The organism is Methylobacterium sp. Leaf113, assembly GCF_001423325.1.
Taxonomy (GTDB): Bacteria; Pseudomonadota; Alphaproteobacteria; order Rhizobiales; family Beijerinckiaceae; genus Methylobacterium.
In genome coordinates this window covers 1-56079 of sequence record NZ_LMNJ01000002.1, presented here as the reverse complement: position 1 = coordinate 56079, position 56079 = coordinate 1, and the positions used below count along the sequence as shown (strand labels likewise).

The window sequence follows — 56079 nt, the reverse complement described above, 5'->3', positions numbered from 1 at the left end:
ATCGGCGCCGGGGCCGGAGACCGGCACGCCGCCGACCCGGACCACGCCGGAACTGGCCGTCTCCAGCCCGGCGAGAATGCGCACGAAGGTGGACTTGCCGCAGCCGGACGGGCCGACCACGCAGAGGAATTCGCGCCGGTGGGTGACGAGATCGATACCCCGCAGGGCCGTGGTCTCGCCGCCGGCGGAGCGGAACACCTTGCCCAGCCCCTCGACGCTCAGGGCCACGTCCCGGCTCTTCAGCTTGGCGAAGCGCGCCCGCACCGGCTCGCATTGGGTGCGGTAGTCGCAGGGCTCCACCGGCAGAGGAATCGTGCTCCCGCGCGTCATGCCTCGCTCCGATCGTAGGGGAACAGCCGGCGCCCGATCCACGCCAGGGCAAGGTCGGTGGCCGATCCGACGAGGCCGATGACGAGGATCGCCGCGTAGACGTTGTCGAAATGCTGGTAGCGGGCCTGCTGCGTGATGAAGAAGGTGATGCCCGACGAGGTGCCGATCAGTTCGGCGACGATGAGGTAGGTCCAGGCCCAGCCCAGCAGGATGCGCTGGTCGCGGTAGAGCTGCGGCAGCATTGCCGGCACGATCACGCGGCGGATCAGGCGGAGGTTGCGCGCCCCGAGGGTCAGGGCGGCCTCGATCAGCAGCGCCTCGATCCGCCGCGTGGTATTGGCGATCACCAGCACCTGCTGGAAGAAGGTCCCGATGACGATGATGGCGATCTTCGGCCCGTCATAGATGCCGAGGATCGCCACCATCAGCGCCCCGAAGGCGGGGGCCGGCATGTAGCGGACGAACTCGATCACCGGTTCGGTGAGGCGGGCGAGCGTCGGCTGCGCTCCGCACAGGATGCCGAGTGGCACGCCGACCACCGACGAGAGCAGGAAGCCCCAGACGATGATCTGGATCGAGTGCCACAGGCTCAGGGGCAGGCGGATCGCGTCGCGCTGGGTCGGCGTCGCGGTGAGGGAGGTCCAGAGCGCCGCCGCGACGGCGTGGGGCGCGGGCAGGTAGACCGGGTTGGCGGGAATGCCGACAGGCGCCGCGCCGTTGGCGGCCCCCGCGCGCGCGACCTCCTCCGCGAAGGCGGCCTTCGGCACCCGCATGCCGGGCTCCATCCAGGCCACGTCGCCGGGCTCGGTCACCTCCACCAGGGGATGCCACAGGAACGGCACGTAGGAGACCGCCGCCCAGGCCAGGACCGGCAGCAGGAAGGAGAGCACCGCCAGCACGGTCCGGCGCCGGGTCGAGAGCGGCCGGGCGACCCCGATCCAGGAGCGGCGCCGGGCGCCGGTCCGCACCGGCGCGGCCATGGCCTGCTCCGGTCGGGCACGGGTCGCCTCCGCTGGCGCGCCGGCCACCGGAATGGGGCGCTGCCTCTCGTCGCTGCGCGGCGCGGCGCTCATTTGCCGTCCGTCAGCGCCGGATCGATGTAGCCCTTCACGTCCTGTGCGGCCTTGTAGACCTCGTACCGGACGTTGAAGGCGTCGGCGTAGCGGCTCGACCCGTAGAGCGAGCCGAAGCCCTCGGCATCGGCCATCACCTTGCGGCCGTCGGCCAGGGTCAGGAGCCGGGTGCCCTTGAGGAAGCGGGTGAAGGTCGCGGGCTCGATGCCGACCTTGCCCGCCATGATGGCGACGGCGTCGGCCTGGGTCTTCGGGTCCTGGATGTAGGCGACCACCTTGTCCCAGACGGCCACGAACTTGATCCAGTCGGCGCGGCGGGCGGCGAGGCTCGCGGGCGTCACCGTGACCACGTCGTAGATCAGGCCGGGCTCGTCGGCGGAGGTGTAGAGCGGCCGGGCCCCGGCGGCGCCCTTCATCGCCTGTCCGGCGATGGGCTGCCAGGCGCCGATGGCCGACACGTCCCCGGAGGCGAGGACCTGGGGCGTCTCGTTGGTCTTGACGTTGACGAAGGTGACGTCGGTCTCCTTCAGGCCGATCTTGTTCAGGCCGTTGATGAGGAGCAGCTGCTCGACGAGGCCGACTTCGAGACCGACCTTCTTGCCCTTCAGCTCGGCCAGCCCCTTCACGCCCGGCTTGCCGACGATCATGTCGTTGCCGTTCGAGTAGTCGGTCAGCATGATCATGACGTTTCGGGCGCCATTGCCGCCCATCACGAGGGCATCGCCGTTGGTGCAGGTCACGGCGTCGAGCTTGCCCGCCGAGAAGGCATCCATGGAGGCGGAGTAGTCGAACCACTCGAACGTGACGTCGAGGCCGGCCTGCTTGAGCCAACCCTTCTCGATGGCGACCTGCCAGGCGACCCAGCCGGGCCAGTCGCTGTAGCCGATGCGCAGGGGCTCGGCGGCGTAGGCGGGTGTGACCGGGCCGGGCAGCACCGCGAGAAGGCCCAGGGCCATGAGGCCGCCGGCGACGTTCCTGCGGGTGGCGGCGAGAACCGAGGACAGGCGCATCTGTGATCTCCAGGGCGCGTAATACGATCAGTGGAAATCGTAATACCGACGGGATTTCACGGATACAAAAGCCGTGCCAGAATGGGCGAGTGGGAGGAAATCAGATGTCCGACAACGCGACCGCGGCGACCGGCCCGGAGGAGGCCGAGGGGACGCGCAAGCGGCCGGTGAGCCGGATCAGCCTGTCGCTGTCCGAGGACCTGCTCTGCGAACTCGACACCATGGTGGGCGAGCGCGGCTTCGCCAGCCGCTCCCAGGCGGTGGCGACGATCCTGCACCGCTCCCTGGTGGAGCACCGGCACGAGGTCGGCGACCGCGTCATGGTGGGCACCATCACGCTCTGCTACGACAACCTCGCCCATGGGCTGCAGCAGCGGCTGGCCGAATTGCAGCGCCGCTTCATCGCCGAGGTGATCTCCTCGCTGCACGTGCACCTGATGCACAACCAGACCCTGGAGGTCGTGCTGGTGCAGGGTCCGGCCGACACGCTCCAGACCATCGCGGACGCGATGATCACCGAGCGCGGCGTCATTTCGGGCCGGCTCGAACTCGTGGCGGCTTTGATCCCGCCGATCCACCCGTTTCCCGGTGCGCCGGCGTGACGGCCCCTTAACTCTGCCAGACCCGGGGCAGGGGCCGTCCGCGATAGGCGATGAGGACGCGCTGGGCGACGCTCCGCAGGGCGTCCGGATCGCGGCCGAGGAGGCGCAGGACGAGGTGGCCGTTCCAGGCGCTGGCCGCTGCCGCGACCCCCTCCGCCCCCGCCGCGTCGAGAAGAGCGCGGGCCTCGTCCAGCCGGCCCTCCGCCGCGGGCGAGACGTCGAGCATCGTCGCCATGGCGCGGGCGCCGTTGCCGATGGCCGCCCGGGCGAGCTGGTCCGACACCGCGCCGTCGAGGCGCAGGGAATCGGCATAGACGAGGCGCCCGGCGCGGCGGATGCGCCAGGTGTCGGAGAGGTGGCCGCGCGTGATCGACTCGTTGCGGGCGGTGCGTCCGAAGGTGACGGCCTCGAAGGCGAGGAGATGCGCATCCGGCGCCAGATCGGCCTCGAAGCGGCGCGCCAGGGCGGACCGGTCGAACAGGATCGTCTCCTGCGGCAGGTGCGCGAGACGGGCGCCGGCCCCGAGCGTGACCCGCGTCTCGAACCGGCTCACCGGGCCGTCGGAGCGGTAGACCTTCTCGGCGGCGGTCGTGGTCAGGGTCAGGTCGGCGCCCGCCTCGGCCTCGATGGTGACCCGAAACGCATCACCGCAGGCGATGCCGCCGGCGGTGTTGAGCAGCACCGCCTCGCACGGCCCCTTCGGCCGGCGCGGCAGGCGCAGACGCAAGGGGCCGCCCTCGCCGATGTCGAGGATGCGGGTGTCGTGCCCGTCCACGCAGGCGACGCGCAGGTGAATCCGCCCCTGCGAGCGTTGCCGCTCCGGCGCGGCGACCGGGCACGCCGGAGGGTCCGGGTTCAGCAAGGCGGAGGCTTCAGGCCGGGCCGGTGGCGACGGGACGCTCGGGGTCCGAGCCCCATTCCGACCAGGAGCCGTCGTAGAGGGCACGGGGGGGACGCCCCAGGGTCTCCAGGGCCAGTCCGACGATGGCGGCGGTGACGCCCGAGCCGCAGGTGGTGACCACGGGCTTGCCTACGTCGACGCCGTTCTCGGCGAAGACCGCGCGCAGAGCCGCCTCGCCCTTCAGGCGCCCCCCGCTCTGGAGCGCGGAATAATGGACGTTGCGGGCGCCCGGCATGTGGCCGGGGCGGACGCCGGGGCGCGGCTCCGCCTCCTCACCGCGGAAGCGCGGGCCGGAGCGGGCATCGACGACCTGGGCATTGCCGGTGTCGAGGGCGCGGGCGATGTCCCCGGCCTCCGCCACGGCGCCGTTGTCGAACCGTGCGGTGAAGTGACGGCGGGTGCGCAGCCGGCCCTCGCCTTCCTCGACCGGATAGCCCGCCGCGACCCAGGCCGGGAATCCGCCGTCCAGGATCTCGACGTCGCGGACGCCGTAGGTCTTCAGCATCCAGCGCACCCGCGGCGCCGAGAACAGGCCCATCCCGTCATAGACCACGAGGTGGGCGCCGTCGCCGATGCCCAGAGCCCGCATGCGCGAGGCGAAGACCTCCGGGCGCGGCAGCATGTGGGGCAGGGGAGAGGTCTCGTCGCTCATCGTGTCGATGTCGAAGCGGATCGCGCCGGGGATGTGCGCGGCGAGATACTCGGCCCGGGCGTCGCGGCCCTGGGCCGGCAGGTACCACGAGCCGTCGAGGATCACGATGTCGGGCGCGCCGAGCCGGGTGTGGAGCCAGTCTGCCGTGACAAAGGGCGTCGTCGCCATGGGGTTCTCTGTTCGATGCGGCGGAGGGCTCCGCCGGGAAACGGCTTCCCGCCGGACTGCGCCTCGGGTCAAGCGGGAGGCACCACCAAATCACATCCGGCGGCGTGTTGCACGCCTTGCGGACCGGGCGGCGATCTGAACCGGCCCATCCCGCGCCGCGTTGACGAGGTACGATCGATCCCATCCGGTTCAGGAGACCTCGCCAATGCGTCACCTCCCACTCGCCCTCGCCACCGCCGCCGCGCTCACCCTCGGGGGCGCCGCCCAGGCTCAGTCGACCGCACCGGGTGCCGGCTCGGGCAGCGTCGGAAATTCTGGCACCGTCGGCAACTCCGGCACAGCCGGCAGCTCGATCGGCAGTCCCGCCGCAGGCGGCATCGGCGGATCGCCCGCGACCACCGGGACGGCGCCCGGCGCCGGGGCCGTCCGCAACCCGAGCGCCGCCCCCATCCCGAGCGCCGGCCGGGGCATCGGGCCGGGTTCGGCGCCCACCACCGGCACCCCGGCGCGCTGAGCCGACGCGCCGGACCGCGTGCGGGCCGGGCCGACAGGCCCGGCCTTTTTCGTCGCAGCCGGGCCGGCGCCGGTGCCAAGGACCGGCGCCTGTGCGTATGGATGGTGGAGACCGAGCCAGCCGGATGGAGCCGTCGTGAACCCGCGCGAGACCTACCACATCGAAGTCCTCGCCTCCGAGGACGAGGCCGGGGCGCGCGGCGAGGACCCGGTGCGCCAGCGCATCTCGGTGCGCACCGGCACCGTCGAGGCGGCCAAGGAACGGGCGCTGACGCTATTCGCCAGGGCCCGTGCCCCGCAGCGCTCCGGCGCTCCGGCCGAGGCGGTGCGGGTCATCGACGGGGCCGGCACGGAGGTGTTCCGCTGGAGCCGGTACGACGAACCGGCCTGACGGGGAGCGATCGGCCATGCCCACCTCCCGCCTTCACGCCCTCGTCCACCCGGGCCTCTTGATGCCCGGCCTCGTCCTGCTGTTCGCCGCCCTGTTCCTGCGCAGCTACACGGTGCCGCCGGCACCCGACCGGCGCGGCGGCACCGCGGTCTCGCTGGCCTGGCCGAACCGGCCGTTCTTCGGAAGCCCCCGGGCGGACTGCCTTAGCTTCCCGGCGGACGAGCCCGTCATCGCCTGCCTGATCGGCTCGGTGGCACGGGCGCGGGCCGATGGCCTCCCCCTGATGCAGTTCGGGTTCTGCGGGACCTGCTACGCCCTCTCGCAGCGAATCGCCGGCCTCGGACGCGACGAGGCCGCTATCCGGGCGCGCCTCGACGCGATCGCCCGCTTCGGCTGGTGAGGCGCGCCGGATCGGATTGACCGCGCCGGCGATCCCGCCCTAAGAGCTCGCACCATGACACCGTCGTTCCGCCCCGCCTGGTATTCGGCGCCGCACCCTTAGCGGCGCGGGGCTTGTCATGTCTCAACCGCTGCATCGTCGGCGGTTGATCTCTTCCTCAGGACCATCGTCGACGGCCCGGCTCCAACCGAGGTTCCGTCCGTGTCGTCCGCATTCCCCGCACACCTCCGTCCTCCCCTCGGCCTGATCGGCTTTGGGGCCTTCGGCCGCCTCATCGCCCACCATCTGGCGCCGCATTTCGCGATCCAGGCCTACGATCCGGCCATATCCCCGGTATCGGTCGACGACGTCGCGCGGGCGACCTTGCGCGAGGCCGCCGGCTGTCCCGTCGTCATCCTGGCGGTTCCGGTCGCGGCGATCGCGGCGGTCGTGGCCGAGATCGGCCCGCACCTGCCTCCGGGCGCTCTCGTGCTCGATGTCGGCTCGGTGAAGGTGGCCACCGCGAACGCGATGCGTGCCGGCCTGCCGGGTCACGTCGCGATCGTCGCCACCCACCCGCTCTTCGGTCCGCAGAGCGCGCAGGGCGGCATCCGCGGGCTGAAAATCGCGCTCTGCCCGGTGCGCGGTGGACAGCCCCGGCGGGTCGCCGCCTTCCTGCGCCGCCGGCTCGGGCTCGACGTCATCGTGACGACGCCCGAGGCACATGACCGCGACGCCGCCGCCGCCCAGGGCCTGACCCACCTGATCGCGAAGGTGATGGTGCAGATGGAGCCGCTGCCGACCCGGATGACCACGCGCAGCTTCGACCTTCTGATGCAGGCGGTGGCGATGGTGCGCCACGACGCGCCCGAAGTCTTCGAGGCGATCGAGCGCGCCAATCCCTATGCGGGCGCGGTCCGCCGCCGCTTCGTCGCCCACGCGGCACGCCTCGCCACCGACCTGTCGGAGGCGCAGGATCAGGAGGGGCAGAATCGGGAAGTCCAGGATGCGGATATCCAGGATCAGACCATCCAGGATCAAAACGTCCAGGATCGCGCGGTGCGCGCCGCCTGACCCCGCTCTCAGCCGCCCGGCAGGAAGCGGCGCAGGCGGTCGCGCCACGCCCTGAGGCATCGATTGGCCTCGGCGCGCCCGCGTTCGAGGCGGACCGCGAGGGCGAACAGCGGATCGCCGCTGCGGCTCTCCACGAGGATGTGAGCGAGGGGCAGCCGCCCGGTCCAGAAGGTCTCGGGCAGCGGATAATGCGGCGGCGCGCAGGAATCCGCCGTGGTGAGCGCCGGGTCGGCGGCGATGGCCTGCGTCAGGCGCTGGAAGGCGAGGGCGCCGGGCGAGTGCTTGGCCGCCGCGGCCGCATAGGAGATCTTGAGGGTCCAGACCTGCTCGCGCGTGACGAAGCTGACCAACGCCGCGAGGGTCCGGCCGTTCTGGCGAAGGCGATCGATGCGGGCACCGCCGCGCGCGCCGAAGCGCAGGACGAGGTCGCGCATCATCCGGGTCTGGGCCGCATCGCCCGCGATGGCGGTGCCGCGCGCGCCCTTCCAGCCCGCGCCCTCGAGCGCGATGTAATCGTCGAGGGCGGCAGGCAGCGCGGCGGGATCGCGGATCGTCTCGAAGGCGATCGGTCCGTCCGTGCTCAGGCGATCCCAGGCCTGGCGCAACTTGCGCTGCTTGCGGGATGAGAGATGCGCGAGATAAGCGGCGCGGGCTGCCGCGTCGCGGCCCGCCAGGTCGAGGAAGGCGCGCTCATGCGGCCAGAACCGGGCATGGCGCAGCCGGCCTGCGGCGAGGCGCCCCCAGAGGAGATCCGCGAAGGGGCCGGCGGTCGGCACGTGCGTCAGCATCAGGCGCGGCCCGAGGAGCCGGCTCAGGCCGAGGAACAGCGCATCGAGGGCGCGACCCGGCTCGGCGCCGTCAAGGAGCGGTGCACCGAAGATGCCGAAATCATGCATCCAGCCCATGACCAGGCTCACCGGCAGACCCCAGCGCCAGCGCCGCATCCGCACGGGCCAGACGGCGACGAGGCGCAGACCCGGCTCTTCGGGCGCACGGTCTCCCACCAGCGCCAGCTGCACGCCCTGCCCGAAGACCGCGGAGGCGGGACGCGCGTAATCGGGATCGTAGAACAGATTGTCGACCAGCGCCCGGTGGCCGAGGTCGCGCCAGGCCGCGATCCAGGGCGCGTCGTCGGTGATCGGGCGCAGGCAGACCACGAGCCCGTCCGGCGTGACCACGCTCGGCGCGGGTCGGCTCACGGGGTGGCCCTGCGGGAACGCTCCCCCCGGAGACGCGTCAGCAGATCGGCGACGCCGAGGATGTTGAACCCCCAGGCCGTCCCGGCCGAGACCAGGGCGAGGCAGCCGAGCCGGAGGCCGAGGGCGAGACCCGGATCGAGGGGGAGCCGCTCGAGCCCGGCGATCACCCCCGCACAGGCGAGCGCCAGCCCGCCGATGACGGCGAGGTCGCGCAGGGGCACCGGCATGCGGAAGCGTTCGCGGGAGCCGAGGATGAAGACGAGGCAGGCGAGGCCCTGGCCAATCGCCATGGCGATGGCCGCTCCCTCCACGCCGAGGCGCGGAATCAGCACCGCCGACAGGCCGCCAATGGCGATCAGCAGGGTCACCGACGCGATCGCGTCGAGGTGGCTCTTCTGGGTGAAATAGATCACCTGCCCGAAATAATACGACCGGAACATCTGCAGGATGCTGGCGGCGACCAGCAGGGGCGCCACCCGCAGGGCGGTGTCGCGGTAATCCGGCCCGAGCAGCAGGGTCACGAGGATGTCGTCGAAGGCCAGGAAGAACACGGCACCGAAGGCGGCGATCACCGTCAGCAGCCGGATGGCATCCTCCAGCACCGGGCGGGCGGTGGCGATGCCGCCGTCGCGGGCATCGCGCTTGGCGATCGAGATCAGCGCCAGGGCGACGCTGTCGCCGAACACGACGAAGCTCTGGCGCAGGAAGTCGGCGAAGGCGCCGTAGGCGCCGAGTTCCGAGACGCCGATGCTGGCGCCGATGACGAGGCGGTCGGCCGTCTGGGCCAGGGCGGCGGCGCCGAACGAGAGCACCAGCGGCCAGCCATAGGCGAGAAGGCGGCGCGCCTCGGCCCAGCTGCCGCCGCCGCGCAGCAGAGCGCGAAGGACGTAGAGCGTGGGCAGGGCCGCCAGCAGGTTGGCGCCGGCGGTGGCGAGCAGGAGGGCGATGGCCCCGCCGCCGAGGAGGAGGGCGGTGCTGCCCAGTGCCAGGACCAGGACCGCGCGCATCACCACCGAAAGGGCGACGGCGCCGACCTCCAGGCGGGTGCGCGCAATCTCGGCGGCGCCCTCGAAGGCCATCATGCCGAACACCGCCGTGAAGATCGCCAGCGCCGACCACGGCTCCAGCAGCCCGAGCCCGGCCGCACCGGCCGCCACCAGGGCCGCGAGGGTGACCATGCCGCCGAGCAGGCGCACCACGGTGCCGACCTGAACGGCGGCCCGGTCCTCGGCATAGAGGGCGAAGAACGAGAATTTCGGCCATTGGCAGGTGGCGCTGTAGAGCACCAGCGCCCAGGACAGCACCAGCAGGTAGAGCCCGAACACGTCGGTGGGCGCGAGCCGGGTGAACACCGCGAGAGCGCCCATGTTCAGGGCTGCGGCGACGCCCCGCGAGCCGACATAGGTGAGGGTGTGGCGCGCGATCATCCGGACCCGTGACCTGCCGGGCGGCCCGGCTCGGGATCAGAGGTAACACCCCACGGGTGCGGCGGCGTCAATTCATTCCGCATCCGGCTACTCCGTATCGGCTTCCTCCATTGGCGCCAGCGCCGCCGCATGCGTGGGCGGAGGACCCGCCCTGCGTGGACCGCCGGCCAAGGTCGGCCACACGGATTGACTTCGCAGGCGCGAAGGCTCATATCGCAGGTGCAGCGTCAGCGGCCGTCATGGTTCCGCTTGAGAGGGCTGCGTGACGGATTGCCGGATCGCATCTGCGGCCCCCGAGCGACCTGAGCCCCTCTCTTCAACGTGCATGCACCCGGACTGCCCCAGCACGCGGGCGGCTCCAGCTCAACGGACCGACCACACTCTTCGACGTTTCCCCTCGCAAGGAGGGCGTCCGGCACGGTCCCGCTGCCTGAAAGTACCTCCTTGACCCAATTCACCGATTTCGGCCTCGCCCAGCCCGTGCTGCGCGCCCTGGAAGAGGCCGGCTACAAGAGCCCGACCCCGATCCAGGCCCAGGCCATCGCCCCCGCCATGCAGGGCCGCGACCTCTGCGGCATCGCCCAGACGGGCACCGGCAAGACGGCGGCCTTCGCGCTGCCGATCCTGCACCGTCTCGCCGAGACCCCGCGCAAGGCGATCCGTCGCGGCTGCCGCGTGCTGGTGCTCTCGCCCACCCGCGAGCTGGCCAACCAGATCGCCGAGAACTTCTCCGATTACGGAAAATACCTGTCGTTCACCAACACCGTGGTGTTCGGCGGCGTCACCATCTCCCGCCAGGAGAAGGCGCTGGCCAACGGCGTCGACATCCTGGTCGCGACCCCCGGCCGCCTGATGGATCTCATCGAGCGCCGCTCGCTGACCCTCGAGGCCGTCGAGATCCTCGTCCTCGACGAGGCCGACCAGATGCTCGACCTCGGCTTCATCCACGCTCTCAAGCGCATCGTGAAGATGCTGCCGAAGGAGCGTCAGAGCCTGTTCTTCTCGGCCACCATGCCGAAGAACATCGCCAGCCTCGCCGACCAGTATCTGCGTGATCCGGTCCAGGTCGCGGTGACCCCGGTCGCCACCACCGCCGAGCGCGTCACCCAGGAGGTCATCTTCGCCCATACCGGCGCGAAGCAGGCCCTGCTCAACCACATTCTGCGCGATCCGGTGATCGAGCGCGTGCTCGTCTTCACCCGCACCAAGCACGGCGCCGACCGCGTCGTCCGCGGCCTGGAGAAGGTCGGGATCAACGCCTCGGCCATTCACGGCAACAAGTCCCAGCCGCAGCGCGAACGGGCGCTCGCCGCCTTCAAGGACGGGTCCTGCCGGGTGCTGGTCGCCACCGACATCGCCGCCCGCGGCATCGACGTCGAAGCGGTGAGCCACGTCATCAACTACGACCTGCCGAACGTGCCGGAGAGCTACGTCCACCGCATCGGCCGCACCGCGCGCGCCGGGGCGAACGGGCTCGCCATCTCGTTCTGCAACGACGAGGAGAAGGCCTACCTGCGGGACATCGAGCGCACCACGCGCCAGAAGATCCCCGTCGGCGCCTTCCCCGAGGGCTTCACCCCGCCGTCCCGCCAGGAAGCGGCCGACAACGCCCAGGCCGAGGAGCGCCGTCCGGCGCCGAACGGCCAGCGTCCCGGCCAGCGCCAGGGCCAGCGTCCGAGCAGCCGCCCGGGTGGCCGTCCCGGCCAGGGTCGTGGCTTCGACGGGCGTGGCGGCGAGGGTCGCGGCGGCGAGAACCGCGGCGGCGGACGCCCGAGCCGTCCCGAGGGTGCCGCCCGTCCCCAGGAGCCGCGCGGCGATCGTCGCCCGGCCAGCGCCGGCGAGGCCCGCACCGAGCCCCGTGGCGAGCGTCCCCGCACCCCGCGTCCGCAGGGCGGCGGCGAAGGCCGCGCCATCGGCTGGCTCGACCGCGGCCCGCGTTCCTGAACCCAGTCTCCTGACATCGTGATGCAGCGCCGCCCCGGTCCGCCGGGGCGGCGCTGTCATGTCCGGGACCCGCGTTGCAGCGAAGACATCGCTCAGCGGAGGCTTTGCCAAGAGGAGACATTGCCAAGAGGAGACATTGCCAATGCGGTGCGTCTCGCCATTTCAGGGTGAGCCGGACGGTGCGTCCGGCCGCGTGGAGGCGGGACGATGCGGTTTGAACTCTACAGGGATTCTGCCGGGGGCTGGCGCTGGCGCCTTCGGTCTCAGAACGGAAACGTCATCGCGGATTCGGCGGAAGCTTACGTCCGCCGGGAGGATTGCGAACACGGGATCGCGCTGGTCAAAGGCAGCGCCGAGGCCGCTGTCGTCGACATGACGCTCAAGATTGCCTGAGGGCGTCCGCGCCCAATGCTTCGCAAGCCTTCATTGACCATTACGGTCACGCTTGGGTGAGCCGAGGGAAACGCTTTCGGCGTTTGTGCGTTTTCTGCGTCCGGGCCTCGCGGACGAGCGGGCACGGAATGTCGAGTCTCGACAGATCCAGGGAGTTGAAAACGTGCTGAGGAAACTCGTGCTGGCCGCGCTGCTGGCCCTAGGCTTCGCTGCCACGGCGCCGCAGGGCGCTTCGGCCGCCCCCATCGGCCCCGCCCTCGCCCTCCAGAGCGAGGCTGCCCCGGCCGCCGTACAGACCGTGCAGTATTACGGTTACCGCCGCCGCTTCTATGGCCCGCGTCGCTTCTACGGCCCGCGCCCCTTCTACGGCCGCCGCTACTATGGCCCGCGCCGCTTCTACGGCCCGCGTCGTTTCTATGGTCCGCGCCGCTTTTACGGCCCGCGCCGCTTCTACTACTAAGCGTCCCGAACCGGTCCCCTTCGGGGACGTCTGATCTCTCGCGGCCCGGCCTTCGTGAATCGAAGGTCGGGTGTCGTCGTTTAGAGCACTAAAATTCGTATCTTCGGATGGGAAGTGGCGTCATCCTGCGCTAAACTGCCGAACTGGAGACGATCCGCATCAGACGGCATCGCTCCCGAGGGAACATGATGAACGCCATCGCCGCCCAGCGCGCCTCCGCGCGCCCGATCTGGGAGTCGATCCCCCTCGAACTCCTCGTCTCGATCACCGCCGTGATCCTTGCGGGCGCGCTCAAACTGGCCGACCTGATACCCTGAGGCGGCGAAGCGCAGGCCGGCGTCTCTCCCGAGGAACGCCGTGCGGGGCGGGATCGGCCGCCACGCGGGCTGGCCCCCGGAATGCAGGCGAAACGGCGCGCGATTGGGCGTGGACGTAGGCGTGGACGTAGGAATGAGTGGGATCATGGCGGAAACCGAGGCGGTGCGGCTCCCGAGCGGCGACCTGACGGTGCGCACCATCGCGATGCCGGCGGACACCAACGCCAACGGAGACATCTTCGGCGGCTGGGTAATGTCGCAGATGGATCAGGCCGGGGGCATCGCGGCCGTCGAGCGCTCGCAGGGGCGGGCGGTCACCGTCGCGGTCGATGCCATGACCTTCATCCGCCCGGTGCGGGTGGGCGACGTGCTCTGCGTCTACACCCGGATCGCGCGCGTCGGGCGCAGCTCGATGAAGATCGAGGTTCAGGCCTGGGCCCGGCGCTTTCGCACGCAGTTGCGCGAACAGGTCACCGAGGCGACCTTCACCTTCGTGGCGATCGACGACGAGGGCCGGCCGCGTCCGCTCGAAACCGCCTGACCGAGCGCGGCGACGGTCGGACCGCGCCTCACGCGTTCGGGGCCGCCACTTTCTGGCGCAGGCCGGAAATCACCGCTTTGAGGATGTCGGCATCGGAATCGTTGCTGCCCATGCAGCGGACGGATTCGATGCGCTCATGCACGAAGGACAGCTTGGCGATCACCGCCGGCGTCAGCTTGAACGGGAACAGGGCCGGCTGGCCCATGCTGCGGCTGAGGGAATTCACCGCGTAGGTCAGGGGCAGCCAGGCCTCGACGATGCGGCTGAAATCCGTGGTCCGGTACGGGTCGAAATCGATCACCACCGGCTCGGCCGGGCCGTGGCGCAGGCGTGGGCGCACGCGCATCTCGAAGGTGCTGGCGGTCTCCAGGGTGTCGACGATGTGGAGGTACTGCGCCCAGGTCTCGGCGAAATCCTCCCACGGATGGGCCGTGGCGTAGGCGCTGACGTAGCCTTCCTCCCAGTCCGCCGGCGCTCCGTGCGCATAATGACGCTGCAGCGCCCCCGAGTAGTTCAGCCGCTCGTCGCCGAACAGCGACCGGAAGGTCCACAGGCTCTGGTCGAAGCGAACCAGCACATTCCAGAAATAATGCCCGATCTCATGGCGGAAATGCCCGAGGAGCGTGCGGTAATACTCACCGAACAGCATCCGCCGGCGCTCCCGCTCGACATCGTCGGCCTCCGCGATGTTGAGGGTGATGAGGCCGCTGCGATGCCCGGTGAGGACGGGCGGTCCGATCTGGTAGCTCTCCGAGGGATCGACCAGGAAGTCGAAGGCGAGGCCGGTGGTGGGGTTCTCGTCGCGGGTCATCAGCGGCAGGTCGAGCCGCAGGAGCGAGTAGAACAGCCGGTGCTTGGCCGCCTCGATCTGGCGCCAGCGGGTCAGGTTCCAGGCGATCGAGAGATCCGGCACGACATGGTTGTGCCGGCAGGTGATGCAGTAGCGGTTCGGCGAATCCTCCGGCACCAGCCAGTTGCAGGCGTCGTGATCGGCGTTGGCGCAGAAGCGGTAGCGGCGTCCGGGATTGGCATAGGCGTGCCACAGGCCGCCCACAGGCTCCAGGGCCGACATCTCGTGGATCTCGCAGGCATAGCCCAGCCGGCGCTCGCAGCTCTCGCAATGGGTGCTCTCGAAGCTGATCGGCTGGTCACAGGCCTGGCACTGGAAGATTTTCATGGATTCGTCGCGAAACGCCTTTCCTGTCTGTCGATCACGCGTCGCATGCCGCCCGTGAAGGAACCCTCATAGCCTATTCGCGTGCGGCAGGGGGGCAAAGCATGGGCCGAGGCCGAAGTTCCTGTCCCCCGCACCGCATCGGGACTGCCGGCCGACCCGCCGGGGCAGGATGCCGGCAGCATACGGGAACACACACGAAGCGCCTGCGGTGCACGAAACTTGCTAGTCGATGGCGCCCGTACACGTCCTGGCTGCTTCCGGCCCGCCGGCGGCGGGCGCGGCGGGCGGGTCGCCCCGAAGGCTTGCAGCCCGGCGGGCCATCGCTCCGAAGGCCATCGCGTGCGGGTCGCCGTTCGCGTATGTCTCTGGTGAAGCTTCTTCCGGGTCACCGCAGGGTGGTGCCCCGTTTCTCCGCCGCCGGTGCGTGCCCCGCACATGTCCGGCGCCCTGTCCAGATACAGCGGGAGCCCCCGTGTCGATCAAAGCCGCCCTGCACCACGTCACCCACTACACCTACGATCGGCCGATCGCGCTCGGACCGCAGGTGATCCGCCTGCGCCCGGCGCCGCACACGCGCACCGCCGTGCCGGCCTATTCGCTCAAGGTCCTGCCCGAGAACCACTTCATCAACTGGCAGCAGGACCCGAACGGCAACTGGCTCGCCCGGCTGATCTTCCCGGAGAAGACGACCGAGCTGAAGATCGAGGTCGACCTCACCGCCGACATGTCGGTGATCAACCCGTTCGACTTCTTCGTCGAGGATTACGCCCAGGCCCGCGGCTTCACCTATGCGGACGACCTCACCGCCGAGCTGAAGCCCTACCTCGTCCTCGACGACGCCATGGCGCCGGAGGTCGACGCGTTCCTGGAGCGCCTGCCGGCCGAGCCCAACACGGTGCTGTTCCTGGTGGCGCTCAACGCCCAGGTGGCGGGCGAGATCACCTACGGCGTCCGCATGGAACCCGGCGTGCAGAGTGCCGCCGAGACCCTGACGCTCAAGAGCGGCTCCTGCCGCGACTCGGCCTGGCTGATGGTGCAGATCCTGCGCCGCATCGGCCTGGCCGCCCGCTTCGTCTCGGGCTACCTGATCCAGCTCGTGCCCGACACCACGGCGGTCGACGGCCCGGCCGGCACCACCACCGACTTCACCGACCTGCACGCCTGGGCCGAGGTCTACCTGCCCGGCGCCGGGTGGATCGGGCTCGACGCCACTTCGGGCCTCCTCTGCGGCGAGGGGCACATCCCCCTGGCGGCCACCCCGCACTACGCCTCGGCGGCCCCGATTTCGGGCCTCGCCGAGCCGGCGAAGGTCGAGTTCGGCTTCGAGATGTCGGTGACCCGCGTGGCCGAGGCGCCGCGCATCACCAAGCCGTTCTCCGAGGAGGTCTGGTCCGCCATGGACGCGCTCGGCGAGCGCATCGACGCCGATCTCGCCGCGCAGGACGTCCGCCTGACCATGGGCGGCGAGCCGACCTTCGTCTCCATCGACGACTTCGAATCGGCCGAATGGAACGCGGCCGCGGTCGGCCCGACCAAGCGCGGCCTCGCCGACAAGCTGATCCGGCGCCTGCGCACCCGCTTCGCCCCCGGCGGCATGCTGCATTACGGCCAGGGCAAGTGGTATCCGGGCGAGAGCCTGCCGCGCTGGGCCTTCGCCCTGTACTGGCGCCGGGACGGCGTGCCGGTCTGGACCGATGCCGACCTGATCGCCGCCGAGGACGGCCCGCGCGACGCGACCATCCACAAGGCCAAGGACCTGATCGACGGAGTTGCCAAGCGCCTCGGCCTCGGCGCCTACGTGTTCCCGGCCTTCGAGGACCCGGTCTACTGGACCGAGAAGCGCGACGAGCTGCCCGTCAACGTCACCACCGCCGAGCCGCATTACCCCAACCCCGAGACCAATGCCCGCATGGCCCGGGTGTTCGAGCGGGGACTGGGCGAGGCCGCCGGCTACGCCCTGCCGCTGGCCAGCCTGCCCACCGGCAAGGATGGGGATTCCGACCGGCTGTGGATCTCCGAGCCCTGGGAGTTCCGCCGCGGCCACGCCTTCCTGACGCCGGGGGACTCGCCCGTGGGCTATCGCCTGCCGCTCTCCGCGCTGCCCCACGTGCCGCAGGAGCACTATCCCTACTACCAGCCGCAGGACACGCTCGAGGAGCGCGATGCGCTGCCCGAGGGCCATCCTGGGCCCGAAGGTCATCCCGGGCCCGAGACCGTCAACGGCTCCGGCGTCACCGGCGTGGCCGTGCGGACCGCCTTCGCGGTGGAGCCGCGCGACGGCATCCTGCACGTCTTCATGCCGCCGCTGCAGCGGGTCGACGAGTACCTGGAACTGCTCGGCCACCTGGAGGGTGCCGCCGCCGCGTTGAAGCAGACCCTGCACATCGAGGGCTACGAGCCGCCCTTCGACCCGCGCCTGAACGTCATCAAGGTCACGCCCGACCCCGGCGTGATCGAGGTCAACGTGCATCCCGCCCCGACCTGGCGCGACGCGGTGCGGATCACCACCGACCTCTACGAGGATGCCCGCCAGATCCGTCTCGGCGCCCAGAAGTTCATGACCGACGGGCGCCACACCGGCACCGGCGGCGGCAACCACGTGGTGCTGGGCGGCGCGACCCCCAACGATTCGCCGTTCCTGCGCCGGCCCGACCTGCTGAAGAGCCTGGTGCTGTACTGGCAGCGCCACCCGGCCATGTCCTACCTGTTCTCAGGCCTCTACATCGGCCCGACGAGCCAGGCGCCGCGCATGGACGAGGCGCGCCATGACGGGCTCTACGAGCTCGAGATCGCGATGGCGCAGGTGCCCAAGCCCGACGAGCCCAACATCCCGCGCTGGCTCGTCGACCGCATCTTCCGCAACATCCTGGTGGACGTGACCGGCAACACCCACCGGTCCGAGATCTGCATCGACAAGCTCTACTCGCCGGACGGCCCCACCGGCCGCCTGGGCCTGCTCGAGTTCCGCTCCTTCGAGATGCCGCCGGACCCGCGCATGAGCCTGGCGCAGCAGCTCCTCCTGCGCGCCATCGTGGCCTGGCTCTGGCGCGAGCCGCAGGCCGGCGGCTGTGTCCGCTGGGGCACGGGCCTGCATGATCGCTTCATGCTGCCCCACTTCTTGTGGGCCGACTTCCTCGGCGTGCTGGAAGACTTGCGGGCAGCCGGCTACGACTTCGACCCGGCGGCTTTTGTTGCGCAGCGCGAGTTCCGCTTCCCGGTGTTCGGGACGGTGGAGCAGGGCGGCGTCAAGCTGGAGCTGCGCCAGGCCCTCGAACCCTGGCACGTGCTGGGCGAGGAGGGCGCGATCGGGGGCACCGTGCGGTACGTGGATTCGTCGGTGGAGCGGCTGCAGGTGAAGGTCGAGGGCTATGTCCCCGGCCGGCACATCATCGCCTGCAACGGCCGGCGCCTGCCGATGACCGGCACCGGGACCTCGGGCGAGGCGGTGGCGGGCCTGCGCTTCAAGGCGTGGCAGCCGGCCTCCTCGCTGCATCCGACGATCCCCGCGCACTCGCCGCTCACCATCGACATCCTCGATGCCTGGAGCGGCCGGTCGCTCGGGGGCTGCCGTTACCATGTCAGCCATCCGGGCGGGCGCAACTACGAGACCTTCCCGGTCAACACCTACGAGGCGGAGGGGCGTCGCCTCGCCCGCTTCCAGGCCCACGGCCACACCCCGGGCAAGATCGCGATGCCGCCGGAGGAGACCAACCGCGAGTTCCCGATGACGCTCGACCTGCGCATGCCGGCCCCGCCGGGCGTCACGCCCCGATGAGCGAGGCGGCTACGGCGGAGAGACAGGGACGGGCCGAGCGCCTCGCGCGCTGGACCTCCGCCTATCGGCCGCAGCCGGGCGTGCCGGACGAGTTCATGGACCGCGATGGCCGGCCGAAGGGGGCTTGGCTACGCTTCCTCGACCGGCTCGGCGACCTCGACGAACTGGAGATCGGCGCGCGCTTCGTCTCGGCGGTGCGCCGTATCCGCGACACCGGCATCTCGTACCGGATCTACGGCGACAAGCGCGAGCACGCCTGGCCGCTCGGATCGCTGCCGCTGGTCATCGAGCAGGGGGACTGGGAGGCCCTGAGCGCCGGCATCGTCGAGCGCGCCGGTCTGATGGAATCGATCCTTTCGGACCTCTACGGCGCGGGCCGGCTCGTCGCCGGCGGCCTGCTGCCGGCCGCCGTGGTGGCGGGCAGCCCCGAATTCATGCGGCCGCTCGTCGGCGTCACGCCGCCGGGCGGGCGCTACCTCAAGCTCTACGCCGCCGACGTCACCCGCGGGCCGGACGGACGCTGGCGCATCCTGGCCGACCGGACGCAATCGCCCTCCGGCCCCGGCTACGCGCTGGAGAACCGCCTCGTCCTGACGCGGGCCTTCCCGGACCTCCACGCCGATCTCCGGGTCGAGCGTCTCGCGGCCTTCTTCCAGGCGTTTCGCGATGGCCTCGCGGTGGGGGCCGAGCGCAGCGACCCGCGCATCTGCCTCCTCACCTCCGGGGTGTTCAGCTCGACCTACGTCGAGCAGGCCGCGCTCGCGCGCTATCTCGGCCTGCTGCTGGTGGAGGGCGACGACCTCGTGATGCAGGACGGCGCCCTGCATGTCCGCACCGTCTCGGGCCTCAAACGCGCCGACGTGCTGTGGCGCCGGATCGATTCGGACTACATCGACCCCCTCGAACTGAACCCGGGCTCCCGCCTCGGCGTGCCCGGCCTCGTGGAGGCCCTGCGCAACGGCAGTCTCGTGGTCGGCAACATGCCGGGCTCCGGCATCCTCGAATCCGGCGCGCTCGCCGCCTACCTGCCCGGCATCGCCCGACATGTCCTCGGCCGCGACCTGCAGATCGCCGGGCCGCGAACCTGGTGGTGCGGCGACCCGGATGCCCTGGCGCAGGTGCGCGACAACCTCGACGGGCTGAGCCTGCGCCCAGTGGCCACCCCGCCGAAGGGCGCGGTGCGCGACGCGATCCTGGCCCCGCACGCCCTCGATGCCGAGCGCGACCGGCTGCTCGCGGCCCTGCGCGACCGGCCCTTCGACTACGTGGCCCAGGAGACCATGCCGCTCGCCACCATGCCGGGCTGGGACCGGAGCGGCGGCGGTCTCAGGCTGGTGCCGCGCCCCTTCGTGCTGCGCGTCTTCGCGGCGGCGACTCCGGACGGCTGGCGCGTGATGCCGGGCGGCTTCTGCCGCATCTCGGAGCGGCCGGAGGTCGAGCCCCTGGAGATGCGCGCCGGGATCAAGTCGGCCGATGTCTGGGTGCTGTCGCGCGATCCGGTCGATACGGCGACGCTGATCCAGCCGGGCCCCGCCCGGGTGCGCCGCATCGCCGGCCACCTGCCGTCGCGGGCCGCCGACAACCTGTTCTGGTTCGGGCGCTACGTCGAGCGGGCCGAGGCGGTGATCCGCCTCGTCGTCGCCCATCTGGGCAGCGTCGGCTCCGCCGTCATCGCCGACATGGCGGGCGACGCCAAGGCCCCGACGGCCCTGCGCATCCGGGCGCTGCTCGACGAGTGGGGTGCCATCGAGGCCCCGAACCTGCCCACCGCCGCCCTGGCCCAGCAGGCGCTGAGCGGCCCGGACGCCTACGGCTCGGCCCTGCGCCACAGCCTGTCGGCCCGGGCCAACGCCGCAACCTTGCGCGAACGCCTGTCGGGCGAGGCCTGGCGGGCCCTCGCCGATCTCAAGGACCTGCTGGAGATCGACGCGGGCCACGTCCTGTCGGAAGCGGAACTGCTCAGCCTCGCCGAGCGGGCGCTCAGCCACATCGCGGCCCTATCGGGTCTGGCGCAGGAGAACATGAACCGCACCGCCGGCTGGCACTTCGTCGATCTCGGCCGCCGCATCGAGCGGGCGATCAACACCTGCGCCTTCGCGACGCGCTTTGCCGGCGACGAGGCCACGGCGGAGGATCTCGGCGTGATGCTGTCCCTGTGCGATTCACACGTCTCGTTCGGCGCCCGGTACCTTCAGGGCGTAGCCCTGGACCCGGTGCGCGACATGGTGCTGCTCGATCCGTTCAATCCGCGCTCGGTGGCCTTCCAGGTCGAGGCGATCGTCCGGCATCTCGGGGAGTTGCCGGTCCTACGGGTCGACGGGCTGCCCGAGCCGCAGCAGCGCCTCGCCGCCAGGCTCGCTGCCGAGTTCGCCACCGGCGAGGCGGCGGAGTTCGACGGCGCGGCCTTGACCCGACTCGAGAACGCGGTCGAGGGCCTCGCCGACGCCATCGCCACCCGCTACTTCCCCAACGGGCCGCACGCCCTGCGCCCCGAGAAGCTGGTGGGGCTCGCGTGATCTATACGCTGCGCCACCTCACCACCTACCGCTATGCCCGCCCGGTCCGCTTCGCCCGCTGCGCCCTGCGCCTGCGCCCGCGCGACGGCGAGGGCCAGACGGTGCTGGAGAGCAGCCTGACGATCGCGCCCGATCCGCGCACGCGGGTGGTGCGGCGCGACTATTTCGGCCTCGACGTGACCGTGGTGACGATCGACGCGCCCCATACCGAACTGCGGGTCGAGGCGCTGTCGCGGGTGCGCGTCGAGCGCGCGCCGCTGCCCGCCCCCGAATCCGGCCGCGCCTGGGAGCAGGTGCGCGACGAGTCCGTCACCGGACGCCGCCTCGGTCCCGACGAGCCCGTGCATTTCCAGTTCCCGAGCGTCCGCGTACCCCTGGTGCCGGCTGTGACGGACTATGCCCGCGTCAGCTTCCCGCCCGGCCGCAGCGCCTACGGGGGCGCCGTCGATCTCATGCAGCGCATCCGGGCGGATTTCCGGTTCGACGCGAAGGCGACCACGGTCCACACGCCCCTCGCCGAGGCCTTCGCCCTCAGGGCCGGCGTCTGCCAGGACTTCACCCACATCATGATCGCGGGCCTGCGCGGGCTCGGCCTGCCGGCCGCCTATGTCAGCGGCTACCTGCGGACGATCCCGCCGGTCGGGCGCCCGCGCCTGCGCGGCGCCGATGCGAGCCACGCCTGGGTCTCGGTCTGGTGCGGCGACAGCTGGATCGGCCTCGATCCCACCAACGGCATCGGCATGTGCGACGATCACATCGTGGTGGCGCGCGGGCGCGACTACACTGATGTCTCACCCATCGACGGCATCGTCTCCTCGTCCGGTCCGCAGAAGCTCAAGGTCGAGGTCGACGTGGTGCCGGACGGCGAGCCGATGCCCGAGGCCGCCGCCGCGCCCCGGACCGTCTCGGCCTGAGCCGGTCCCCGGCGCACGCCTCGCAAGAATTTCGCACCGGTCAGGCCGACTTCGCCGTGAACAGCCGGAACGCCTCCAGGGTTTCGGCGCTGACATGGTGCTCGATGCCCTCGGCGTCGCGGCGCGCGATCTCGGGGCTGACCCCGAGAGCGCACAGGAACTGCTCGACGATGCGGTGGCGCTCGCGGCTCTGCACGGCCAGGGCCTGACCCGCCTCCGTCAGGAACACACCGCGATAGGGGCGCTGCTGCACCAGGCCGTCCTCGGCCAAACGCTTGAGCATCTTGGCCACTGTGGGCTGGGCCACTCCGAGGCGGGCGGCGATGTCGACCTGACGCGCCTCGCCGCCATCGCCGATCAGGTCGGCGATCAGCTCGACGTAATCCTCCACCAGTTCGAGCCGGCGCGCCTCGCGGGCCTGCCGGAAGCTCTCCACGTGGACGTCGGGATCGACGAGGGCCGTATCGGGGGCGGGGGCGGTCGAATCCTGCATCTGGCCGGCGAACTCCCCCGAATTCAGGCGCCCGGGATAGGCGCCCGAGCCGGGTTGTACCGAAGCGATGTCCCTGATGGGAGCCCCCAGGCGTCCGAAAGCCGCCTTAACCGCGCAGGTCGGCCACAAAATCCCGCGTGAACCGCGGCAGGTCGGCCAGCGAGCGCACGCAGATGGTGAGGTCGCGCAGGGCCCAGGCATCCTCGAGCGGAACGATGGCCAGCGGCATCGTGCGGGCGGCCCGCGCCGCCGTGGTCTCCGGCACGATGCCGAGCCCGACGCCGCAGGCGACGAGCCGGCAGATCGCGTCGAAGCTGCGCAACTGCACCCGCAGCCGCATGGGCGGGCGCCCCGTGCGCGCCGCCTTGTCGGCGAGGAACCGGGTCAGCGCGCTGGTGCGGTCGAGCCCCACCAGGGGATGCTCCATCACCTCCGCGAAGGCGACCGCGTCCCGCGCCGCCAGGGAATGGTCGGCAGCCGCCACCATGACGAAGCGGTCCTGGCGGAACGGGTAGGTCTCCAGCGCGCCAGTATCCACCGTGCCGGCGACGATGCCGAGATCGGCCGAGCCCTCGGCCACCAGCCCGACGATCTCGTCCGAGGTCCGCTCCTCGATATCGACGCTGACCCCCGTCCGGCGGGCCAGGAACGCGCTCAGAACCTCGGGCAGGAATTCGGTCAGCGCATTGGTGTTCGAGACCAGCCGGATCTGCCCCACCGTGCCGCCGGAGAACGCCGCCAGGTCCTCCTGCATCCGGTCGATCCGCTCCAGGAGCCCGCGCGCATGGGCGAGCAGGCTGCGCCCCGCCGGGGTCGGGACGACGCCCTGGCGCCCGCGCGTCAGGAGGGCCGCCCCCAGGGTCTCCTCCATGGCGCGAATCCGCACCGAGGCGGCGGCCAGCGCGAGATTGGCCCGGGCCGCGCCGTGGGTGATCGATCCCGCCTCGACCACGTGGCGGAACAGGCCGAGATCGACGAGGTCGAACCGCATCATCGCATCCGCATACCCGTGCGCAGAGCCCTGTGCCGCATGGCCCTGTACCGCATGGTCTCGTTCGCCCTGGTCCTGGTCCCCATGCTGGTCCTGATCTCCATGCCGGTTCTGATCTCCATGCTGGTTCTGATCATCATGGCCTCGAACATTATGGCCCAGCCTCATCGTCGCGTCAGGACTTCCTTAACCGTACGCGCGCATCGTGCCCGCATGGTGGTCCGTCGTCGTGTCCGTGCTGTTCTGATGCCCCTCGGCCTCTACGCCGTGTCGGGCCTCGTCGTGGGCTTCTTCGTGCATCAGGCCGAGAGCGGGAATCGCGGCCTCGAGGCCAAGCGCGCCCTCAAGGTCCAGGCCCGGGCCCTGAACCAGGAACTGAACGCCGCGAAGGCCGACCGGGCGATCTGGGAGCATCGGGTGGCCCTGCTGCGCAGCGATCAGATCGACCGCGACCTCCTGGAGGAGCGCGCCCGGGTCATGCTCGGCCGTGTCCATGCCAACGACGTGGTCATCATCGATCCCTGACCCCCGCGGCGACACGGGACAGCGCGGCGAAACCATCCCGGCCCCGCCTGACAACTTCCCGGTTCTGTCGGGATGCCGGCCTCGCTTTCCCGAAGGGCGTGTCCTAGAACCCCGATGAGAACAGATGTTCCCCGGGGAGTCCGCCGATGGTTGCCGCGAAGGATGCAGGCCGAGCCGCCTCCGACACACGTCCGCCGGAGAGCAGCGAACCTGCGAAGGCGGGCCAGTCCGGCGGGGCCGCGAGCCCGGCCGAGATCCATGCCCCGGCTGCGAATTCCCCCCAGTTCACCCGCGAGGAAGACCTCCACGCCTATCACGAGATGCTGCTGATCCGGCGCTTCGAGGAGAAGGCCGGCCAGCTCTACGGCATGGGCCTGATCGGCGGGTTCTGCCACCTCTATATCGGTCAGGAAGCGGTCGTGATCGGCATGCAGATGGCCTCGGTCGACGGCGACCAGGTCATCACCGGCTATCGCGACCACGGCCACATGCTGGCCTGCGGCATGGACCCGAAGGGGGTCATGGCCGAGCTGACCGGCCGGCGCGGCGGCTACAGCCGCGGCAAGGGCGGCTCGATGCACATGTTCTCCCGCGAGAAGCAGTTCTTCGGCGGCCACGGCATCGTCGGCGCCCAGGTCTCCCTCGGGACCGGTCTCGCCTTCGCCGACGCCTACAAGAAGAACGGCAATGTCAGCCTGACCTACATGGGCGACGGCGCGGCCAACCAGGGCCAGGTCTACGAGAGCTTCAACATGGCGCAGCTGTGGAAGCTGCCCGTGGTCTACGTGATCGAGAACAACCGCTACGCCATGGGCACGTCGGTGGCCCGGGCCTCGGCCCAGACCGACTTCTCGCGGCGCGGCATTTCCTTCGGCATTCCCGGCGAGCAGGTCGACGGCATGGACGTCCGCACCGTGCGCGAGGCCGCCGCCCGGGCGATCGAGCACGCCCGTTCGGGCGAGGGTCCCTACATTCTCGAGATGCAGACCTACCGCTATCGCGGCCACTCGATGTCCGATCCGGCCAAGTACCGGACCAAGGACGAGGTCTCGAAGATGCGCGAGGAGCACGACCCCATCGAGATGGTGCGCAAGCGCCTGATCGAGATGCACGGGGTGCCGGAAGCCGACCTCAAGGCCACGGACGCCAAGGTGCGCGAGACCGTCAACGAATCCGCCGAGTTCGCCACGCACGATCCCGAGCCGGACCCCTCCGAGCTGTGGACCGACATCCTGCTGGAAGCCCGCGCCTGAGACCCATCACGTGTCGGAGACGGGGGCCGCGTCCCGCATGCGCGGCCGCGCCCCTGCCTCCGAAGGGCTGACCGCCTCATCCTCGATCGACGAGCATTCCATGGCGACCGACATCCTGATGCCCGCCCTGTCTCCCACGATGGAGGAGGGCAAGCTGTCCAAGTGGCTCAAGAACGAGGGCGACGCGGTCAAATCCGGCGACGTGCTCGCCGAGATCGAGACCGACAAGGCGACGATGGAGGTCGAGGCCATCGACGAAGGCATTCTGGCCAAGATCCTGATCGCGGAAGGCACCGAGGGCGTGAAGGTCAACACGCCGATCGCCGTCATCGCCGCCGAGGGCGAGGACGTCTCGGCCGCGGCGGCGGGTGGCGGCGCCCCGAAGGCCGATGCCCCGGCACAGGCGGCGCCTGCACCCGACATGCAGGCGGAGGGCCAGGCCGAGAGGCCGGCGCCGAGCGCCAAGACCGCTGACGATGCGCCCAAGGCCCCGGCCGCCCCCGCCACCATCACCAACAAGGCGCCCGCGCCCGTGATGGCGGAATTCCCCGAGGGCACCGAGATGGTGACCACGACCGTCCGCGAGGCCCTGCGCGACGCCATGGCGGAGGAGATGCGCCGCGACGACGCCGTCTTCGTGATGGGCGAGGAGGTCGCCGAGTACCAGGGCGCCTACAAGATCACGCAGGGGCTGCTGCAGGAGTTCGGCGCCCGCCGCGTGGTCGACACCCCGATCACCGAGCACGGCTTCGCCGGCATCGGCGTCGGCGCCGCCTTCACGGGTCTGCGGCCGATCGTCGAATTCATGACCTTCAATTTCGCCATGCAGGCGATCGACCACATCATCAACTCGGCGGCCAAGACCCTCTACATGTCCGGCGGCCAGCTCGGCTGCCCCATCGTGTTCCGCGGCCCAAATGGCGCGGCGGCCCGCGTTGGCGCCCAGCACAGCCACGACTACTCGGCCTGGTACTCCAACGTCCCCGGCCTCAAGGTGATCGCGCCCTACACCGCGTCCGACGCCAAGGGGCTGCTCAAAGCCGCGATCCGCGACCCGAACCCGATCATCTTCCTGGAAAACGAGATCCTGTACGGCCAGAGCTTCCCGGTGCCGAAGCTCGACGATTTCGTCCTGCCGATCGGCAAGGCCCGGGTCCACCGCACCGGCAAGGACGTGACCATCGTGTCGTTCTCGATCGGCATGACCTACGCCCTGAAGGCGGCGCAGGCGCTGGCCGAGGAGGGCATCGAGGCGGAGGTGATCGACCTTCGGACGCTTCGCCCGATGGACACCGAGACGGTGGTGGCATCGGTCAAGAAGACCGGCCGCTGCGTCACCGTGGAGGAGGGTTTCCCGCAATCGGGCATCGGCGCCGAGATCTCGGCCCGCCTGATGGTCGATGCCTTCGACTACCTCGACGCCCCGGTCCTGCGCGTCACCGGCAAGGACGTGCCGATGCCCTACGCCGCCAACCTCGAGAAGCTTGCGCTGCCCAACGTCGCCGAGGTGATCGAGGCGGTGAAGGCTGTCTGCTACCGCTGAGGGCGTTGCGCGTTCCCCTCCAACTCTTCCCGATCCGGGGAGAGACCGGAGACGAGATGATGACCCAGAAATTCGAAGAACTTTCCGCTCCGCCGGATGCCATCGAGAACGGTGGCATCGAAGTGTTGCGGGCCAGCGTCGTCGACGGCGCGGTCAGCATCGCGCTGCGGCGCTCCTTCGACGATCCGGCGACCTGGGGCCGCCTGCTGGCCGACCTCGCCCGGCAGGCGGCGCGGGTCTACGCGCTGGAGACCGAGATGTCCGAGGACGAGGCTTTCGCCCGCATCGGCGCCGGCTTCGAAGCCGAAAGCCTCGACCCCGACGCACCGATTCTGAACTGACCGCCGCCCTTCGACGCCGCCCGCCACCGACCGCTGACGCTCAGGATCTTCACCCCATGCCCATCAACGTCCTGATGCCCGCCCTGTCGCCCACGATGGAGAAGGGCACCCTCGCCAAGTGGCTCAAGAAGGAGGGCGACGCGATCAAGTCCGGCGACGTGCTCGCCGAGATCGAGACCGACAAGGCGACGATGGAGGTCGAGGCCATCGACGAGGGCATCCTGGCCAAGATCCTGGTGGCGGAGGGCACCGCCGACGTGCCGGTTAACGACCTGATCGCCATCATCGCGACGGATGGCGAGGACCCCGCCGGCGTGCAGGCCTCCGGCGGCGGCGGGGCGGCTGAAGGTTCGCAGGCCGAATCCGCGAAAACGGATGCCGCCGCGAATGCGACGCCCGGCGGCGGCACGATGGCGTATGCCCGCGTCAACGAGGCGCCAGACGGCGCCCAGCCTCGCGACGCCAAGCCCGAGGGTGGCAACACGGGGGGCAACACGGGGGGCGCGACGTCCGAGAGCGGGCGCGTCTTCGCCTCGCCGCTGGCCCGCCGGATCGCCAAGCAGGAGGGCGTCGATCTCGGCGCGGTGACGGGCTCCGGTCCGCGCGGGCGGGTGATCGAGCGCGACGTCCGCGCGGTGCTCGCCGCAGGCACCGGCAAACCAGCCGAGGCTGCCCCGAAGGCGGTCGACACGCCGAAGGCCGCCGCCGCGCCGGCCGCCCCGGCGCCCGCCAAGGCGGCGGCACCGGTCGGCCTCACCGTCGATCAGGTCCGCGGCTTCTACCCGAAGGGCACCTTCGAGGAGGTGCCGCTGGACGGGATGCGCAAGACCATCGCCAAGCGCCTGACCGAGGCGATGCAGGTGGCGCCGCACTTCTACCTCACGGTGGATTGCGAACTCGACGCCCTGATGGCCCTGCGCGAGCAGCTGAACAGCAGCGCGGGCAAGACCAAGGACGGCAAGCCGCTGTTCAAGCTCTCGGTCAACGACTTCGTCATCAAGGCGATGGGCCTCGCCCTCATGCGGGTTCCGGCCGCCAACGCGGTCTGGGCCGAGGACCGCATCCTGCGCTTCGACAATGCCGAGGTCGGCGTCGCGGTGGCGATCGACGGCGGGTTGTTCACGCCGGTGATCCGCCGGGCCGACCAGAAGACGCTCTCCACCATCTCCAACGAGATGAAGGATTTCGCCGCCCGGGCGCGGGCCAAGAAGCTGAAGCCCGAGGAATACCAGGGCGGCGTCACCTCCGTGTCCAACCTCGGCATGTTCGGCATCAAGCACTTCACCGCGGTGATCAATCCGCCGCAATCCTCGATCCTCGCGGTGGGGGCCGGCGAGAAGCGCATCGTGGTGCGCGACGGCGCCCCGGCCGTGGCGCAGGTGATGACCGCGACCCTCTCCTGCGACCACCGCGTCCTCGACGGTGCGCTGGGTGCCGAGCTGATCTCGGCGTTCAAGGCCCTGATCGAGAACCCGATGGGGATGCTGGTCTGAGCAATCGAACAGGCCCTCCTCCCCCTTGTGGGGAGGAGTTGGAGGTGGGGGTGGTTGGGCGCCCCTCAGGGTGCGGAGGCCAGCGCAGCCACCCCCACCCTTGATCCCTCCCCACAAGGGGGAGGGAGCGCACACAAGGATGGGGTCGCGAGAGGATCGAGGTCGATGCCCTGGAAGGAACCGGCCGATCGATCGGCGTCACCCCGCGCCCTCGTTCATGCGAAGATCCTGCGCCGAACTCAGACCGATGCGGAGAAGCGGCTGTGGCGACATCTGAGAGATCGACTCCCGGTCGACGGTTCGCACTTTCGGCGCCAAGTTGCGCTGGGTCCGTACGTGGCCGACTTCTGCTGCCTGTCGGCACGATTGATCGTTGAAATCGACGGAAGCCAGCATGGCCTCGATCGGGCCGTCCGCTACGACGCGACTCGCACGACCGCGCTCGAGCAACAGGGCTTCCGCGTGCTTCGGTTCACGAACGCCGATGTAATGCAGAGGATCGACAGCGTCCTGGACACGATCCTCGCGGCCATCACCGCAGACCCATCCGACACCCGCCAGAACGGCGGAGCCACCCTCAACCCCGGCCCCTCCCCAAGCGGGAGAGGCGAGCAGGAGCCCGCACATGGCCGACACCTATGACATCCTCATCATCGGCGCCGGCCCCGGCGGCTACGTGGCGGCGATCCGGGCGGCGCAGCTCGGGTTCAAGACGGCGGTAATCGACCGCGAGCATCTCGGCGGCATCTGCCTGAACTGGGGCTGCATCCCGACGAAGGCCCTGCTGCGCTCGGCCGAGATCTACCACTACATGCAGCACGCCGCCGATTACGGGCTGTCGGCCGAGAAGGTCGGGTTCGACACGGCCGCGATCGTCAAGCGCTCGCGCGGAGTCTCGACGCGGCTCAACGGCGGCGTCGGCATGCTGCTGAAGAAGAACAAGGTCGACGTGATCTGGGGCGAGGCCACCGTGACGGCCGCCGCCAAGGGCAACCAGCCCGGCCAGGTCACCGTCAAGGAGACCACCCGCGCCCCGGCCCCGAAGGGCGCGCTGGCGGCCGGCTCGTATTCCGCCAAGCACATCATCGTCGCCACCGGCGCGCGGCCCCGCGCGATCCCCGGGATCGAGCCGGACAAGAAGCAGATCTGGACCTACTACGAGGCCATGGTGCCCGAGACCATGCCGAAGAGCCTGCTGGTGATGGGCTCCGGCGCCATCGGCATCGAATTCGCCTCGTTCTACCGCACCATGGGCGCCGAGGTGACGGTGATCGAGCTGCTGCCGCAGATCCTCCCCGTCGAGGATGCGGAGATTGCAGGCCTCGCCCGCAAGCGCTTCGAGAAGCAGGGCATCAAGATCCTCACCGGCGCCAAGGTGACGAAGGTGGAGAAATCCGCCGACGCCGTGACGGCGACGATCGAGACGGGGGACGGCAAGTCCCAGCAACTGACGGCGGAGAAGCTGATTTCGGCGGTGGGCGTCGTCGGCAACATCGAGGGCATCGGCCTCGAAGCGCTCGGCGTCACCATCGAGCGCGGCATCGTGGTGACCGACGGGCTCGGCCGCACCAACGTGCCGGGCCTCTACGCCATCGGCGACGTCGCCGGCCCGCCGATGCTCGCCCACAAGGCCGAGCACGAGGGCGTGCTGTGCGTCGAAACGATCAAGGGCCTGCATACCCACGCCATGGACAAGGCCAAGATACCCGGCTGCACCTATTGCCAGCCTCAGATCGCCTCTGTGGGCCTGACCGAGGCCAAGGCGAAGGAGCAGGGTTTCGCCGTCAAAGTCGGCCGCTTCCCGTTCGCGGGCAACGGCAAGGCCATCGCGCTCGGCGAACCGGACGGCCTGGTGAAGACCATCTTCGACGCCAAGACCGGCCAGCTCCTCGGCGCCCACATGGTCGGCGCCGAAGTCACCGAGCTGATCCAGGGCTACGTCGTCGCCATGAACCTGGAGACCACCGAGGAAGACCTGATGCACACGGTCTTCCCGCACCCGACGCTCAGCGAGATGATGCACGAGAGCGTGCTCGATGCGTACGGGAAGGTGATCCACAGCTAGGGCGACGGACCGGATCACCCAAACAGAACCCCGCCGGAACGCTCTGTTCCGACGGGGGAATCACCCTCTGGTTGTGGTGCGATCGGCGATCAGACGTGGGCCGACGCCCGCCACGTCGAGAGGAAGTGGGCATTCACCCGTGCGGAGTGGCGTGGTCCCGCGTCTAACGCTCCGCGCGCCAGTGTGACGGCTGCGGCGCCGAGAACGGCGAGGCTTCCGCCGAGCGGAGCGGCGATGACGGCTTCGAGAAGGCCGTGCGACCACATCAGCGCAGAGCCGCCCAGAGCACCCAGAAGCGCGACAGGAATGAATCCAACGATCATGATCTTGCCTCCGTGGTTCGTATCAGGCCAACGCCCGGACACGGAGCTTGTTGCACGTGGGCGTTGCGTTTTCGGCGGACCTGACGACGCAGATCCGGGCCGGCCTCGGCGCACGGCTTGGGCAGCGCACCCGCCCGCGACCTGCCGCGGTTAAAAATCCATGGCGGCCGCCGCCGCGAACGCCGCGACCGCCGCGACCGCCCGCGCGCCAAGGCTCGGGTCAGGCGGCGTCCGGCATCTGCCCGAGCAGCTTGTCGAGGGTGATCGGGTAGCTCCGCACCCGTACGCCGGTGGCGTTGTAGACCGCGTTGGCCACCGCCGCGCCGACGCCGCAGATGCCGAGTTCGCCGACGCCCTTGGCCTTCATCGGCGAGGATTGCGGATCGACCTCGTCGAGGAAGATCACCTCCTGATGCGGGATGTCGGCATGCACCGGCACTTCGTATCCGGCCAGATCGTGATTGACGAAGAAGCCCCGCTTGGTGTCGACCGCGAGTTCCTCCATCAGGGCGGCGCCAACCCCCATGGTCATGCCGCCGATGACCTGGCTGCGCGCCGATTTCGGATTGAGGATGCGGCCGGCCGCGCACACCGCCAGCATGCGCCGGACCCGGATCTCCGCCGTGTCGACGTCGACGCCGACCTCGACGAAGTGGCCCGCGAAGGTCGATTGCTGCTGCTTCTTGGCGAGATCGCCGTACTCGATCGAATCCTCGGCCACGAGTTCGCCGTCGCTGGCTGCCTTCGCCAGCGCTTCGGTCCGGTTGCCCGAGCGGACCTCGCCGTCGGCGAAGGCGGCATCGGCCGAGTTGAAGCCGAGGCGCTGGGCCACCGCCTCGCGCAGCTTCACGCAGGCCGCGTAGACGCCCGCCGTCGAATTGTTGGCGCCGAACTGACCGCCGGAGCCGGCCGAGACCGGGAAATCCGAGTCGCCGAGGCGCACCACCACCTTGTCGAGGGCAACGCCCATCATCTCCGCCGCCGTCTGGGCGATGATGGTGTAGCTGCCGGTGCCGATATCGGTCATGTCGGTCTCGACCGTGACCACGCCGTCGCGGCCGAGCCGGACGCGCGCGCCCGATTTCATCAGCAGGTTGTTGCGGAAGCCGGCGGCCATGCCGATGCCCACGAGCCAGCGCCCGTCCCGAACCTGTCCCGGCTTCGGGTTACGCTTCGACCAGCCGAAAGCCTCCGCCCCGCGCTCGAGGCAGCCAACGAGATTCCGGTGCGAGAACGGACGCTCCGGGTGGCCCGGATCGACCTGGGTGTCGTTGCGGATGCGGAAGGCCACCGGGTCCATGCCCAGCTTCTCCGCCATCTCGTCCATGGCGACCTCCAGGGCCATCAAGCCAGGCCCCTCGCCGGGCGCCCGCATCGAATTGCCTTCCGGCAGATCGAGATGCGCGAGCTTCATGCCCGTCAGGCGGTTGGCGCCTGCATACAGGAGCTTGGTCTGATCGACCGCCGTCTCGGGCTTGCCCTGCGGGAGGTTGCCCGAGGTGCTCTCGTGCGCGATGGCGGTGATCCTGCCGTCCGGAGTCGCGCCGATGCGGATGCGCTGGATGGTCGCCGGACGGTGCGTGGTGTTGTTGGCCACCAGCGGGCGCGTCAGCGCGACCTTGACCGGGCGGCCGGCGGCCTTGGCGGCCAGGGCCGCCACGACTGCGTCGGAGCGTACGAACAGCTTCCCGCCGAATCCGCCGCCGATATAGGGCGAGTCGATCCGCACGGATTCCGCCGGGATGTTCAGGATCTTGGCGATGCTGCCCTTGGTCCAGGCGATCATCTGGTTGGAGGTCCACAGGGTGAGCTTCTCGCCCTCCCAGGCCGCGATGGTGGCGTGCGGCTCCATCATGGCGTGGCTCTCGTCGGGCGTCGTGTAGGTCTCGTCGAACGTGACGGGGGCCTTCGCGAAAGCGCCCTCGAAATCACCCGCCCGGTCCTCGCCGCCGCTGCTGCTGCCCTCACCGCTGTCGCCCGGGACCGGCTTGGCCGAGGGCGCCACCGCAGCGAGGTCGAACTGGCCGGCCTCGCGGGCATAATCGACCTTGACCAGGAAGGCGGCGGCCCGTGCCTGCTCGAAGGTCTCGGCCACCACCACGGCGATCGCCTGATGGTAGTGCTGAATCTCCGCGCCGCCGAAGAGGTTCGCGGCGTTCATCTTGCCGAGGCCGAGCTTCGGCATGTCGAGGGTGGTCACGATGGCGACGACGCCGGGCGCGCGCTTGGCGGCCGCGGTGTCGATGGCGCGCACCCGCCCCTTGGCGATGCCGGCGCCGAGCACGTAGCCATAGGCCTGGTTCGCCGCGACGTCGTGGCGCTCATAGGCATAGGCTGCCGTACCGGTGGTCTTGTACTTGCCGTCGATGCGGTCGGTGGCCTTGCCGACGAGCTTGAGCTGGTCGATCGGGTTCTGGCCCGCGGGGGTGTCGAACTTCATGGCTCTAGGCCCTCGCTTCGGTCAGCGCCGCCGAGAGGGTGCGCTCGGCCAAGGTCAGCTTGTAGGCATTGTCGTGAGTGGGTTTGGCCCCGTCGAAGGCCCGGGCGGTCACCGCCTTGGCACCGCGCGCCATCTCGCCCTCGGCGGCTTCCACTCGCCACGGCTTGTGCGCCACGCCGCCGAAGGCCGCCCGGCCGGAGCCGTCTGGCTGCACCACCGCCGCCACCGACACCAGAGCGTAGGCATAGGAGGCCCGGTCGCGGACCTTGCGGTAGATATGGGCGCCGCCGAGGGGCTTGGGCAGCGTCACCGCGGTGATCAGCTCGCCCGGTGCCAGCGTGGTGTCGACCTCCGGCCGGTCGCCCGGCAGGCGGTGGAACTCGGCCATCGGTATGGTGCGCGTCGCGCCTTTGGCGTTCACGGTCTCGATGGTGGCGTCGAGCACCCGCATGGCCACCGCCATGTCGCCCGGATGGGTGGCGATGCAGGCCTCGCTCGCGCCGATCACGGCGAGCTGGCGCGAGACACCGTCCAGGGCCGAGCAGCCCGAGCCCGGCTGGCGCTTGTTGCAGGCCTGGGCCGTGTCGTAAAAATACGGACAGCGGGTGCGCTGCAAGAGGTTGCCGGCCGTGGTCGCCTTGTTGCGGAGCTGGCCCGACGCGCCGGCCAGCAGCGCCCGGCTCAGCACGGCGTAGTCCTTGCGCACCCGGGCATCGGAGGCGAGATCGGTGTTGCGCACCAGGGCGCCGACGCGAAGACCGCCCTCGGGAGTGGGCTCGATCTGATCCATGCCGAGGCCGTTGACGTCCACAAGATGGGTCGGGGTCTCGATCTGCAGCTTCATCAGATCGAGGAGGTTGGTGCCGCCGGCAATGAACTTGGCGTTCGGGTTGCGGGCAACGGCGGCGGCCGCCTCGGCGGCGGAGGCCGGGCGCTCGTACGTGAAGGACTTCATGCCTGCTTCCCCGCGACTTCGGTCATCGCTTCGACGATGTTGGAATAGGCGCCGCAGCGGCAGATGTTGCCGCTCATGCGCTCGCGGATCTCGGCGCCGGTGACCTGCATCGGTGCGTTCAGATCGGCGGTGACGTGGCTCGGGATGCCGGCCTTGATCTCAGCGAGCACCGCCACGCCGGAGCAGATCTGGCCCGGCGTGCAGTAGCCGCACTGGTAGCCGTCATGCTTGATGAAGGCGGCCTGCATCGGGTGCAGGGCGTCTGGCTGGCCCAGACCCTCGATGGTGGTGATCTCCGAGCCCTGATGCATGACCGCGAGGGTCAGGCAGGAATTGATGCGTCGGCCGTCGACGATCATGGTGCAGGCGCCGCACTGGCCGTGGTCGCAGCCTTTCTTCGAACCGGTCAGGTGCAGGTGCTCGCGCGCGGCGTCGAGCAGGCTGGTGCGGGTGTCGAGGTCCAGATCCCGGCGCTGGCCGTTCACCGTCAGCGAGACCTTCGCCATCACCGGCTTGTCCGGGCCGGACAAGAGACCGGCCTTGGGACCGGCCTCGGGGCGGGATTCGGCACCGGCCCGGGACGGCACCGCCGCCAGGGCTGCACAGGCCGTCGCACCGGCCATCACATCGCGTCGACTCACGTCATTCTCTCCAGCACTGGCCTTCTCTCGGAAACTGGCCTTCTCTCCGGAACTGGCCTTCTCTTGGAGACTAGACTTTTCTCCACGACTCGACATGGCGATCTCTGCATCTGTTGGAGAATGGAGCTGACGGCGGGGCGCCCGAAACGAGGATGTCGCAAGACCAACGCAGCCTGACAGTGGGACCGGATGCCGGCCTCGGACGATCCATCCCGGCGCGGAGCCGCATCCCGAAATGGCGTGTCGGACGTGAACGCAGAACTCGTCGTCTTGGTCCCTGGAATTTCTCTAGACTGCCCGCTCCGGCGGAACGATGTGCTCGCTCGCACACGCCTGTGCCTCACCCGGATGCGGCCGATTCTCGCGCTAACCATCCACCGCCGCGACCGAGGGGTCTCCGGGAACCATCGAGGCCCCGCAGCGCTTCGGCCTTCCGAAGAGCGCGAGCCGGGGCTCCCTTGAGCCATCTCGTCGCGGACGGACACGTGCCCTAGCTCTCCGCCAGGGACCTCACAGCGAAGGTGCGCGATGCAAAAGGGATTTCGGTGGATCGGCCGGGTGGCGGTGCCGATGGCGGCCCTGATCGTCGGGGCCGGCACGGCCAGCGCCGACTGCATCCGGCACGTCTACAACCGCTCGCCCCTGGTGTTGGTCGGCAGCCAGGCGGGCGGCCCGTCCTTCACGATCCGTCCGGGAACGTCCCGGGCGATCCGGCTGTCCGGCCCTGGGGGCCTGGACCTCGCGGGTTACTGCGCTCCCTACGGACGCGGCGACGGCGATCCGGCGGCTTTCGGCCCTCCGGCGGTCCAGACGGCCCTACGCTACACCGCCGTTCTCGACCGCTGCTACATGGAGATCGGGCACGATTTCTTCGATCGCGAACTCGGCCGCGGCTTCCTGCCCCGCCGGGACACGGCCCCGTTCACCGTCAACAACCCGAAGCAGGGCGACGTGGTGCTCTACACCGACACGGCTGTATGCGGCTCGCGCTGACGGGGCCTCGGCCTTTCAGATCGGGTGCGGCACCTCGGGCTTGAGCTTGAGCGGCCGCGCCAGCTTCTTCGAGAGGCGTCCGGCGGCCTCGATCGCAGCGCCTTCCGGGTTGGCCGCCGCCACGATGCCCAGGGCCTCGTCCTGGGAGGCGGCCCGAACCGCATAGACGCGCAGAGGCTCGCGCCGCTGCTTCACCGCCACGAGGAAGACCTGGCTCTTTCCGCTCCGGCGGGAGCGGGACTTGTCGGTCCCGGGCGGTTCGGTCCCGGGCGGTTGCTGGCGCGGCAGGTCGGAAACGACCGTCTGGGGCATCGTGCATCCTGGCTCATGTCGCATTCGGCCCCCGCAAGGGGGCTTCGTCCCTCGTCATCGCACCAGGGCGGTCAGGCCGTAGCAGGCGGCCCCGATCCCGGCGGCGGCCGGCAGGGTCAGGACCCAGGCGACGACGATATTGCTGGCAACACCCCAGCGCACCGCAGAGGTCCGGCGCGCGGCGCCGACGCCGATGATCGCGCCCGTGATGGTGTGGGTGGTCGAGACCGGCACTCCGAGCCAGGTCGCGGTGAACAGCGTGATCGCCCCGCCGGTCTCGGCGCAGAAGCCCTGCATCGGGTTCAGCCGGGTGATCTTCGAGCCCATCGTGTGGACAATGCGCCAACCGCCGAACAGCGTGCCGAGCGCCATGGCGGACTGGCACGCGATCACCACCCAGAGCGGCACGTGGAACGCGCCGCCGAGATGCCCCTGCGAGTAGAGCAGCACCGCGATGATCCCCATGGTCTTCTGCGCGTCGTTGCCGCCGTGCCCGAGGGAGTAGAGCGAGGCCGAGACGAACTGCAGGGCGCGGAAGCGCCGGTCGACCACGAACGGCGTCGACCGCACGCACAGCCACGACACCGCGAGCACCAGCACGAGGGCCAGCAGGAAACCGATAAGGGGCGACAGCACGATGGCGGCGGCCGTCTTGGTGAGACCGCTCCAGACCACCGCGTCGAACCCCGCCTTGGCCATGCCCGCCCCGATGAGGCCACCGACCAGGGCATGCGAGGAACTGGACGGGATGCCGAAGATCCAGGTGACGACGTTCCACGCGATGGCGCCCACCAGCGCACTGAAGATCACCTGCGGGTCGATGATGCCGGCATCGACAATGCCGGTCCCGAGGGTCTGGGCCACGTGCAGACCGAAGAACAGGAACGCGATGAAGTTGAAGAACGCCGCCCACAGCACCGCATATTGCGGGCGCAGCACGCGGGTCGACACGATGGTGGCGATGGAATTGGCCGCGTCGTGCAGGCCGTTGAGGAAATCGAAGACCAGCGCCACGGCGATCAGGCCGACGAGAGCGGGCAGGGCGAGCGCGGTGGCCTCTGTCATCGGATGCCCTAAACGTTCTCGATCACGATGCCGCTGATTTCATTGGCGACGTCCTCGAACCGGTCGACCACGTCCTCGAGGTGGCCGTAGATCTCGGCGCCGATGAGGTAGGCCATGGTGTCGCCGTCGCCGCCATCCTTGCGATGCGCCTGGTAGAGGGCCTTCAACCCGCGCTCCTGCATCTCGTCCGAACGGCCTTCGACCCGGGTGATCGCCTCGGTCAGCGTGTTGATCCGCGCCGCATGGGTGCCGATGGCGCTGAGCAGCGGGATCGCCTCTGCGGTCAGGCGGGCCGCCTCGATCACGGTCCCGCCCATCTCGCGCATCAGCGGATCGAAGGTCCGCACTTCGTAGAGCGCGATCGTCTTCACGGTCTTGTTCATCTGGTCGATGGCATCGTCCATCGACTGGATCAGGTCCTTGATGTCCCCCCGGTCGAACGGCGTGATGAAGCTGCGGCGAACCGCGAGCAGGACCTCGGCGGTGATCGCGTCCGCCTCGTTCTCGTGGGCAACGACCTGCTGGCAGTAACCCGGAACCGCCTCGCCGCCCCGAAGGACATTCTCGAGCGCCTCGGCCCCGGCCACCAATGTCCGCGAGTGCCGCTCGAACAGATCGAAGAACCGATCCTCGCGCGGCATCAACGCCTTGAACCACCCCAGCATCCCGGACTCCGCCACCGAACGAGTTGGTTAGCCAACTAGTGTTCTGCGGATCGCCGGACCAGGGCGGCTGGGGCGATTTCGCGCTCGTCCGCGGGCCTCTACCGGCCGACCACGGTGCGGATGGTGAAGCTTGATTGGATGCGGGCGACCCCGGGCAGCTTCGACAGCACCGCACGGTGCAGCTGCTCGTACTCCGCCATGTCGGCGACCCGGATCTTCAGCAGGTAATCCGAATCGCCGGTCATCAGGTGGCAGTCCTGGATGTCGGGGCATCGGCGAACGGCGGCCTCGAAGCGGTTGAGGCACTCCTCCGTCTGCCGCTCCAGCGCGATCCGGGTCATGACCACCAGGCCCGCCGAGCCGGGCCCGTCGAGGAGCACGGTGTAGCCCCGGATCGTCCCGTCGCGCTCCAGGAGGCGCAGGCGTCGCAGGCAGGCGGAGGCCGAGAGCCCGACGCGTTTGGCGAGAGCCGCGTTCGGAATGCGCGCCTCCTCACGCAGGATTCGCAGGATCGCGGCATCGATCTCGTCCGCCGGCATGTCCGTTTCCAAGCTCCCACAACGATCGGCCGAAGAAGTGCAGGATCGTGCGCTGACAGAGCACATGATCGCATGATCTGCGAAAGGTTGGCAGCAACGCTCGCACGATTCGGTATTTCTGTGGCGCGTGATCCCGTCGGCTCGAGCGGCCCGGTTCACCCTGGCCCTGCGCGTGCATCGCCCACGCGATCCCCGGGGCGGGATTTCCGGAGGGGAGACGGTCGGATGCGGGTCCTGGTTCTCGGAAGCGGCGTCGTCGGCGTCACCACGGCCTATTACCTCGCCAAGGCGGGCCACGCCGTCACGGTGGTGGACCGTCAGCCCGCTGCCGGGATGGAGACCAGCTTCGCCAATGCGGGCCAGGTCTCGCCGGGCTACTCGGCGCCCTGGGCGGCGCCCGGCATCCCCATCAAGGCGATGAGATGGCTGATGATGCGCCACCGGCCCCTGGTGCTGTGGCCCTCCGTCGAACCGCGCTTCTACGGTTGGCTGGCGCGCATGCTCGCGAACTGCACCGAGGAGGCCTACACCCGCAACAAGGGCCGCATGGTCCGCCTCGCGGAGTATAGCCGCGACGTCCTGCGCGACCTGCGCACCGAGACCGGCATCGCCTACGACCACCGCACCGGCGGCACGCTGCAGCTCTTCCGCACCCGGAAGCAGCTGGACCATATCGGCGACGACACCCGCGTGCTCGACACCTACGGCGTCGCCTACACGGTGCTGGACCCGGCCGGCTGCATCGCCGCCGAGCCGGCGCTCGCCGGGGTTCAGGCCAAGTTCGTCGGCGGCCTCCGCCTTGCGGGCGACGAGACCGGCGATGCGCACCTGTTCACGCAGCGCCTCGCGGCCCTGTGCGAAGGTCTCGGCGTGCGCTTCCGCTACGGGACCCGCATCCACGGGCTTCGGACCGAGGGCGATCGGGTCACGGGTGTCGTCTGCGGCGCCGACACCCTCCAGGCCGACGCCTACGTGGCCGCCATGGGCTCCTTCACTGCGGCGCTGCTGCATCCCCTCGGCCTGCGCCTGCCGATCTACCCGGTGAAGGGCTACTCGCTGACCTTGCCGGTGACGAACCCGGAGGGCGCACCGGTCTCCACCGTGATGGACGAGACCTTCAAGGTGGCGGTGACCCGCCTGGGCGACCGCATCCGGGTGGGCGGCACCGCCGAACTGGCGGGTTTCAGCGATGCCCTGCGGCCGCCGCGGCGGGCCACCCTCGAGCATTGCGTGCGTGACCTGTTCCCGAACGGCGGCGACCTCGGCGCCGCGCGGTTCTGGACCGGTCTGCGCCCGATGACGCCGGACGGGACACCGATCGTCGGCGTGACGCGCTACGCCAACCTCTACACCAACACCGGGCACGGCACCCTCGGCTGGACGATGGCCTGCGGCTCGGGCCGGGTTCTGGCCGATCTCCTGTCCGAACGCGCGCCCGAGATCGACCATGCCGACCTCGCTTTGGCCCGCTACGCCGCCTGATGCCCGATCAGGCGGTGAACCGCTCCAGAATCAGCAGCACCAGCGGAATGGCGAGGCCGGCCAGTACCGTCTGCAGGGCGAGGATGCCGGCCATCAGGGGCGCATCACCGCCGAGCTGTCGCGCCATGATGTAGGACGAGGAGGCGGTCGGCAGCGACTGGAACAGCAGCGCGGTCGCGGCGGCCGGCCCGTGCAGGCCGGCGACGCGGCAGGCCAGGATGGTCACGGCCGGCATCAGGATGAACTTGGCCGCCGAGGCGATCAGGACCGGCCGCAGCCAGGTCCGCACCGTGGCGGGATCGAGGGCCGCGCCGACGCAGAGCAGCCCGAGGGGGAGGGAGGCCTGGCCGAGGGCCTTCAGCATCGGCTCCAGGCCGGGCGGCAGGCCGAGGCCGCCGGCCTGCAGGAGGATGCCGATCAGGCAGGCGACGACCAGCGGATTCAGCGCGAGCTGCCGGGCCACCGACCCCGGGGCGAGCCGGCCGGCCGAGCCGTACCGGGCGAAGACCAGGACGCACAGGATGTTGACCGTCGGCACGATGGCGGCGTTGGCCACCGCCGCGAGGGCGATGCCCTGCGCGCCGAAGACCCCCGCCGCCGCCGAGACGCCGACATAGTTGTTGAAGCGCACGCCGCCCTGGAACACCGAGGTGAAGGCGGCCCCGTCGAGGCCGAGCCTCGGCCGCAAGGCCAGCAGGATGCCGGCCACCACCAGGGTCGAGGCCACGAGGACGCCGGCCAGTGCGAAGACCGGGACCCCGTCGAGGCGGGCGGTGGCGAGGCCGTGGACGAACAGCGACGGCAGCAGCACGTAGTAGCCGAGGCGTTCGGCCTGACCCCAGAAGGTCTCCGCCAACAGCCCGCTCCGGCGCAGCACCATCCCGAGGGCGATCAGCAGGGCGATCGGCACCAGGGCGAGAATGACGGTGACGGTCACGCGCCGCCCCGGTCAGGCAGCGACGCGGCGGCGGGCAGGAAACCCATGGGACGTGACCTTCGGGAGCGATCGAGGCCTCGGGGGAGGGCGCCGATGCGCGGACCGGAGCCCGCGCATCGGCCGGCGGCCTATTTGAGGCGCGCCGCCGCCCAGGCGATGTGGTCGGCCATGAAGGTCGAGATGAAGTAGTACGAGTGGTCGTAGCCCTCGCGCATGTTGAGGGTCAGGGCGATGCCGGCCTTCTTGCAGGCCTCTTCCAGCAGCCACGGACGCAGACCGTCGTCGAGGAAGCTGTCGGCGGTGCCCTGGTCGACCAGAAACTCCGGGAAACGCCTGCCGTCCTCGATCAGCGCCGTGGCATCGTGGGCACGCCACGCCGCGGTGTCGGTGCCGAGGTACTTCTCGAAAGCGGGCTTCGACCAGCCGGCCGTGGAGGGCTGAGCGATCGGCGCGAAGGCCGAGCACGACTTGAAGCGCTCGGGATAGGTGAGGGCGATGGTCAGCGCGCCGTGGCCACCCATGGAATGGCCGAAGATGCCCTGGCGGGTCATGTCGGCCGGGAATTCCTTGGCGATGAGGGCGGGCAGCTCCTCCGTCACGTAGCTCCACATCCGGTAGTTGGTGGCGTAGGGCGCCTGCGTGGCGTCGAGATAGAACCCGGCGCCGGAGCCGAACTGCCAGTTGCCCTCCTCGTCGGGAATGCCGGGGCCGCGCGGGCTGGTATCGGGCGCCACGATGATGACGCCCTGCTCGGCCGCCGCCTTGCGGTACTCGCCCTTGTCCATGACGTTGGCGTGGGTGCAGGTGAGGCCCGACAGGTACCACAGCACCGGAACCGGACCGGCCTCGGCCTGCGGCGGCACGAACACCGCGAAGGTCATCGGGCAGCCCGTCGTCTGCGCATCGTGCTTGTAGACGCCCTGCGTGCCGCCGTGGGCGCGGGCCTTCGAGATGGTTTCCATGGACCGTGATCTCCTGTCCGAGGGCTGGCCCCGCTCCGGGGCATGGGGTGGGTCACCGAGAGAAAGTGCAGGTGCGTGCCCCTCCCCCGCGGAGGGGAGGGGATGGACCGAGCCCGATCCTAGTAAACCACCACCGACCGGATCGACTTGCCCTCGTGCATGAGGTCGAAGCCGTGGTTGATGTCCTCGAGCGGCATGGTGTGGGTGATCAGGTCGTCGATGTTGATCTTGCCGTCCATGTACCAGTCGACGATCTTCGGCACGTCGGTGCGGCCGCGGGCGCCGCCGAAGGCCGAGCCCTTCCAGACGCGGCCGGTGACGAGCTGGAACGGACGGGTCGAGATCTCCTTGCCGGCCTCGGCCACGCCGATGACGATCGACTCGCCCCAACCGCGATGGCAGCACTCGAGGGCCTGGCGCATCACGTTGACGTTGCCGGTGCAGTCGAACGAGAAATCGGCGCCGCCGCCGGTCGCATCGAGGATCGCCGCGACGACGTGATCGTTGCCGACCTCCTTCGGGTTGATGAAGTGGGTCATGCCGAACTTACGCGCCATCTCCTGCTTGTCCGGATTGATGTCGACGCCGATGATCTTGTCGGCGCCCACCATCCGGGCGGCCTGCAGCACGTTGAGGCCGATTCCGCCGAGACCGAACACTACGACGTTGGCGCCGGGCCAGACCTTGGCGGTGTAGATCACCGCGCCGATGCCGGTGGTGACGCCGCAGCCGATGTAGCAGATCTTGTCGAAGGGAGCGTCTTCGCGGATCTTCGCCAGGGCGATCGCCGGCAGGACCGTGAAGTTCGAGAAGGTCGAGCAGCCCATGTAGTGATACACGGTGTTCGACCCGCCCGGGCTGCCGCCGGTGGAGACGCAGGAGAAGCGGCTGGTGCCGTCGGGCATCACGCCCTGGCCCTGCGTCGCGCGGATCGCGGTGCACAGGTTGGTGCGCTGTGACAGGCAGGACTTACAGTTGCGGCATTCCGGGGTGTAGAGCGGGATGACGTGGTCGCCCGGCTTCAGCGCCGTGACGCCGGCGCCGACTTCGCGGACGATGCCCGCGCCCTCGTGGCCGAGGATCGCCGGGAACTTGCCCTCGGAATCGAGGCCCGACAGGGTGTAGGCATCGGTGTGGCAGATGCCGGTGGCCATCAGCTCGACGAGAACCTCGCCGGCCTTGGGTCCTTCGATGTCGATCGTCTCGATGGTAAGAGGCTTCTTGGCCTCCCACGCGACCGCGGCGCGCGTCTTCATAGCGTTGTCCTTGTTGCTGTGATGATCACGGACGGCGGCGATGAATGCCGGCGCTTCACCTCGCGACACCTGGACGGTGACAAGGCGAACGGCCCGAAAATCTGGGTCGTGTGTGATGCCTCCGGCGCCGAGATGCAACAGCCGTACGGGATCGTTTGCGCGAGGGTTGCGAATTTGGAATGACGCGCGACACGCGGACAGGAGCGGGTACGATGACGGATTGGGATCGAAACGGGGACGCGCTGGTCGCGCCGGCGGTCGCTCGCAACCGGGCGGCGATCCTCGACGTGCTGCGCGGCGTCCTGCCCGGCGCCGGCACGGTGCTGGAGATCGCCAGCGGATCGGGCGAGCACGTGGCGCATTTCGCCGCCGCGCTGCCCGGCCTCGCCTGGCAGCCGAGCGACCCGGACCCCGCCCATCGCCGCAGCATCGACGCGCATGCGAGGGCCGCCGGCCTGACCAACCTGCGGCCGTCCGTCGATCTCGACGCGTCCGCCGCGACCTGGCCGATCGCCCGCGCCGACGCGATCCTGTGCATCAACATGATCCACATCGCGCCCTGGCCCGCCACCGAGGGTCTGATGGCGGGCAGCGCCCGGCTCCTGGCGCCGGGCGGCGTGCTGTTCCTCTACGGCGCCTTCCGGGAGAACGGCCGGCACACAACGGAGAGCAACGCCGCCTTCAACGCCGACCTCAGGAGGCGGGACGCCCGCTGGGGCGTCCGCGATCTCGAGACGGTGGCGGACCTCGCCGCACGGCACGGCCTGCGCCTGGAGACCCGCCTCGATCTGCCGGCCAACAACCTCGCCCTGATGTTTTCGCCGGAGCTGGTGTTGGCCCGGAGCTGATGGGTCGCCGGGGCTGACGCGAACAAGAACCCCGCCGCGGCGCGAGCCGGGCGGGGTGTCGAGGTGCGGGTCGGGTCGGCTACAGGTTCAGGAGGGCCTGGGTCGAGCCGATCACCGTGACGGCGAGGCCGCCGGCGAAGGCGGCGATCATGGCGTAGGAGAAGCCTCTCAGCAGCATCGGGGGATCCTGCTCCTCCCGATCAGCAGCGATTTCCGCCCGAGGTCTGGCCGTATTGCTGGGTCGGGAAGTTCTGCTGGTTGGCGTTGCCTTCGGCGGCCGAGCTCATCGGGCAATGGGAGGGGTGACGCAGGGGCGAGAGGCCGCGTCCGTCGAGGGATCCCGTGGTCTCGACGTCATAGGGCGAGAAGGCGGTGTAACGCGACGGGGTATCATAGGCCATGGCCGACGAGATCGGAGCAACGCCAAGGACAAGGGCGGTGGCGAGGGCGGCGATACGGGTCTTGATCATGGGTTCTGGTTTCCTTCTGCGGTGGTCTCGACGTCATAGGGCGAGAAGGCGGTGTAACGCGACGGGGTATCATAGGCCATGGCCGACGAGATCGGAGCAACGCCAAGGACAAGGGCGGTGGCGAGGGCGGCGATACGGGTCTTGATCATGGGTTCTGGTTTCCTTCTGCAGTACGAACCGTCCTGGCGGCCCGTTTCTCTGCGTCTGAAACCAATATAGGGATCGTCTTTCCGCCATGACGTGCGACCAGGCACGTGGAGAGCCGGATTAAATCGCAGCCCAAGCCCAGCAAGATCTCGGCTGCTCCTTCCCGGCATCTGGTATACATTATCCAGAGTGTAGNCCGTCCTGGCGGCCCGTTTCTCTGCGTCTGAAACCAATATAGGGATCGTCTTTCCGCCATGACGTGCGACCAGGCACGTGGAGAGCCGGATTAAATCGCGCGCAAACCAAGCAAGATCTCGGCTGCTCCTTCCCGGCATCTGGTATACATTATCCAGAGTGTAGCCGGCGCCGGGGGGGGCGGCCCTTTCCCGTTGGTCCGCCGATCGATCTGCCGGTCGGTCTCACCGATGTCGGGACGCCCCCGTGATACGGGCGCTTCGCGTGCAGACTCTTCGCGTGCAGATCATCCAGGATCGAGCGAGCGACCGATTTCCGTGGACGCACAGGCTTGCCGCAGCGTGCATCTGGACATCGGGTGCAACCTGAGCTTCTTGGCGCTGGCGCCGGCGCCGGCGCCGGCGACCGCGCCTCACGGGAGAGACCACCATGTCGAAACGACTGAGCTGTTGGACGATGGCCCTCTGTCTCGCGGCGCCGATTCCGGCCGTCGCGCAATCGGCACCGAACCTCGCCGCGTTGCGCGGCCTCGCGCCCGTCAGCGCCCTGGGGGGCAGCGCCGAGGGACAAGCCGCCCTCGCGGCGAATCTCCGGGTCACGGGCGACGTTCAGGAGGGCGGCGTCCCGGCTCTGCGACTCCTGCCTCTGGCCGAGCAACGCCAGTTCGCCCTGCGGGATTCCTTCATCACCGACGGGAACGCGACGGAGCTGGCCGACGGCCTCGGCAGCACACTGGGCGCCCTGTATCAGGACACGGCCCGCTACACCGACCCGGCCACGTTCACCAATGTGGCGCCGTCCGTCGCCGACCTCCTCGGCTACACCAACAGCGTCGCCAAGTCGGATTCGAACGCCGGCAAGTACTTCTTCGCCAATGCGACCACCAACGGCAAGGACTCCGTCTCGGCCGCCGCTTCGTCCATCCTGACCGAGATCGGCGGCACCACCGACGTGTTCGGCAAGGCCTATGGCCGCCCGGCCGGGACGCCGGGCTCCAACACGCACGGTAACGCCCGCCCCTTCCAGACCCTGCCGCAGCTCTTCGCCTATCGGGGCACCGACTATTTCGGCCGGGCCTCCCACAGCCTGGACTGGCTCAGGGGACCGGGCATGAACCTGATCGACAGCCCGTCTTACCCGAGCGGCCACACCACCTACGGCTACACCGAATCCCTGGTCCTCGCGATCCTGGTACCCGAGCGCTACCAGCAGATGATCACGCGCGCCGCCGAGTACGGCACCCACCGCATCGTCATCGGCGCGCATTATGCCATGGACGTGCTGGGCGGCCGCGCCACCGCCCTGCACGCGGTCGCACACCTGCTCGCCAACGATCCGGCCTATACCGGCCAGATCCGGCGGAACCCGGCGGTGATCAACGCGATGAGCACGGCCACCAAGGAGGGTGTCGCCGTCGCCGATTATCCGGCCGCCCTCCGGGCCGCCCGCGCCGACCTGACGGCGTTCCTCCGCGATCGGTGCGGCGGCACCGTCGCCGCCTGCGCGGCCGCCGATACCGGCCGCTTCCGCGATCCCGCCGCCAACGCGGCGTTCTACGAGGCGACCCAGACCTACGGCCTGCCGGTCGTGTATCCGCAACGCGCCAAGACGGTCGAGGATGTGGGTCGGCGCGCGCCGGAAGCCGGGTATCTCCTCACGGCGGCGTTCCCGTCGCTCAATCTCACGGAGGCCAACGCCATCCTGACCGACACGCAGGGGCCGGGCGGCGGCTTCCTCGACGACGGCTCGGAATTCGGCGCCTATGCGCGCCTCAACCTCTATGCCGCCGCCGGCAAGGCCGCGGCCCTGGCGGCGACCCGGCAGGGGCAGGCTCCCGCGTCGCCCTGAATCCGGGCATCGGACGGCGTACCGGCCGGGGGCGGGGCACCGCGCTCAAGCGAGTGCGATGCCGATGACTCCGCCCTCCATCAGGGAGAAGCGGATGCCGAAGCGGCGCAGGGTCGCCACCGCCTTGTACCGGGATTGCAGGGCGGTACCGTCGACGTTCTCCTCCATGCGCTTGACGGTCGAGAGCGAGAGGCCGGCGGCCTGGGCGAAGTCGGTCATCGACCAGTCCAGCAGGGCGCGGGCGGCGCGCAGATGGCGCCCGTCGATGGCCTGTTCGAGCCCCTCCAGAAGGAGTTCGGTGGCCGGAGAGGCCTTCGAGCCCATCGGCCGGGTGATGCCGGCCCATTCCCGAACATCCCCGCCGGGATCGCGGATCGGCACGATGAAGCTCTCGAATCGCACGTGATTGTGGCGAGCGACGCGGATCAGGGGCGTCACCCGGTGAGCCCGCCCGATCCGCAGCGCCTCGAAAGTCTCGGTCCGCGTGCGCTCGCGTTCCTCGGCCGCGATGGTCACGTAGGGATCGGCCGTGATTTCGTCCGGCGGAAGTCCGGTCAGGTCGGTAAATTCGTCCTGTACGGAAAACATGTGGGTTGGATCGCTGAAGAACGTCAGGATCTGCTGGTCGTCGTACCAGGCGCGGCGCCGGCGCTGCTCGGCCATGCGCGCCTCCCGCAGGATCTCCTGATGCGTCACGTCCAGCACGACCCCGGCCGCCCCGCGTGGGCGCCCGTCCGGGGTGAGATAGATCTCGATCCGGGACGACAGCACGCGGATCGCATTGTCCGGACGACGAATCCGGAAGGTCTGATGGCCGAGCGTCACGCCATGAAGCAGGTCGACGCCGGTCTCCACCGTATCCCGGTCCTGCGGATGGATCAGGCTGACCAGACGATCGTAGCTCGGCCGGGTGGTCTGCGGGTCGAGGCCGAGGACGCGGAACAGGCCCGGAGACCAGACGTGCTGGTTGTCGGCGAAGCGCCAGCCCCAGGTGCCGTTGACCCCCTGGCTCTCGATCAGATTCAGAAACTGAGCGGACGAGAAACTGAGATCGTCGACGTCCATGCCAAAAAGAACCTTGGGCAACCATTACGTTGATCTCAATAACCGGTAGCGAGACCGATAATATCAAACAAGTCTAGCGAGATACAACCTGTGATTATGCAAAAGCTTCACAGTAAATTCGAATTTTAGGCGGTTTTTCTGTACGCGAGTATACTGAAACAAACCTGTTTTTTCGTCGATCATGCGCCAAGAAATCATGCGCGCGGACGCCAATAAAACGTCGGTCAATGTCTGGGGAAATCGGCATCGCAGGCGCCAAGCCAGCCATTTTCGATCCTTTTATATTTTATGCAGGTTCGACCCGCTGAGGGCGGTCGGCGTTTACCGGGCCGGATGCGTGCGATAGGGTCCGGCCCATCGACGCCCGGCCCGCTCCGCGCCCGCGCGGGTCCGGACGGAGAGGCAGCCGGCCGCAAGCCTGCGGTGCTGCATCCGCGATCTCGATCCCAGGGAGGCGGCCGTCCCCGGCCGTGGCAACCATGCGCCGCAACCGCCATGCCAAGATCGTCGCCACCGTCGGCCCCGCCTCGTCGTCGCCGGAGATGCTGCACCGGCTGTTCCTGGCCGGCGTCGACACCTTCCGGCTGAACTTCAGCCATGGGACGCAGGACGATCACGCCCGGGTCCACGCGGCGATCCGTGACCTGGAGCGGGCGGTCGCGCGGCCCATCGGCATCCTGCAGGACCTCCAGGGCCCGAAGATCCGCGTCGGCACCCTGGCGGGCGGGCGCCTCGACGTGGCGCCGGGAGAGACGATCCGTTTCGTCCGCGACGGCGCCGAGGGCGACCGGACCGCGATCCCCCTGCCGCATCCCGAGATCTTCGCCGCGGTGGCGCCGGGCCAGGACCTCCTCATCGATGACGGGCGCGTCCGGGTCCGCGTCACCGGCCTCACCGCCGACAGCATCGACGCCGAGGTTGTGATCGGCGGCACGATCTCGAACCGCAAGGGCGTCAACCTGCCCGGCACCCTGCTCGACCTTTCGCCCCTGACCGCCAAGGACCGGGCCGACCTCGCCTTCGGGCTCGACCTCGGGATGGACTGGGTCGCGCTCTCCTTCGTGCAGAAGCCCGCCGACCTGATCGAGGCGCGGGGCCTGATCGGCGACCGCGCCGGCGTGATGACCAAGGTCGAGAAGCCCCAGGCGCTGGAGCGGATCGACGACATCATCCGCCTGTCGGACGCTGTGATGGTGGCGCGCGGCGACCTTGGCGTGGAGATCCCGCACGAGGACGTGCCGGGGCGCCAGAAGGAACTGATCCGGGCGTGCCGCCTCGCGGTGAAGCCCGTCATCGTGGCGACGCAGATGCTCGACTCGATGGTGTCGGCTCCGACGCCGACCCGGGCCGAGGCCTCCGACGTCGCGACCGCGATCTACGACGGGGCCGACGCGGTGATGCTCTCGGCCGAATCCGCCACCGGGCAGTTTCCGGTGGAGACCGTGGCCATGATGGCCCGCATCATCCACCGCACCGAGACGCACAAGCTCTACCGCTCGCTGATCACCGCCTCCGATCCGGGCGAGGAGGAGACCCCGCCCCACGCGGTCGCCACCGCCACCGCGACCCTCGCCGACGCGGTCGGGGCGGCCGCCATCGTGGCCTACACCTTGAGCGGCACCACCGCCGCCCGCATCGCCCGCAAGCGGCCGGAAGTGCCGATCCTGGCCCTCACGCCGGATCTCGGCACCTCGCGCCGGCTCTGCCTGCTATGGGGCGCGCACACCCTGCGCTCGAACGAGGTCGAGTCGTACGAGGACATGGTGGCGAACGCGCTGGCTCACGCGGTGGAGGAAGGTTTCGCCCGGCCGAACGCGCTGGTCGTCATCACGGCGGGCATCCCCTTCGCGGTGGCGGGGACGACCAACAACATCCGCGTCGCCCAAGTCGCGTCCTCCTGAGAGGTCTCGTCCTTCTGAGACGTACCGTCCTCATGAGCGGTCCTGGTGCCCAGAAGGAAGCGGATCAGCCCAGGCTCGGCGATAATCATGGCAAGGTCGTCCGGCAGGACGCAACCGTAGAGGGTATGGCTAGATCGTTTGTCCGAAAGCGTACGCGATCAATTCCGCGTGTACGGCGCGGATTAATTTTGTCGCAAGACTGTACGGCCTACCGCTTTTAGCCAGACCTTAAGCGCGGGCCGCTAGCGTTGCCTGTCGGCTTGCAGGACCAGCACCGCAACGCCCGTGGGGATCGAGATCGTGACACTGAGACGAACCGGGGCGCTTTCGTCCCTGATCTGGGCGGGCGCCGCGTTCGCGGCCGCCGGCGCCGGGCCCGCGGACGCGGCCCCCCAGGGCGCCGGGCCGCAGCCGATCGGCATGGCCACCAAGGTGGACCAGCAGGCGGTGGCCCAGCAGGGCGGCCAGGCGCGCGACATGGCTCCGCAGGGGCCGGTCTACTTCAAGGACGTGATCCGCACCGGAGCCCGCTCCCGCCTCGAAGCCAAGCTGGCGGACGACACCGTCCTCACCCTCGGCGAGCACGGCAAGATCACGGTGGACGACTTCGTCTACAAGCCCGGCTCCCAGGGCGGGCAGCTCGCCCTCTCGGTGGCGCGGGGCGCCTTCCTGTTCGTGGGCGGCAAGATCGAAGGGCCGACCGGCGGCAACGTCGCGATCAAGACCGCCGTCGGCACCCTCGGGGTGCGGGGAACCACGGTCTGGGGCGGCGCCATCGACGGCGGCTACGGCGTGCTGGTCCTCGACGGCGAGGTGGTGCTCAAGACCCGCAAGGGCAGCGTCCTGATGCGCAAGGGCCAGGGCACCATGGTGTATGGCGGCCGGGCACCCGAGGCGGCGGCGCCCTGGCCCGAGGACCGGACCAAGCGGGCCGTCGCCACCATCACGATCGACGAACAGGCACGGTTCCGGCCCTCCCTGAACCGCTGAGGCCATCCCCCGCCGGACCGTTGGGAATCCCTGCCGATTCCGCTACGGTCCGGCCGATCGGGGCGCGCGAGCCCCGGTCGCGGTCCCGGTCCGCTCGCCCCCTGGAGATCGCCGTGCTGCAGGCCCTCGACACGCCCGTCCCCCTGTCGACGCTCGCCGCACTGCTGATCGCGATGGCGGCCAAGCATTATCTGATCGACTTCGTCGGACAGACCGATTGGATGGCCCGCGGCAAGGAGCGGGTGGCCGGCTGGGCGCTGCCGCTGGCCGCCCATGCGGGGATGCACGGCCTCGGAACCCTGGCGATCGCCGTGCTCTATCGGCCGTCCCTGTGGTGGCTGGCGCTCCTGGATTTCGTCGTCCACGGCCTGATCGACCGGGGCAAGACCCTGGTGGCCCACCGCACCCGCTTCGCCATGACCGATCCGCGCTTCTGGTGGCTGATGGGCTTCGACCAGTTCCTGCACCAGGTCACCAACATCGCCCTGGTGGTGCTGCTGGTTCTCGGCTGACGCCTCTCGCTGCCAGGCCCCTCAGGCCGCCATGCGGACCGAGCGCTCCCCGGCACGGATGCGGCGGGCATGCAGCGCCAGGATCGGGTCTTTCGGGTTGTCCGCGTGCAGGCGCAGCAGCGTTTCGGCGCCGCCCTCGTCCCCCGTCACCAGGCGCCCGAAGGCCTCGCGATAGGCGGTCAGCGCGGCGTCGTTGCGCGACATCGGCTCGAACACCTCCACCCCCACCGACTTGCCCTTCAGCATCAGGATGCCGACCGGACGGAAGGCGGTGCCGGTAACCCCGTCGCAGGTGGTGCGGGCAATGCAGATCCGGGTGCCCAGCACCTTGTTGGCCGCTTCCAGCCGGGCCGCAACGTTGATGGCGTCGCCGTGCGCCGTGTAGTCGAAGCGCCGCGTGCCGCCGAAATTGCCGACCACGGCGCGGCCGGTGTTGACGCCGATGCGGGTGGCGCCGAACGGCACGCCCTCGGCGCGGCGATCCGCCCGGAAGGCTTCCGCGAAGGCGTCGAGGGCCAGCGCACAAGCGACCGCCCGCGCGGCATGGTCGGGCTGGTCGAGGGGCGCGTTGAACATGACGTGGACCGCGTCGCCCACGATCTTGTCCACGGTGCCGCCATGCGCCATCGCGATCGAGCACATCCCGTCGAGATAGGCATTGAGCAGGTTGACCAAAGCCTCGGCGCCGGCCGCCTCTGTCATCGCCGTGAAGCCCTCCAGGTCGGTGAACAGGAACGTCATCTCCCGGCTTTCGCCGCCGAGCTTGAGCCGTCCGGGGTCGCTCGCCAGCACCGCCACCAGATCGGGCGAGAGGTAGTGGGTGAAGGCCGAGCGCAGGCGCATCGCGGCGCGCTCCGAGCCGGCATAGCGGGCGAGGCTGCCGCCCGCATGGCCGGCCAGCAGGCCGAGGGTGGGCAGGATCGGATCGATCAGCAGGCCCGCCCGTGCGAACAAAGCCACGGCGGCGAAGGCCGGAACCGGTGCCAGCAGGGCGGTTCCCAGCCCCGCGCCGCGCAGGCTGCCGAAGCCGCAGGCCAGCGCCGCCCCGAGGCCGAGCAGGGTGGCGGCCACGATCTCGGCACCCGGCGCCCAGGCCGGGCGGCTCAGGGCCTGGCCCGACAGCACCTGATCCAGCGCCATGGCGTGCAGGTTCACGCCCGGCTCGAACGGGGTCATCGGCGTCGGCCGCAGGTCGGACAGGCCGACCGCACTGGTGCCCACGAACACCGCCCGACCCTGGATCTCGGACTTCAAGGCGGCGCGCCCATCGGGATCGAGCAGGCGCCAGGCCGGGATCGTCGGCGTCGTCCGCGCCTCGGGGAAGTGCAGGGCCAGGGCGCCGGTGGCATCGACCGCCAGATCGACCTCGCCGACCCGGAGGGTGTAGCCGGTCAGGGTCGCGCCGTCGCGCTCGGCCCGCACCTTGATCGTGGCTTCGTCCTGCATCACCCGCAGGGCTTCAAGCGCCAGGGCCGGCACGAGGCGGTCGCCGATCACCGCCAGCAGCGGCAGGCGCCGGATGATCTCGTCGCTGCCCGCCGCGATGCTGAAGCTGCCATGCCCGGCCGCGGCCGCATCGAGGTCCGGAAGATTGGGGATCAGCCCGGTGAAGCGCGGCACCGTCAGCCTCGGGTCGCCGCCGATGACGGCGAAGCCGGGACCGCGAAGCGCAGCGGCCTCCTCCGCCTCTCCGGACCCGCGCAACGTCAGCAGGGTCGCGCCCGCCGCCTCCGGCTCCCGGGTCAGCGCGAAGCCGGCGACGACGCGGCCGCGTGCGAACACCGCCGCCAGGGCGGCATCGTGGTCGGGCAGGGCGGCTTCGGGATCGGCGGCGCGGAAGCCGAAGCGCCGGGTCCAGTCGGGCACCAACCGTGCCGGCGAGGTCCGGTCCGCTTCGGCAAAGACCATGTCGAGGGCGATCGCCCCGGCCTCCAGGTCCTGCAGGGCGGCGACGAGTTCCGCCACCTGGTAACGGGGCCAGGGCCATTGGCCGTGCCGCTTCAGGCTCTCCTCGTCGATATCCACGACCCGGATCGCGGCGCCCGCACTGGTCCGGGGGCTGAGCCGCTGGACGCTGTCGAAGGCGGCCTGGCGCGGGCGCTCGAACGCCGCCGGCGCGGTCAGCCGCAGGGCGACGAGCGCCAGCACGAGGGCGAGGCCCGCGACCACCGGAATCAGGCGTCGTGACAGGAGCATCGGAAGGCGGTCTCGGCGCAAGACGGTGTTCGGGGGCGCCGGGCGCAGCGGCATCGCGGAACCAGTATCGCGCGGCGGTCCTGAGATCCCGTTAAGGATAGGGCGAGGGTGCGCCCGGAAAGGCGTCGCCGTTCGCCTGCTCTTAACCTCGACTCGGCAGCGTGGCGCTCGGGCCGGAACTGCGCCCGAACTGGATCTCATCCGTGCCGAGTTCGCTCTCCTCGTCCCTGGATCAGTACGTCCTGCCCGCAGGCGCGCGCCTGTTCTCGGCCGGCGACGTCGGCGATGCCGCCTATCTGATCGTCAGCGGCCGCCTGGAGGTCGTCCTGGAACGCCCGGACGGCGACCTCGTCCTGTCCCATCGCGGCCCCGGCGAGATCGTCGGCGAGATGGCGATTCTCGACCACCAGCCGCGCTCGGCCACGGTGCGGGCCCTGGAGGACAGCCGGCTCGTCGTCATCACCGAGGAACAGCTCGCCCATCGCATCGCCCAGACCGACCCGATCCTGCGCATGTGCCTCGGCGTCGTGCTGGCGCGCTACCGCGAGACCGTGGGCATGCTCGAGCAGATGCGAGGGGCGGGGCCGCCAACGCTGCAGAGCGGCGAGCCGGTGGCAGCCGAGACCTTCGCGGCGGCCCTCGGCACCCTGTCGCTGGAGAGCGAGATTCGCGCCGGCCTGCGCAACGGCGAGTTCGAACTGTTCTTCCAGCCGATCGTCCGCCTGCCCTCGCGCCGGCTCGCCGGCTTCGAGGCGCTGATGCGCTGGCACCATCCGACCCGGGGACTGGTTCCGCCCGTCGAGTTCATTCCGGCGGCCGAGGCGTCCGGCCTGATCGGCGACCTGACGGCACACGCCTTCGCGGAGGTCGGGCGTGTCTTCCCCGAACTGATGGACGCCGCACTCCGCAACCCGCAGGCGCTCGACGGGCCGCTGTTCATGACCGTCAACGTCTCGGGCCGGGACCTCGCCGGCGCCTCGTTCCCTGAGATGATCGCTCAGTTTCTCGAAAGTTCGCGGATCGCCCCCGGCAACCTCAAGATCGAGGTGACCGAGAGCATGCTGATGGACAACCCCGAACGCGCCGCCGCCACCCTCGCCGAGTGCCGCCGGGCCGGCGTCGGCATCGCGATCGACGATTTCGGCACCGGCTACTCGTCCCTGAGCTATCTGAGCACCCTGCCGGTCACGACCCTGAAGATCGACCGCGCCTTCGTGCGCACGCTCCTGGCCGACCAGACCAGCCGGGGCATCGTCCAGACCATCCTGCGGCTGGCCGACGACCTCGCGGTCTCGGTGGTGGCGGAGGGGATCGAGCAGGCGGCCGAGGCCGACCTCCTCGGCCAGATGGGCTGTGCCTTCGGCCAGGGCTACCATTTCGGCCGGCCCACCGCCCTGGCGGGCGCCCTGACCGCCATCGCAACCTGGCCCGCACCGGCCGCCACTCCCTCCGGGCTGCGGCTGACCGCCTGACCGGAGGGGGCGCCCCCAGGGCGGGAGAGGACTACTGGCGGGCGATCCGAGCCGGGCCCGTCACCGGAATGGACGGGGCCGCCGCGTTGGTGCTCTCCTTGTAGATCGGCACGATGACCCGGAGCCATCCGCGCGTCTCGCGCCCACCGTAATTGCGCTCCGCCACGTCCCGCGTGACGTAGGCCTGCAGGTTCACCGGCCCGAAATTGTATCCGACGAGCCCGCCCACCGCGATCTGCCCCTGGCGGCGATAGCCGGGAAACCGGGTCGGCAGATCGGTCGACGCGAAGGCCACCGGCCCGATCTCCCATTTGCCGAACTTCTTCGTCGCGGTGAGGTCGAGGTTGAGATAGTCGGGATACACGGATTTCTGCGGCGAGATCGGGTCGATGAAGATGCCGTAGAGCAGGTTGGCCGTCAGGTTCAGCCCGTCGCCGGTGTAGCTCGCCGCGAAGCGGTGGGTGAAGGACGCGTTCTGCGTGACGAAGCGGGTCTCGACGGGCAGGTATCCGCCGAACAGATAGCTCACCCCGACATGGTTGCCGAGGCTCCAGGCGAGCTGGCCCGCCAGCAGCGGCTGGCTGATCCCGCTCTGGTAGGGGGTGCCACGTGGGCTCGCGGCGACGACGGGCTGGATCGCGATGAGGTTGAGGCGGGCGCCGAACAGGCTCCAGGGCGTCGCCCAGACGAAGGCCGGCAGGTTGATGTTGGATTCCGAATCCAACGGTCGGGTGTTGCGGACGCCGAAGCTCGAGGTGTTGACGAAGTAGAGCCCGACCGGGAGCTGCGCCCCGGCCGGCAGGCCGACGGTCTGGCCCGGCTGGGCGGCGGAGCCCGCCATCGCGGGCGCGTCACCGAGGATCAGCAGGGCGATGCCGCCCGGCAGGCGGCCCATCAGCGACAGGAACGCTGCGGCCGCCCGGACTTTCGGAACAGCGCCGGCCTTCGATGTCTGGGGAGCTCTGAGATGTTCGCGGGTCTCGGGTGCGGGATTAACCTTGGATGGGCTGCGATTCACGCCTGTCTCCCGTTGCTGGCCGCAACGCGGGACGACACCCGGGGATGGTGCCGTGGCGGCCAGGCGTACGCTGTTCAGACGAACGGCCGTCCGGATTTCATCCGTCGAAACGGCCGCGCTTGCCCTCACGCCGAGCCCAGGTCGGTTTTCCGACACAAGTGAGCTCTCCGGCAGAACGACCGGGCATCGACACGCCCCGGCGCCGGCGACACTCTGGATAATGTATACCAGATGCCGGGAAGGAGCAGCCGAGATCTTGCTTGGCTTGAGATCTTGCTGGGCTTGGGCTGCGATTTAATCCGGCTCTCCACGTGCCTGGTCGCACGTCATGGCGGAAAGACGATCCCTATATTGGTTTCAGACGCAGAGAAACGGGCCGCCAGGACG

54 protein-coding genes (1 of these 54 only partly in view) are annotated in these 56079 nt (G+C 69.9%); 28 read left to right on the top strand and 26 right to left on the bottom strand.

The features are described 5' to 3' along the window. The 3 genes from ASF60_RS03095 to ASF60_RS03085 all read right to left on the bottom strand — a co-directional run. Nucleotides 1-330 carry the start of an ABC transporter ATP-binding protein gene (locus ASF60_RS03095; RefSeq protein WP_056180236.1) on the bottom strand. The gene continues 609 nt to the left of window position 1, outside the view, so only the first 330 of its 939 coding nucleotides appear in the window; the start codon lies at nt 328-330; its stop codon lies off the left edge, out of view. Further along, complete coding sequence (locus ASF60_RS03090; RefSeq protein ID WP_156633822.1) at nt 327-1310, bottom strand: ABC transporter permease subunit; 984 nt, start codon at nt 1308-1310, stop codon at nt 327-329. Before ASF60_RS03090 ends, ASF60_RS03095 begins: the two co-directional genes overlap by 4 nt. An 89-nt stretch (nt 1311-1399) precedes the next feature. Next, nucleotides 1400-2413: an ABC transporter substrate-binding protein gene (locus ASF60_RS03085; protein WP_056180233.1), complete on the bottom strand. Its 1014-nt coding sequence runs from the start codon at nt 2411-2413 to the stop codon at nt 1400-1402. 104 nt (nt 2414-2517) lie between these two features. Between ASF60_RS03085 and nikR the strand changes: the two genes are divergently transcribed. Beyond that, nucleotides 2518-3015: a nickel-responsive transcriptional regulator NikR gene (gene nikR / locus ASF60_RS03080; RefSeq protein ID WP_056180230.1), complete on the top strand. Its 498-nt coding sequence runs from the start codon at nt 2518-2520 to the stop codon at nt 3013-3015. Between the two features lie 7 nt (nt 3016-3022). Here nikR and ASF60_RS03075 read toward each other — a convergent pair whose 3' ends face one another. Next, nucleotides 3023-3877 (bottom strand): urease accessory protein UreD, encoded by an 855-nt coding sequence (locus tag ASF60_RS03075; protein ID WP_156633800.1) that lies wholly within the window; start codon nt 3875-3877, stop codon nt 3023-3025. A 10-nt stretch (nt 3878-3887) separates the two neighbouring features. Further along, nucleotides 3888-4736 carry a 3-mercaptopyruvate sulfurtransferase gene (sseA, locus tag ASF60_RS03070; protein WP_056180227.1) on the bottom strand — a complete coding sequence of 283 codons (849 nt, stop codon included), beginning with the start codon at nt 4734-4736 and terminating at the stop codon, nt 3888-3890. A 205-nt stretch (nt 4737-4941) separates the two neighbouring features. Here sseA and ASF60_RS03065 point away from each other — a divergent pair, with 205 nt between their 5' ends. From ASF60_RS03065 to ASF60_RS03050, 4 genes are all read left to right on the top strand, one after another. Further along, complete coding sequence (locus ASF60_RS03065) at nt 4942-5250, top strand: hypothetical protein (RefSeq protein WP_056180222.1); 309 nt, start codon at nt 4942-4944, stop codon at nt 5248-5250. 135 nt (nt 5251-5385) lie between these two features. Next, the gene (locus tag ASF60_RS03060) at nt 5386-5640 is read left to right on the top strand and encodes a hypothetical protein (RefSeq protein WP_056180219.1); all 255 of its coding nucleotides are present in this window, start codon (nt 5386-5388) and stop codon (nt 5638-5640) included. A gap of 16 nt (nt 5641-5656) precedes the next feature. Further along, nucleotides 5657-6040: a hypothetical protein gene (locus tag ASF60_RS03055; RefSeq protein WP_056180216.1), complete on the top strand. Its 384-nt coding sequence runs from the start codon at nt 5657-5659 to the stop codon at nt 6038-6040. Between the two features lie 201 nt (nt 6041-6241). Continuing rightward, nucleotides 6242-7093, top strand: coding sequence for a prephenate dehydrogenase/arogenate dehydrogenase family protein (locus ASF60_RS03050; protein WP_082507714.1), 852 nt, complete (start codon nt 6242-6244; stop codon nt 7091-7093). An 8-nt stretch (nt 7094-7101) separates the two neighbouring features. Here ASF60_RS03050 and ASF60_RS03045 read toward each other — a convergent pair whose 3' ends face one another. Both ASF60_RS03045 and ASF60_RS03040 read right to left on the bottom strand, forming a co-directional pair. Then, nucleotides 7102-8292 (bottom strand): GNAT family N-acetyltransferase, encoded by a 1191-nt coding sequence (locus tag ASF60_RS03045; RefSeq protein ID WP_156633796.1) that lies wholly within the window; start codon nt 8290-8292, stop codon nt 7102-7104. Beyond that, nucleotides 8289-9719: a lipopolysaccharide biosynthesis protein gene (locus ASF60_RS03040; RefSeq protein ID WP_056180210.1), complete on the bottom strand. Its 1431-nt coding sequence runs from the start codon at nt 9717-9719 to the stop codon at nt 8289-8291. The genes ASF60_RS03045 and ASF60_RS03040 overlap by 4 nt, the downstream gene beginning before the upstream one ends. A 444-nt stretch (nt 9720-10163) precedes the next feature. Here ASF60_RS03040 and ASF60_RS03035 point away from each other — a divergent pair, with 444 nt between their 5' ends. The 5 genes from ASF60_RS03035 to ASF60_RS03020 all read left to right on the top strand — a co-directional run bounded on the left by ASF60_RS03035 (nt 10164) and on the right by ASF60_RS03020 (nt 13374). Then, nucleotides 10164-11663, top strand: a complete 1500-nt coding sequence (locus ASF60_RS03035) for a DEAD/DEAH box helicase (protein ID WP_056180208.1) — start codon at nt 10164-10166, stop codon at nt 11661-11663. Between the two features lie 207 nt (nt 11664-11870). Further along, entirely contained in the window at nt 11871-12056 is a 186-nt protein-coding gene (locus ASF60_RS03030) for a YegP family protein (protein ID WP_056180205.1), read from the top strand. 163 nt (nt 12057-12219) lie between these two features. Next, nucleotides 12220-12516 carry a hypothetical protein gene (locus ASF60_RS03025; RefSeq protein WP_056180201.1) on the top strand — a complete coding sequence of 99 codons (297 nt, stop codon included), beginning with the start codon at nt 12220-12222 and terminating at the stop codon, nt 12514-12516. Between the two features lie 185 nt (nt 12517-12701). Then, complete coding sequence (locus ASF60_RS25955) at nt 12702-12833, top strand: hypothetical protein (RefSeq protein ID WP_274533538.1); 132 nt, start codon at nt 12702-12704, stop codon at nt 12831-12833. A gap of 145 nt (nt 12834-12978) precedes the next feature. Further along, on the top strand, nt 12979-13374 hold the full coding sequence (locus tag ASF60_RS03020) for an acyl-CoA thioesterase (RefSeq protein ID WP_056180198.1): 396 nt from the start codon (nt 12979-12981) through the stop codon (nt 13372-13374). Nucleotides 13375-13402: 28 nt separating this feature from the next. On the opposite strand, the gene ASF60_RS03015 is transcribed toward ASF60_RS03020, so the two are convergent. Next, entirely contained in the window at nt 13403-14551 is a 1149-nt protein-coding gene (locus tag ASF60_RS03015; protein ID WP_056180195.1) for a zinc-binding metallopeptidase family protein, read from the bottom strand. A gap of 472 nt (nt 14552-15023) precedes the next feature. Between ASF60_RS03015 and ASF60_RS03010 the strand changes: the two genes are divergently transcribed. From ASF60_RS03010 to ASF60_RS03000, 3 genes are read left to right on the top strand one after another with little or no spacing between them, the layout of a single operon-like run. Further along, entirely contained in the window at nt 15024-18326 is a 3303-nt protein-coding gene (locus ASF60_RS03010; RefSeq protein WP_082507713.1) for a transglutaminase family protein, read from the top strand. Then, nucleotides 18323-20842, top strand: coding sequence for a circularly permuted type 2 ATP-grasp protein (locus tag ASF60_RS03005; RefSeq protein WP_056180189.1), 2520 nt, complete (start codon nt 18323-18325; stop codon nt 20840-20842). Before ASF60_RS03010 ends, ASF60_RS03005 begins: the two co-directional genes overlap by 4 nt. Then, nucleotides 20839-21756, top strand: a complete 918-nt coding sequence (locus tag ASF60_RS03000; protein WP_056180186.1) for a transglutaminase family protein — start codon at nt 20839-20841, stop codon at nt 21754-21756. The genes ASF60_RS03005 and ASF60_RS03000 overlap by 4 nt, the downstream gene beginning before the upstream one ends. 40 nt (nt 21757-21796) lie before the next feature. Here ASF60_RS03000 and mntR read toward each other — a convergent pair whose 3' ends face one another. Both mntR and ASF60_RS02990 read right to left on the bottom strand, forming a co-directional pair. Continuing rightward, nucleotides 21797-22249 carry a manganese-binding transcriptional regulator MntR gene (gene mntR, locus ASF60_RS02995; protein ID WP_056180515.1) on the bottom strand — a complete coding sequence of 151 codons (453 nt, stop codon included), beginning with the start codon at nt 22247-22249 and terminating at the stop codon, nt 21797-21799. Nucleotides 22250-22355: 106 nt separating this feature from the next. Next, nucleotides 22356-23243 (bottom strand): LysR family transcriptional regulator, encoded by an 888-nt coding sequence (locus tag ASF60_RS02990; protein ID WP_244476787.1) that lies wholly within the window; start codon nt 23241-23243, stop codon nt 22356-22358. Nucleotides 23244-23453: 210 nt separating this feature from the next. Between ASF60_RS02990 and ASF60_RS02985 the strand changes: the two genes are divergently transcribed. From ASF60_RS02985 to lpdA, 7 genes are all read left to right on the top strand, one after another. Beyond that, the gene (locus ASF60_RS02985; RefSeq protein WP_055953008.1) at nt 23454-23765 is read left to right on the top strand and encodes an FtsB family cell division protein; all 312 of its coding nucleotides are present in this window, start codon (nt 23454-23456) and stop codon (nt 23763-23765) included. 146 nt (nt 23766-23911) lie between these two features. Further along, on the top strand, nt 23912-25018 hold the full coding sequence (pdhA, locus tag ASF60_RS02980) for a pyruvate dehydrogenase (acetyl-transferring) E1 component subunit alpha (protein ID WP_056180180.1): 1107 nt from the start codon (nt 23912-23914) through the stop codon (nt 25016-25018). Nucleotides 25019-25118: 100 nt separating this feature from the next. Beyond that, on the top strand, nt 25119-26561 hold the full coding sequence (locus ASF60_RS02975; protein WP_056180512.1) for a pyruvate dehydrogenase complex E1 component subunit beta: 1443 nt from the start codon (nt 25119-25121) through the stop codon (nt 26559-26561). Between the two features lie 59 nt (nt 26562-26620). Next, nucleotides 26621-26902, top strand: a complete 282-nt coding sequence (locus ASF60_RS02970) for a DUF5076 domain-containing protein (RefSeq protein ID WP_056180508.1) — start codon at nt 26621-26623, stop codon at nt 26900-26902. 56 nt (nt 26903-26958) lie between these two features. After that, nucleotides 26959-28395: a pyruvate dehydrogenase complex dihydrolipoamide acetyltransferase gene (locus tag ASF60_RS02965; RefSeq protein WP_056180177.1), complete on the top strand. Its 1437-nt coding sequence runs from the start codon at nt 26959-26961 to the stop codon at nt 28393-28395. A 165-nt stretch (nt 28396-28560) separates the two neighbouring features. Then, on the top strand, nt 28561-29037 hold the full coding sequence (locus tag ASF60_RS02960) for an endonuclease domain-containing protein (protein WP_082507712.1): 477 nt from the start codon (nt 28561-28563) through the stop codon (nt 29035-29037). Then, on the top strand, nt 29021-30460 hold the full coding sequence (lpdA, locus tag ASF60_RS02955) for a dihydrolipoyl dehydrogenase (protein ID WP_056180175.1): 1440 nt from the start codon (nt 29021-29023) through the stop codon (nt 30458-30460). Before ASF60_RS02960 ends, lpdA begins: the two co-directional genes overlap by 17 nt. Nucleotides 30461-30549: 89 nt before the next feature. Here the strand turns inward: lpdA and ASF60_RS24220 are convergent, their stop codons facing one another. From ASF60_RS24220 to paoA, 4 genes are all read right to left on the bottom strand, one after another. Next, a complete protein-coding gene (locus tag ASF60_RS24220) occupies nt 30550-30783 on the bottom strand; it encodes a hypothetical protein (RefSeq protein ID WP_156633795.1) in 234 nt (77 codons plus the stop codon). 220 nt (nt 30784-31003) lie between these two features. Beyond that, nucleotides 31004-33223, bottom strand: coding sequence for an aldehyde oxidoreductase molybdenum-binding subunit PaoC (paoC, locus tag ASF60_RS02950; RefSeq protein WP_056180172.1), 2220 nt, complete (start codon nt 33221-33223; stop codon nt 31004-31006). A gap of 4 nt (nt 33224-33227) precedes the next feature. Beyond that, a complete protein-coding gene (locus tag ASF60_RS02945; RefSeq protein WP_056180169.1) occupies nt 33228-34178 on the bottom strand; it encodes an FAD binding domain-containing protein in 951 nt (316 codons plus the stop codon). Then, on the bottom strand, nt 34175-34801 hold the full coding sequence (gene paoA / locus ASF60_RS02940) for an aldehyde dehydrogenase iron-sulfur subunit PaoA (protein ID WP_056180166.1): 627 nt from the start codon (nt 34799-34801) through the stop codon (nt 34175-34177). The genes ASF60_RS02945 and paoA overlap by 4 nt, the downstream gene beginning before the upstream one ends. Before the next feature lie 546 nt (nt 34802-35347). Here paoA and ASF60_RS02935 point away from each other — a divergent pair. After that, nucleotides 35348-35812 carry a hypothetical protein gene (locus ASF60_RS02935; RefSeq protein ID WP_056180162.1) on the top strand — a complete coding sequence of 155 codons (465 nt, stop codon included), beginning with the start codon at nt 35348-35350 and terminating at the stop codon, nt 35810-35812. Between the two features lie 15 nt (nt 35813-35827). On the opposite strand, the gene ASF60_RS25450 is transcribed toward ASF60_RS02935, so the two are convergent. The 4 genes from ASF60_RS25450 to ASF60_RS02915 all read right to left on the bottom strand — a co-directional run bounded on the left by ASF60_RS25450 (nt 35828) and on the right by ASF60_RS02915 (nt 38393). Further along, nucleotides 35828-36124, bottom strand: coding sequence for a hypothetical protein (locus tag ASF60_RS25450; RefSeq protein WP_056180158.1), 297 nt, complete (start codon nt 36122-36124; stop codon nt 35828-35830). A gap of 54 nt (nt 36125-36178) precedes the next feature. Further along, nucleotides 36179-37189 carry an inorganic phosphate transporter gene (locus tag ASF60_RS02925; RefSeq protein ID WP_056180155.1) on the bottom strand — a complete coding sequence of 337 codons (1011 nt, stop codon included), beginning with the start codon at nt 37187-37189 and terminating at the stop codon, nt 36179-36181. Between the two features lie 8 nt (nt 37190-37197). Then, on the bottom strand, nt 37198-37854 hold the full coding sequence (locus tag ASF60_RS02920) for a DUF47 domain-containing protein (RefSeq protein WP_056180153.1): 657 nt from the start codon (nt 37852-37854) through the stop codon (nt 37198-37200). A gap of 98 nt (nt 37855-37952) precedes the next feature. Continuing rightward, on the bottom strand, nt 37953-38393 hold the full coding sequence (locus ASF60_RS02915) for an Lrp/AsnC family transcriptional regulator (protein WP_056180150.1): 441 nt from the start codon (nt 38391-38393) through the stop codon (nt 37953-37955). A 225-nt stretch (nt 38394-38618) separates the two neighbouring features. On the opposite strand from ASF60_RS02915, the gene ASF60_RS02910 reads away from it, so the two are divergent. Beyond that, entirely contained in the window at nt 38619-39875 is a 1257-nt protein-coding gene (locus ASF60_RS02910; protein WP_056180146.1) for a D-amino acid dehydrogenase, read from the top strand. Nucleotides 39876-39882: 7 nt separating this feature from the next. Here the strand turns inward: ASF60_RS02910 and ASF60_RS02905 are convergent, their stop codons facing one another. The 3 genes from ASF60_RS02905 to ASF60_RS02895 all read right to left on the bottom strand — a co-directional run bounded on the left by ASF60_RS02905 (nt 39883) and on the right by ASF60_RS02895 (nt 43030). Next, nucleotides 39883-40812: an AEC family transporter gene (locus ASF60_RS02905; RefSeq protein WP_156633793.1), complete on the bottom strand. Its 930-nt coding sequence runs from the start codon at nt 40810-40812 to the stop codon at nt 39883-39885. 128 nt (nt 40813-40940) lie between these two features. Beyond that, nucleotides 40941-41774 (bottom strand): S-formylglutathione hydrolase, encoded by an 834-nt coding sequence (gene fghA, locus ASF60_RS02900; protein ID WP_056180143.1) that lies wholly within the window; start codon nt 41772-41774, stop codon nt 40941-40943. A gap of 119 nt (nt 41775-41893) precedes the next feature. Beyond that, complete coding sequence (locus tag ASF60_RS02895) at nt 41894-43030, bottom strand: S-(hydroxymethyl)glutathione dehydrogenase/class III alcohol dehydrogenase (RefSeq protein WP_056180501.1); 1137 nt, start codon at nt 43028-43030, stop codon at nt 41894-41896. A gap of 212 nt (nt 43031-43242) precedes the next feature. Here ASF60_RS02895 and ASF60_RS02890 point away from each other — a divergent pair, with 212 nt between their 5' ends. Further along, nucleotides 43243-43878 (top strand): DUF938 domain-containing protein, encoded by a 636-nt coding sequence (locus ASF60_RS02890; RefSeq protein WP_056180140.1) that lies wholly within the window; start codon nt 43243-43245, stop codon nt 43876-43878. Nucleotides 43879-44078: 200 nt separating this feature from the next. On the opposite strand, the gene ASF60_RS02885 is transcribed toward ASF60_RS02890, so the two are convergent. After that, on the bottom strand, nt 44079-44345 hold the full coding sequence (locus ASF60_RS02885) for a hypothetical protein (RefSeq protein ID WP_056180498.1): 267 nt from the start codon (nt 44343-44345) through the stop codon (nt 44079-44081). After that, nucleotides 44345-44497: a hypothetical protein gene (locus ASF60_RS24210; protein WP_156633791.1), complete on the bottom strand. Its 153-nt coding sequence runs from the start codon at nt 44495-44497 to the stop codon at nt 44345-44347. The genes ASF60_RS02885 and ASF60_RS24210 overlap by 1 nt, the downstream gene beginning before the upstream one ends. A gap of 649 nt (nt 44498-45146) precedes the next feature. Here ASF60_RS24210 and ASF60_RS02880 point away from each other — a divergent pair. After that, nucleotides 45147-46538 carry a phosphatase PAP2 family protein gene (locus ASF60_RS02880; protein WP_244478305.1) on the top strand — a complete coding sequence of 464 codons (1392 nt, stop codon included), beginning with the start codon at nt 45147-45149 and terminating at the stop codon, nt 46536-46538. 45 nt (nt 46539-46583) lie between these two features. Here ASF60_RS02880 and ASF60_RS02875 read toward each other — a convergent pair whose 3' ends face one another. Further along, entirely contained in the window at nt 46584-47603 is a 1020-nt protein-coding gene (locus tag ASF60_RS02875) for a PAS domain-containing protein (protein WP_056180134.1), read from the bottom strand. A gap of 479 nt (nt 47604-48082) precedes the next feature. Between ASF60_RS02875 and pyk the strand changes: the two genes are divergently transcribed. The 3 genes from pyk to ASF60_RS02860 all read left to right on the top strand — a co-directional run bounded on the left by pyk (nt 48083) and on the right by ASF60_RS02860 (nt 51006). Further along, the gene (pyk, locus tag ASF60_RS02870; protein ID WP_056180131.1) at nt 48083-49504 is read left to right on the top strand and encodes a pyruvate kinase; all 1422 of its coding nucleotides are present in this window, start codon (nt 48083-48085) and stop codon (nt 49502-49504) included. Nucleotides 49505-49804: 300 nt separating this feature from the next. Then, complete coding sequence (locus ASF60_RS02865; protein WP_156633789.1) at nt 49805-50494, top strand: FecR family protein; 690 nt, start codon at nt 49805-49807, stop codon at nt 50492-50494. 113 nt (nt 50495-50607) lie between these two features. Then, nucleotides 50608-51006, top strand: a complete 399-nt coding sequence (locus tag ASF60_RS02860) for a DUF3307 domain-containing protein (protein WP_244476909.1) — start codon at nt 50608-50610, stop codon at nt 51004-51006. Nucleotides 51007-51027: 21 nt separating this feature from the next. Here the strand turns inward: ASF60_RS02860 and ASF60_RS02855 are convergent, their stop codons facing one another. Beyond that, entirely contained in the window at nt 51028-53202 is a 2175-nt protein-coding gene (locus ASF60_RS02855) for a CHASE2 domain-containing protein (protein ID WP_162241286.1), read from the bottom strand. Nucleotides 53203-53405: 203 nt separating this feature from the next. Here ASF60_RS02855 and ASF60_RS02850 point away from each other — a divergent pair, with 203 nt between their 5' ends. Further along, on the top strand, nt 53406-54674 hold the full coding sequence (locus tag ASF60_RS02850; protein ID WP_162241285.1) for an EAL domain-containing protein: 1269 nt from the start codon (nt 53406-53408) through the stop codon (nt 54672-54674). 31 nt (nt 54675-54705) lie between these two features. Here ASF60_RS02850 and ASF60_RS02845 read toward each other — a convergent pair whose 3' ends face one another. Next, a complete protein-coding gene (locus ASF60_RS02845; protein ID WP_056180119.1) occupies nt 54706-55569 on the bottom strand; it encodes a transporter in 864 nt (287 codons plus the stop codon). Nucleotides 55570-56079 lie beyond the last annotated feature (510 nt).

Coding starts and splice junctions, on each gene's coding strand:
- ASF60_RS02985 (WP_055953008.1), top strand. CDS start 23,454: ATGGTGGTCCGTCGTCGTGTCCGTGCTGTTCTGATGCCCCTCGGCCTC.
- ASF60_RS02935 (WP_056180162.1), top strand. CDS start 35,348: ATGCAAAAGGGATTTCGGTGGATCGGCCGGGTGGCGGTGCCGATGGCG.
- ASF60_RS02875 (WP_056180134.1), bottom strand. CDS start 47,603: ATGGACGTCGACGATCTCAGTTTCTCGTCCGCTCAGTTTCTGAATCTG.
- paoC (WP_056180172.1), bottom strand. CDS start 33,223: ATGAAGTTCGACACCCCCGCGGGCCAGAACCCGATCGACCAGCTCAAG.
- ASF60_RS03015 (WP_056180195.1), bottom strand. CDS start 14,551: ATGAAAATCTTCCAGTGCCAGGCCTGTGACCAGCCGATCAGCTTCGAG.
- pdhA (WP_056180180.1), top strand. CDS start 23,912: ATGGTTGCCGCGAAGGATGCAGGCCGAGCCGCCTCCGACACACGTCCG.
- mntR (WP_056180515.1), bottom strand. CDS start 22,249: ATGCAGGATTCGACCGCCCCCGCCCCCGATACGGCCCTCGTCGATCCC.
- ASF60_RS24210 (WP_156633791.1), bottom strand. CDS start 44,497: ATGATCAAGACCCGTATCGCCGCCCTCGCCACCGCCCTTGTCCTTGGC.
- ASF60_RS25450 (WP_056180158.1), bottom strand. CDS start 36,124: ATGCCCCAGACGGTCGTTTCCGACCTGCCGCGCCAGCAACCGCCCGGG.
- ASF60_RS02970 (WP_056180508.1), top strand. CDS start 26,621: ATGACCCAGAAATTCGAAGAACTTTCCGCTCCGCCGGATGCCATCGAG.
- ASF60_RS02925 (WP_056180155.1), bottom strand. CDS start 37,189: ATGACAGAGGCCACCGCGCTCGCCCTGCCCGCTCTCGTCGGCCTGATC.
- ASF60_RS03030 (WP_056180205.1), top strand. CDS start 11,871: ATGCGGTTTGAACTCTACAGGGATTCTGCCGGGGGCTGGCGCTGGCGC.
- ASF60_RS02960 (WP_082507712.1), top strand. CDS start 28,561: ATGCCCTGGAAGGAACCGGCCGATCGATCGGCGTCACCCCGCGCCCTC.
- ASF60_RS02880 (WP_244478305.1), top strand. CDS start 45,147: ATGGCCCTCTGTCTCGCGGCGCCGATTCCGGCCGTCGCGCAATCGGCA.
- fghA (WP_056180143.1), bottom strand. CDS start 41,774: ATGGAAACCATCTCGAAGGCCCGCGCCCACGGCGGCACGCAGGGCGTC.
- ASF60_RS02975 (WP_056180512.1), top strand. CDS start 25,119: ATGGCGACCGACATCCTGATGCCCGCCCTGTCTCCCACGATGGAGGAG.
- ASF60_RS02945 (WP_056180169.1), bottom strand. CDS start 34,178: ATGAAGTCCTTCACGTACGAGCGCCCGGCCTCCGCCGCCGAGGCGGCC.
- ASF60_RS03065 (WP_056180222.1), top strand. CDS start 4,942: ATGCGTCACCTCCCACTCGCCCTCGCCACCGCCGCCGCGCTCACCCTC.
- lpdA (WP_056180175.1), top strand. CDS start 29,021: ATGGCCGACACCTATGACATCCTCATCATCGGCGCCGGCCCCGGCGGC.
- nikR (WP_056180230.1), top strand. CDS start 2,518: ATGTCCGACAACGCGACCGCGGCGACCGGCCCGGAGGAGGCCGAGGGG.
- sseA (WP_056180227.1), bottom strand. CDS start 4,736: ATGGCGACGACGCCCTTTGTCACGGCAGACTGGCTCCACACCCGGCTC.
- ASF60_RS03040 (WP_056180210.1), bottom strand. CDS start 9,719: ATGATCGCGCGCCACACCCTCACCTATGTCGGCTCGCGGGGCGTCGCC.
- ASF60_RS03005 (WP_056180189.1), top strand. CDS start 18,323: ATGAGCGAGGCGGCTACGGCGGAGAGACAGGGACGGGCCGAGCGCCTC.
- ASF60_RS02990 (WP_244476787.1), bottom strand. CDS start 23,243: ATGATGCGGTTCGACCTCGTCGATCTCGGCCTGTTCCGCCACGTGGTC.
- ASF60_RS02910 (WP_056180146.1), top strand. CDS start 38,619: ATGCGGGTCCTGGTTCTCGGAAGCGGCGTCGTCGGCGTCACCACGGCC.
- ASF60_RS02855 (WP_162241286.1), bottom strand. CDS start 53,202: ATGCTCCTGTCACGACGCCTGATTCCGGTGGTCGCGGGCCTCGCCCTC.
- ASF60_RS24220 (WP_156633795.1), bottom strand. CDS start 30,783: ATGATCGTTGGATTCATTCCTGTCGCGCTTCTGGGTGCTCTGGGCGGC.
- ASF60_RS03090 (WP_156633822.1), bottom strand. CDS start 1,310: ATGGCCGCGCCGGTGCGGACCGGCGCCCGGCGCCGCTCCTGGATCGGG.
- ASF60_RS03055 (WP_056180216.1), top strand. CDS start 5,657: ATGCCCACCTCCCGCCTTCACGCCCTCGTCCACCCGGGCCTCTTGATG.
- ASF60_RS02920 (WP_056180153.1), bottom strand. CDS start 37,854: ATGCTGGGGTGGTTCAAGGCGTTGATGCCGCGCGAGGATCGGTTCTTC.
- ASF60_RS03085 (WP_056180233.1), bottom strand. CDS start 2,413: ATGCGCCTGTCCTCGGTTCTCGCCGCCACCCGCAGGAACGTCGCCGGC.
- paoA (WP_056180166.1), bottom strand. CDS start 34,801: ATGGCCGGTGCGACGGCCTGTGCAGCCCTGGCGGCGGTGCCGTCCCGG.
- ASF60_RS25955 (WP_274533538.1), top strand. CDS start 12,702: ATGATGAACGCCATCGCCGCCCAGCGCGCCTCCGCGCGCCCGATCTGG.
- ASF60_RS02895 (WP_056180501.1), bottom strand. CDS start 43,030: ATGAAGACGCGCGCCGCGGTCGCGTGGGAGGCCAAGAAGCCTCTTACC.
- ASF60_RS02890 (WP_056180140.1), top strand. CDS start 43,243: ATGACGGATTGGGATCGAAACGGGGACGCGCTGGTCGCGCCGGCGGTC.
- ASF60_RS03020 (WP_056180198.1), top strand. CDS start 12,979: ATGGCGGAAACCGAGGCGGTGCGGCTCCCGAGCGGCGACCTGACGGTG.
- ASF60_RS02845 (WP_056180119.1), bottom strand. CDS start 55,569: ATGGGCCGCCTGCCGGGCGGCATCGCCCTGCTGATCCTCGGTGACGCG.
- ASF60_RS02965 (WP_056180177.1), top strand. CDS start 26,959: ATGCCCATCAACGTCCTGATGCCCGCCCTGTCGCCCACGATGGAGAAG.
- ASF60_RS02915 (WP_056180150.1), bottom strand. CDS start 38,393: ATGCCGGCGGACGAGATCGATGCCGCGATCCTGCGAATCCTGCGTGAG.
- pyk (WP_056180131.1), top strand. CDS start 48,083: ATGCGCCGCAACCGCCATGCCAAGATCGTCGCCACCGTCGGCCCCGCC.